The organism is Streptomyces sp. NPDC088157 (genome assembly GCF_044741545.1).
Lineage (GTDB): Bacteria > Actinomycetota > Actinomycetes > Streptomycetales > Streptomycetaceae > Streptomyces.
Map to the genome: position 1 here is coordinate 1 of NZ_JBIUSU010000019.1, position 55192 is coordinate 55192.

The 55192-nt window shown below is 72.6% G+C and carries 54 protein-coding genes and 3 pseudogenes; 20 read left to right on the plus strand and 37 right to left on the minus strand.

Annotated elements, in window-relative coordinates; translation table 11 throughout:
- Positions 1-189 precede the first annotated feature (189 nt).
- On the plus strand, positions 190-2862 hold the full coding sequence (locus ACIPFH_RS42200) for a cellulose binding domain-containing protein (protein WP_401835294.1): 2673 nt from the start codon (positions 190-192) through the stop codon (positions 2860-2862).
- A 96-nt stretch (positions 2863-2958) separates the two neighbouring features.
- Here the strand turns inward: ACIPFH_RS42200 and ACIPFH_RS42205 are convergent, their stop codons facing one another.
- Together ACIPFH_RS42205 and ACIPFH_RS42210 are read right to left on the minus strand one after the other, a co-directional pair.
- Positions 2959-4920 (minus strand): rhamnogalacturonan lyase, encoded by a 1962-nt coding sequence (locus tag ACIPFH_RS42205; protein ID WP_401835296.1) that lies wholly within the window; start codon positions 4918-4920, stop codon positions 2959-2961.
- A 36-nt stretch (positions 4921-4956) separates the two neighbouring features.
- Positions 4957-5925, minus strand: a complete 969-nt coding sequence (locus ACIPFH_RS42210) for a helix-turn-helix transcriptional regulator (protein WP_401835299.1) — start codon at positions 5923-5925, stop codon at positions 4957-4959.
- 151 nt (positions 5926-6076) lie between these two features.
- Between ACIPFH_RS42210 and ACIPFH_RS42215 the strand changes: the two genes are divergently transcribed.
- Positions 6077-6538, plus strand: coding sequence for a hypothetical protein (locus ACIPFH_RS42215; RefSeq protein WP_401835393.1), 462 nt, complete (start codon positions 6077-6079; stop codon positions 6536-6538).
- Positions 6535-7098, plus strand: coding sequence for a hypothetical protein (locus tag ACIPFH_RS42220; RefSeq protein WP_401835301.1), 564 nt, complete (start codon positions 6535-6537; stop codon positions 7096-7098). The genes ACIPFH_RS42215 and ACIPFH_RS42220 overlap by 4 nt, the downstream gene beginning before the upstream one ends.
- Here the strand turns inward: ACIPFH_RS42220 and ACIPFH_RS42225 are convergent.
- From ACIPFH_RS42225 to ACIPFH_RS42235, 3 genes are all read right to left on the minus strand, one after another.
- Positions 7046-7810: a class I SAM-dependent methyltransferase gene (locus ACIPFH_RS42225; RefSeq protein WP_401835304.1), complete on the minus strand. Its 765-nt coding sequence runs from the start codon at positions 7808-7810 to the stop codon at positions 7046-7048. The two genes, ACIPFH_RS42220 and ACIPFH_RS42225, sit on opposite strands and share 53 nt — an antisense overlap.
- 88 nt (positions 7811-7898) lie before the next feature.
- Positions 7899-8204, minus strand: coding sequence for a 4a-hydroxytetrahydrobiopterin dehydratase (locus ACIPFH_RS42230; protein WP_356262719.1), 306 nt, complete (start codon positions 8202-8204; stop codon positions 7899-7901).
- A gap of 78 nt (positions 8205-8282) precedes the next feature.
- Positions 8283-9362 (minus strand): ADP-ribosylglycohydrolase family protein, encoded by a 1080-nt coding sequence (locus ACIPFH_RS42235; protein WP_401835307.1) that lies wholly within the window; start codon positions 9360-9362, stop codon positions 8283-8285.
- A 29-nt stretch (positions 9363-9391) separates the two neighbouring features.
- Here ACIPFH_RS42235 and ACIPFH_RS42240 point away from each other — a divergent pair, with 29 nt between their 5' ends.
- The 6 genes and pseudogenes from ACIPFH_RS42240 to ACIPFH_RS42265 all read left to right on the plus strand — a co-directional run bounded on the left by ACIPFH_RS42240 (position 9392) and on the right by ACIPFH_RS42265 (position 14036).
- Positions 9392-10240 carry a helix-turn-helix domain-containing protein gene (locus ACIPFH_RS42240; RefSeq protein WP_401835308.1) on the plus strand — a complete coding sequence of 283 codons (849 nt, stop codon included), beginning with the start codon at positions 9392-9394 and terminating at the stop codon, positions 10238-10240.
- A 111-nt stretch (positions 10241-10351) separates the two neighbouring features.
- Positions 10352-11215 (plus strand): helix-turn-helix domain-containing protein, encoded by an 864-nt coding sequence (locus ACIPFH_RS42245; protein ID WP_401835311.1) that lies wholly within the window; start codon positions 10352-10354, stop codon positions 11213-11215.
- A gap of 148 nt (positions 11216-11363) precedes the next feature.
- Positions 11364-11459 (plus strand): annotated as a pseudogene (locus ACIPFH_RS42250) (SAM-dependent methyltransferase); the annotation flags it as partial.
- 9 nt (positions 11460-11468) lie between these two features.
- Positions 11469-11708, plus strand: a pseudogene (locus ACIPFH_RS42255) (SAM-dependent methyltransferase); the annotation flags it as partial.
- Positions 11709-11871: 163 nt separating this feature from the next.
- Positions 11872-13632, plus strand: coding sequence for a right-handed parallel beta-helix repeat-containing protein (locus ACIPFH_RS42260; protein ID WP_401835314.1), 1761 nt, complete (start codon positions 11872-11874; stop codon positions 13630-13632).
- Positions 13629-14036, plus strand: a complete 408-nt coding sequence (locus tag ACIPFH_RS42265) for a hypothetical protein (protein WP_401835316.1) — start codon at positions 13629-13631, stop codon at positions 14034-14036. The genes ACIPFH_RS42260 and ACIPFH_RS42265 overlap by 4 nt, the downstream gene beginning before the upstream one ends.
- A 71-nt stretch (positions 14037-14107) precedes the next feature.
- Here ACIPFH_RS42265 and ACIPFH_RS42270 read toward each other — a convergent pair whose 3' ends face one another.
- The 5 genes from ACIPFH_RS42270 to ACIPFH_RS42290 all read right to left on the minus strand — a co-directional run bounded on the left by ACIPFH_RS42270 (position 14108) and on the right by ACIPFH_RS42290 (position 20180).
- Positions 14108-14533: an OsmC family peroxiredoxin gene (locus ACIPFH_RS42270; RefSeq protein ID WP_020125610.1), complete on the minus strand. Its 426-nt coding sequence runs from the start codon at positions 14531-14533 to the stop codon at positions 14108-14110.
- A gap of 78 nt (positions 14534-14611) precedes the next feature.
- Complete coding sequence (locus ACIPFH_RS42275; RefSeq protein WP_401835319.1) at positions 14612-16408, minus strand: hypothetical protein; 1797 nt, start codon at positions 16406-16408, stop codon at positions 14612-14614.
- Positions 16405-17466: an ATP-binding protein gene (locus ACIPFH_RS42280; protein ID WP_401835322.1), complete on the minus strand. Its 1062-nt coding sequence runs from the start codon at positions 17464-17466 to the stop codon at positions 16405-16407. Before ACIPFH_RS42280 ends, ACIPFH_RS42275 begins: the two co-directional genes overlap by 4 nt.
- Positions 17467-17573: 107 nt before the next feature.
- Positions 17574-19745 carry a phage holin family protein gene (locus tag ACIPFH_RS42285; RefSeq protein WP_401835325.1) on the minus strand — a complete coding sequence of 724 codons (2172 nt, stop codon included), beginning with the start codon at positions 19743-19745 and terminating at the stop codon, positions 17574-17576.
- A 24-nt stretch (positions 19746-19769) separates the two neighbouring features.
- The gene (locus ACIPFH_RS42290; protein ID WP_356259467.1) at positions 19770-20180 is read right to left on the minus strand and encodes a hypothetical protein; all 411 of its coding nucleotides are present in this window, start codon (positions 20178-20180) and stop codon (positions 19770-19772) included.
- 84 nt (positions 20181-20264) lie between these two features.
- On the opposite strand from ACIPFH_RS42290, the gene ACIPFH_RS42295 reads away from it, so the two are divergent.
- Both ACIPFH_RS42295 and ACIPFH_RS42300 read left to right on the plus strand, forming a co-directional pair.
- Positions 20265-21038, plus strand: a complete 774-nt coding sequence (locus ACIPFH_RS42295; RefSeq protein WP_401835327.1) for an MBL fold metallo-hydrolase — start codon at positions 20265-20267, stop codon at positions 21036-21038.
- Complete coding sequence (locus tag ACIPFH_RS42300) at positions 21035-21664, plus strand: DedA family protein (protein WP_401835329.1); 630 nt, start codon at positions 21035-21037, stop codon at positions 21662-21664. The genes ACIPFH_RS42295 and ACIPFH_RS42300 overlap by 4 nt, the downstream gene beginning before the upstream one ends.
- A gap of 166 nt (positions 21665-21830) precedes the next feature.
- On the opposite strand, the gene ACIPFH_RS42305 is transcribed toward ACIPFH_RS42300, so the two are convergent.
- From ACIPFH_RS42305 to ACIPFH_RS42320, 4 genes are all read right to left on the minus strand, one after another.
- The gene (locus ACIPFH_RS42305) at positions 21831-22889 is read right to left on the minus strand and encodes an MBL fold metallo-hydrolase (protein ID WP_401835331.1); all 1059 of its coding nucleotides are present in this window, start codon (positions 22887-22889) and stop codon (positions 21831-21833) included.
- Positions 22886-24133, minus strand: coding sequence for an aminotransferase class I/II-fold pyridoxal phosphate-dependent enzyme (locus tag ACIPFH_RS42310; RefSeq protein ID WP_401835333.1), 1248 nt, complete (start codon positions 24131-24133; stop codon positions 22886-22888). Before ACIPFH_RS42310 ends, ACIPFH_RS42305 begins: the two co-directional genes overlap by 4 nt.
- A 373-nt stretch (positions 24134-24506) precedes the next feature.
- Positions 24507-25313 (minus strand): hypothetical protein, encoded by an 807-nt coding sequence (locus tag ACIPFH_RS42315; protein WP_401835335.1) that lies wholly within the window; start codon positions 25311-25313, stop codon positions 24507-24509.
- A gap of 159 nt (positions 25314-25472) precedes the next feature.
- A complete protein-coding gene (locus ACIPFH_RS42320) occupies positions 25473-26267 on the minus strand; it encodes an RNA polymerase sigma factor SigF (protein WP_356261942.1) in 795 nt (264 codons plus the stop codon).
- A 268-nt stretch (positions 26268-26535) separates the two neighbouring features.
- Here ACIPFH_RS42320 and ACIPFH_RS42325 point away from each other — a divergent pair, with 268 nt between their 5' ends.
- The 3 genes from ACIPFH_RS42325 (at position 26536) to ACIPFH_RS42335 (ending at position 29482) form a co-directional block, all read left to right on the plus strand.
- Positions 26536-28344, plus strand: a complete 1809-nt coding sequence (locus ACIPFH_RS42325; RefSeq protein ID WP_401835337.1) for a thiamine pyrophosphate-requiring protein — start codon at positions 26536-26538, stop codon at positions 28342-28344.
- Positions 28345-28413: 69 nt separating this feature from the next.
- The gene (locus ACIPFH_RS42330) at positions 28414-28794 is read left to right on the plus strand and encodes a DUF2795 domain-containing protein (RefSeq protein WP_401835339.1); all 381 of its coding nucleotides are present in this window, start codon (positions 28414-28416) and stop codon (positions 28792-28794) included.
- Between the two features lie 145 nt (positions 28795-28939).
- Positions 28940-29482 carry a type 1 glutamine amidotransferase domain-containing protein gene (locus tag ACIPFH_RS42335; RefSeq protein ID WP_401835341.1) on the plus strand — a complete coding sequence of 181 codons (543 nt, stop codon included), beginning with the start codon at positions 28940-28942 and terminating at the stop codon, positions 29480-29482.
- Between the two features lie 264 nt (positions 29483-29746).
- Here ACIPFH_RS42335 and ACIPFH_RS42340 read toward each other — a convergent pair.
- The 3 genes and pseudogenes from ACIPFH_RS42340 to ACIPFH_RS42350 form a co-directional block, all read right to left on the minus strand.
- Positions 29747-30010, minus strand: a pseudogene (locus tag ACIPFH_RS42340) (DUF6158 family protein); the annotation flags it as partial.
- Between the two features lie 145 nt (positions 30011-30155).
- Positions 30156-31775, minus strand: a complete 1620-nt coding sequence (locus ACIPFH_RS42345) for an ABC-F family ATP-binding cassette domain-containing protein (protein WP_401835344.1) — start codon at positions 31773-31775, stop codon at positions 30156-30158.
- A 368-nt stretch (positions 31776-32143) separates the two neighbouring features.
- The gene (locus ACIPFH_RS42350; protein WP_401835347.1) at positions 32144-32803 is read right to left on the minus strand and encodes a histidine phosphatase family protein; all 660 of its coding nucleotides are present in this window, start codon (positions 32801-32803) and stop codon (positions 32144-32146) included.
- Positions 32804-33369: 566 nt separating this feature from the next.
- Here ACIPFH_RS42350 and ACIPFH_RS42355 point away from each other — a divergent pair.
- Positions 33370-34191, plus strand: a complete 822-nt coding sequence (locus ACIPFH_RS42355; RefSeq protein ID WP_401835349.1) for a class I SAM-dependent methyltransferase — start codon at positions 33370-33372, stop codon at positions 34189-34191.
- A 128-nt stretch (positions 34192-34319) separates the two neighbouring features.
- On the plus strand, positions 34320-34490 hold the full coding sequence (locus ACIPFH_RS42360) for a hydrophobic protein (RefSeq protein ID WP_356261924.1): 171 nt from the start codon (positions 34320-34322) through the stop codon (positions 34488-34490).
- Between the two features lie 80 nt (positions 34491-34570).
- On the opposite strand, the gene ACIPFH_RS42365 is transcribed toward ACIPFH_RS42360, so the two are convergent.
- From ACIPFH_RS42365 to ACIPFH_RS42425, 13 genes are all read right to left on the minus strand, one after another.
- Complete coding sequence (locus ACIPFH_RS42365) at positions 34571-34855, minus strand: gas vesicle protein K (protein ID WP_401835351.1); 285 nt, start codon at positions 34853-34855, stop codon at positions 34571-34573.
- Complete coding sequence (locus ACIPFH_RS42370) at positions 34852-35040, minus strand: gas vesicle protein (protein ID WP_319170330.1); 189 nt, start codon at positions 35038-35040, stop codon at positions 34852-34854. Before ACIPFH_RS42370 ends, ACIPFH_RS42365 begins: the two co-directional genes overlap by 4 nt.
- Complete coding sequence (locus tag ACIPFH_RS42375; protein ID WP_401835352.1) at positions 35037-35846, minus strand: GvpL/GvpF family gas vesicle protein; 810 nt, start codon at positions 35844-35846, stop codon at positions 35037-35039. Before ACIPFH_RS42375 ends, ACIPFH_RS42370 begins: the two co-directional genes overlap by 4 nt.
- Positions 35843-36235, minus strand: a complete 393-nt coding sequence (locus ACIPFH_RS42380) for a gas vesicle protein (protein ID WP_401835354.1) — start codon at positions 36233-36235, stop codon at positions 35843-35845. The genes ACIPFH_RS42375 and ACIPFH_RS42380 overlap by 4 nt, the downstream gene beginning before the upstream one ends.
- Positions 36232-37419, minus strand: a complete 1188-nt coding sequence (locus tag ACIPFH_RS42385; RefSeq protein ID WP_401835356.1) for an SRPBCC family protein — start codon at positions 37417-37419, stop codon at positions 36232-36234. The genes ACIPFH_RS42380 and ACIPFH_RS42385 overlap by 4 nt, the downstream gene beginning before the upstream one ends.
- Positions 37416-38102, minus strand: a complete 687-nt coding sequence (locus ACIPFH_RS42390) for a DNA primase (protein ID WP_401835357.1) — start codon at positions 38100-38102, stop codon at positions 37416-37418. Before ACIPFH_RS42390 ends, ACIPFH_RS42385 begins: the two co-directional genes overlap by 4 nt.
- Positions 38099-38362, minus strand: coding sequence for a gas vesicle protein GvpG (locus tag ACIPFH_RS42395; protein ID WP_356260363.1), 264 nt, complete (start codon positions 38360-38362; stop codon positions 38099-38101). The genes ACIPFH_RS42390 and ACIPFH_RS42395 overlap by 4 nt, the downstream gene beginning before the upstream one ends.
- Positions 38363-38369: 7 nt before the next feature.
- Positions 38370-39119, minus strand: a complete 750-nt coding sequence (locus ACIPFH_RS42400; protein WP_401835359.1) for a GvpL/GvpF family gas vesicle protein — start codon at positions 39117-39119, stop codon at positions 38370-38372.
- On the minus strand, positions 39116-39550 hold the full coding sequence (locus ACIPFH_RS42405; protein ID WP_401835362.1) for a gas vesicle structural protein GvpA: 435 nt from the start codon (positions 39548-39550) through the stop codon (positions 39116-39118). The genes ACIPFH_RS42400 and ACIPFH_RS42405 overlap by 4 nt, the downstream gene beginning before the upstream one ends.
- 58 nt (positions 39551-39608) lie before the next feature.
- A complete protein-coding gene (locus ACIPFH_RS42410; protein ID WP_401835396.1) occupies positions 39609-39953 on the minus strand; it encodes a gas vesicle protein in 345 nt (114 codons plus the stop codon).
- Between the two features lie 105 nt (positions 39954-40058).
- Complete coding sequence (ligD, locus tag ACIPFH_RS42415; RefSeq protein WP_401835363.1) at positions 40059-40991, minus strand: non-homologous end-joining DNA ligase; 933 nt, start codon at positions 40989-40991, stop codon at positions 40059-40061.
- Positions 40988-42844, minus strand: coding sequence for a transketolase (locus ACIPFH_RS42420; RefSeq protein ID WP_401835366.1), 1857 nt, complete (start codon positions 42842-42844; stop codon positions 40988-40990). Before ACIPFH_RS42420 ends, ligD begins: the two co-directional genes overlap by 4 nt.
- A 4-nt stretch (positions 42845-42848) precedes the next feature.
- The gene (locus tag ACIPFH_RS42425; protein WP_401835368.1) at positions 42849-44645 is read right to left on the minus strand and encodes an FAD-dependent oxidoreductase; all 1797 of its coding nucleotides are present in this window, start codon (positions 44643-44645) and stop codon (positions 42849-42851) included.
- A gap of 147 nt (positions 44646-44792) precedes the next feature.
- Between ACIPFH_RS42425 and ACIPFH_RS42430 the strand changes: the two genes are divergently transcribed.
- Positions 44793-45746, plus strand: a complete 954-nt coding sequence (locus tag ACIPFH_RS42430) for an LLM class F420-dependent oxidoreductase (RefSeq protein ID WP_356260384.1) — start codon at positions 44793-44795, stop codon at positions 45744-45746.
- 147 nt (positions 45747-45893) lie between these two features.
- On the opposite strand, the gene ACIPFH_RS42435 is transcribed toward ACIPFH_RS42430, so the two are convergent.
- Positions 45894-46397, minus strand: a complete 504-nt coding sequence (locus ACIPFH_RS42435; RefSeq protein WP_401835370.1) for a phage holin family protein — start codon at positions 46395-46397, stop codon at positions 45894-45896.
- Positions 46398-46550: 153 nt separating this feature from the next.
- On the opposite strand from ACIPFH_RS42435, the gene ACIPFH_RS42440 reads away from it, so the two are divergent.
- On the plus strand, positions 46551-46901 hold the full coding sequence (locus ACIPFH_RS42440) for a VOC family protein (RefSeq protein ID WP_356260390.1): 351 nt from the start codon (positions 46551-46553) through the stop codon (positions 46899-46901).
- An 86-nt stretch (positions 46902-46987) separates the two neighbouring features.
- Positions 46988-47335 carry a DUF6204 family protein gene (locus ACIPFH_RS42445; RefSeq protein WP_401835373.1) on the plus strand — a complete coding sequence of 116 codons (348 nt, stop codon included), beginning with the start codon at positions 46988-46990 and terminating at the stop codon, positions 47333-47335.
- On the opposite strand, the gene ACIPFH_RS42450 is transcribed toward ACIPFH_RS42445, so the two are convergent.
- The 6 genes from ACIPFH_RS42450 to ACIPFH_RS42475 form a co-directional block, all read right to left on the minus strand.
- The gene (locus tag ACIPFH_RS42450) at positions 47313-47858 is read right to left on the minus strand and encodes a GNAT family N-acetyltransferase (protein ID WP_401835376.1); all 546 of its coding nucleotides are present in this window, start codon (positions 47856-47858) and stop codon (positions 47313-47315) included. The two genes, ACIPFH_RS42445 and ACIPFH_RS42450, sit on opposite strands and share 23 nt — an antisense overlap.
- Positions 47859-47878: 20 nt before the next feature.
- Positions 47879-48151, minus strand: a complete 273-nt coding sequence (locus ACIPFH_RS42455) for a DUF1049 domain-containing protein (protein ID WP_401835379.1) — start codon at positions 48149-48151, stop codon at positions 47879-47881.
- 282 nt (positions 48152-48433) lie between these two features.
- Positions 48434-49366, minus strand: coding sequence for an LD-carboxypeptidase (locus ACIPFH_RS42460; protein ID WP_401835381.1), 933 nt, complete (start codon positions 49364-49366; stop codon positions 48434-48436).
- Complete coding sequence (locus tag ACIPFH_RS42465) at positions 49363-51498, minus strand: S9 family peptidase (RefSeq protein ID WP_401835383.1); 2136 nt, start codon at positions 51496-51498, stop codon at positions 49363-49365. Before ACIPFH_RS42465 ends, ACIPFH_RS42460 begins: the two co-directional genes overlap by 4 nt.
- 16 nt (positions 51499-51514) lie before the next feature.
- A complete protein-coding gene (locus ACIPFH_RS42470) occupies positions 51515-52819 on the minus strand; it encodes a M20/M25/M40 family metallo-hydrolase (RefSeq protein WP_401835385.1) in 1305 nt (434 codons plus the stop codon).
- Positions 52812-53645, minus strand: a complete 834-nt coding sequence (locus ACIPFH_RS42475; protein ID WP_401835388.1) for a M55 family metallopeptidase — start codon at positions 53643-53645, stop codon at positions 52812-52814. The genes ACIPFH_RS42470 and ACIPFH_RS42475 overlap by 8 nt, the downstream gene beginning before the upstream one ends.
- A 322-nt stretch (positions 53646-53967) precedes the next feature.
- Here ACIPFH_RS42475 and ACIPFH_RS42480 point away from each other — a divergent pair, with 322 nt between their 5' ends.
- Positions 53968-55056 carry a sigma-70 family RNA polymerase sigma factor gene (locus ACIPFH_RS42480; protein WP_401835391.1) on the plus strand — a complete coding sequence of 363 codons (1089 nt, stop codon included), beginning with the start codon at positions 53968-53970 and terminating at the stop codon, positions 55054-55056.
- Positions 55057-55192: the final 136 nt, after the last annotated feature.

The window sequence follows — 55192 nt, forward strand, 5'->3', positions numbered from 1 at the left end:
GTCCGTCCGCCCCACCCTTGTGCCCGTGGCCCTCGGCCTTCGGCCCTCGGTCCTCGCCCCCGCCCCCCCCCCCCCCCCCCCCCGCCGCGCCCCCCCCCCCCCCCCCCCCCCCCCCCCCCCCGCCCCCCACCCCCCCCCCCCCCCCCCCCCCCCCCCGCCCCCATGGCTCCGCGAGGAAGGACCCCCACCGTGCGAAGAACCCGCATCCTCACGGCCGTACTGGCGCTCGCCGCCGGTCTGATCGCCGGCAGTCCACCCGTGCTGGCCGCGGACGGCAGTCCGAAGGCGACTGTGGCCGCGGAGTCGTACACCTGGAAGAACGCGCGGATCGACGGCGGCGGCTTCGTGCCGGGCATCGTCTTCAACCGCAAGGAGAAGAACCTCGCCTACGCACGCACCGACATCGGCGGCGCGTACCGCTGGCAGGAGTCGAGCAGGTCCTGGACTCCGCTGCTGGACTCGGTCGGCTGGGCGGACTGGGGGCACACGGGCGTGGTGAGTCTGGCCTCGGACTCCGTCGACCCGAACAAGGTGTACGCGGCGGTCGGCACGTACACCAACAGCTGGGATCCGGGCAACGGGGCCGTCCTGCGCTCCGCCGACCGGGGCGCGAGCTGGCAGAAGGCGGATCTGCCCTTCAAGCTGGGCGGCAACATGCCCGGCCGCGGCATGGGCGAGCGCCTCGCGGTCGACCCCAACAGGAACAGCGTGCTGTATCTGGGCGCGCCGAGCGGGAAGGGGCTGTGGCGGTCGACGGACTCGGGGGCCGGCTGGTCGCAGGTGACGACCTTCCCCAACGTCGGCAACTACCAGCAGGATCCGACCGACACGAGCGGGTACGCCTCCGACAACCAGGGCATCGTCTGGGTCACCTTCGACGAGAGCACGGGAGCGTCCGGCACCGCGACGAAGACGATCTACGTCGGTGTGGCGGACAAGGACAACGCCGTGTACCGCTCGACGGACGCGGGGGCGACCTGGACGCGGCTGGCCGGGCAGCCGACGGGATACCTGGCGCACAAGGGTGTACTGGATACCGTCAACGGCTACCTGTATGTCGCGTACAGCGACAAGGGCGGGCCGTACGACGGCGGCAAGGGCAGGCTCTGGCGGTACGCGACGGCGACCGGGACATGGACGGACATCAGTCCGGTGGCGGAGGCCGACACGTACTACGGCTTCAGCGGGCTGACCATCGACCGTCAGAAGCCAGGCACCGTCATGGCCACCGCGTACAGTTCCTGGTGGCCGGACACCCAGATCTTCCGTTCGACGGACAGCGGTGGCACCTGGACGAAGGCATGGGACTACACGTCGTATCCCAACCGCGCGAACCGCTACACGATGGACGTGTCGTCCTCGCCGTGGCTGGCCTGGGGCGCGAACCCGTCGCCGCCGGAGCAGACGCCCAAACTCGGCTGGATGACCGAGGCGTTGGAGATCGACCCGTTCAACTCGAGTCGCATGATGTACGGCACCGGTGCGACGGTCTACGGCACGGAGAACCTGGCCAACTGGGACAGCGGAGGTCAGTTCACCATCAAGCCGATGGTGCAGGGGCTGGAGGAGACGGCGGTCCTGGACATCGCCTCTCCCCCGTCCGGCGCACCGCTGCTCAGCGCGCTCGGTGACATCGGCGGCTTCCGCCACACGGACCTGACGAAGGTGCCGTCGATGATGTTCACCTCCCCGAACTTCACGTCGACGACGAGCCTGGACTACGCCGAGTCGCATCCCGACACCGTGGTGCGCGTCGGCAACCTGGACTCGGGTCCGCACGTGGCGTTCTCGACGGACAACGGCGCCAACTGGTTCGCGGGGACGGACCCTTCGGGGGTCAGCGGCGGCGGAACGGTCGCCGCGGCGGCGGACGGCAGCCGCTTCGTGTGGAGCCCGGAGGGCGCGGCCGTGCAGTACACCACCGGGTTCGGAACCTCGTGGCAGGCGTCGAACGGAATCCCCTCCGGTGCGGTCGTCGAGTCCGACCGGGTCGACCCCAAGATCTTCTACGGCTTCAAGTCGGGGAAGTTCTACGTGAGTTCGGACGGGGGTGCGACGTTCACGGGGTCCGCGGCGACCGGCCTACCCAGCGGGGACAGCGTGCGCTTCAAGGCCCTGCCGGGCACGAAGGGCGATGTCTGGCTGGCGGGCGGGGCGAGTGACGGAGCGTACGGGCTGTGGCACTCCACCGACTCCGGAGCGACCTTCACCAAGCTGTCGGGCGTCGAGCAGGCCGACACGATCGGGTTCGGCAAGGCGGCGACGGGGGCGTCGTACCAGACCCTGTACACCAGCGCGAAGATCGCCGGGGTCCGTGGCATCTTCCGCTCGACGGACAAGGGGGCGACCTGGACCCGCGTCAACGACGACGCCCACCAGTGGGGTTGGACGGGCGGGGCCATCACGGGCGACCCGAGGGTGTACGGGCGGGTGTACGTCTCGACGAACGGGCGGGGCGTCGTCTACGGGGACACCTCCGACACCGGCGGCGGGAGCACGGATCCCACCGATCCGACAGATCCCACGGACCCCGCGCCCACCGGTGCCTGCGCGGTGACGTACACGATCACCAACCAGTGGTCGGGCGGCTTCCAGGCAGACGTCAGGCTCGCCAACACGGGGACGAGCGCCTGGTCCGGCTGGAGCCTCGGCTGGACCTTCCCGAACGGCCAGACCGTCTCCCAGCTGTGGAACGCCGACTACACGCAGTCGGGTTCGGCCGTGACGGCGAAGAACATCGGCTGGAACGGCAACGTGGCGGCCGGCTCGTCCGTCGGCTTCGGCTTCACGGGCAGCTGGTCGGGCACGAACACGAAGCCCACGGCGTTCAGGCTGGGTGATCGCAGCTGCACGGTGGGCTGAGCCCCACGGTTGGGCTGAGCCGCACGGTGAGCTGAGCCGCATGAGGGGCCGAAGACGGTGGGTGCGTGGCCCGGAGGGCGGCGCACCCACCGTCACTCACGGGGTGTAGACCGCCGGTCGGGGTGCCGTCGGCATCCCGTTGCCGAGGAAGTAGCTCGGGTGCGGCGGCTGGTTGTAAGCGGTGTTCTGCCAGGCCAGTCCTGTGCGGTACATCGTGTCGTGGAGCAGGGTCGTGATCCTCGTCGTCGTCTCGTACGGCGTCGAGTAGATGCGCAGGGCCGTGTTGTCGCTGGTCGGCCAGATGACCTCCTCGCGCCAGTCGCCGAGGATGTCGCCGGACAGCGACGGGGTGGCCTTGGTGCTGTTGTTGGAGTGGACGCCCGAGCCGGTCAGGAGCCGGGTGTCCGAGGACGTTCCGTACTTGTCGATGTGGGTGCCGTCGAGGAGTTCACGGACCGGGTCGGCGTCCCACCAGGAGAGGAAGTTGACGGAGGAGGGCTCCCGGCCCTTCGTCGCGCCCGTCTCGTCACGGACAGAGCTGTCGGAGGCCGACCACACCTCGGCGCCGTCGTTGCCGGCCCAGATGTCACCGGCGACCCCGCGGCCGTTGTCGCAGCAGGCGGCCAGCTTCCAGTCGACCGTGCCGTTCGCCGGGTCGATGTACAGCTCGGCGGGCTGGCCGGTCGACTCCGACACCTTGAAGTACTCGAGGCCGGCGTGCGACGGGTCGAGGTCGCCGAGGTGCTGGGCGTCGCCGTGTCCGGTCTTCGTCGTCCACAGGCCGTTTCCGTTGTCGTCGACCGCCATCGCGCCGTAGACGATCTCGTCCCTGCCGTCACCGTCGACGTCCCCGACGGAGAGGCTGTGCGAGCCCTGCCCGTCGTAGCCCTTCCCGGTGTTGGTGGAGGAGCTGGTGTCGAAGGTCCAGCGGCGGGTGAAGGCGCCGCCGCGCCAGTCCCAGGCGGCGATCACGGTACGCGTGTAGTAGCCGCGAGCCATGATCAGTGAGGGCCGGGAACCGTCCAGGTAGGCGGTTCCCGCGAGGAAGCGGTCGACACGGTTGCCGTACGAGTCGCCCCAGGACGAGACCGTGCCCCGGGCCGGGACGTAGTCGACGGACTGCATCGCCTTGCCGTTCCGGCCGTTGAACATGGTCAGGTACTCGGGGCCGGACAGCACATAGCCGCTGGAATTGCGGTAGTCGGCGGAGGAGCTGCCGATCACCGCGCCGGTGCCGTCCGTCGTGCCGTCGGCCGTCTTCATGGCGACCTCGGCCCGGCCGTCGCCGTCGTAGTCGTACACCTGGAACTGCGTGTAGTGGGCGCCGGAGCGGATGTTGCGGCCGAGGTCGACGCGCCACAGACGGGTGCCGTCGAGCTTGACGCCGTCGACGACCGTGTTGCCGGTGTATCCCGACTGGGAGTTGTCCTTCGCGTTGGTCGGCTGCCACTTCAGGACGATGTCCAGAGCGCCGTCGCCGTCCAGGTCGCCGACGGAGGCGTCGTTGGCCTCGTAGGTGTAGGCGACGCCGTCCGGGGTCGTGCCGCCGGCCGGCGGGGTGATCGGAACGTCCTCGTAGCCGGTGCGGAACTGGACCGCATGGACGGAGTCGGCCTGTTCGACGCCGTTCACGACCGCGCGGACCGTGTAGTCGGCCTGGGCGGGGGCGCCGGAGTGGAAGTAGTTCGTCGAGCCGGTGACCGGGGCCGGGTTGACCTTCGTGCCGGCCCGGTAGACGTTGAAGGACACGCTGTCCGGGTCGGTGCCGAGCCAACGCCAGCTGACCAGGTTGCCACTGTCGGTGTGGACGCTGACGACGCCCCGGTCGAGGGCCTCCACCTGACGGGCCGTGGCGGCGAGCGGGGCCACGCCCGCGCGAGTGAGTTCCAGAGCGGGCGACGTGCCGGCGCCGAGCGTGGTCGGTCCGGCGCCGATCAGGGCGGTGGCGGCGGCCAGAGCGGACAGGACGACCCTGCGGCGGCGGTGCTGGTGCGGACGGGGATCCCGGCGCGGGTCCGGGTGCCGGGACGGATGCGGGTGCGGGTGCGGGTGCTGCACGACGTACCTCCTGGGAGGTCGGATGGGTACCGTCTCTCAGTCGCCGCCGTGGACAGGTGAGTTGCCGTATCGGGCGGCCAGTTCCGTCACCGTCCGGGCGATCCGCTCACGCAGTTCGGGCGGCTGGAGCACCTCGATGTCGGTGCCCAGGCGCAGGAATTCGGCGTGGGCGTGCTCGACGGACTCGATGGGGACCCTGACCACCGTCCGACCGTCCGCCTCGACGGGTCCCTCGAGCGGCGCCGCCCGGGCGAGGGTCACCCCCGGCGCCAGCCGCACCACCGCCTCCGCCCTGTCCCGGTACAAGCGCTCGTGGAAACCGTGTTGGTAGTCCGCCCAGTGTGCGGCCAGGTCGAAGCCGTCCGGCCGGGTGAACACCTCGTCGGAGGCGGTGAGTTCGAGGATCTGGTCGACGCGGAAGGTGCGCGGGCCGGGGCCGGCGACGACGTACCAGCGTCCGGCCTTCAGGACGAGGCCGTACGGTTCCAGGCGGCGTCGGACATCGGTGGGCTCCCGCCAGCGCCGGTACACGATATCCAGGATCCTGTTGTTCCACACCGCGTCGGCGACCGCCGGCAGATACGGCACGTCGTCCGCGCCCGCGTCCGTGTACCAGCCGGGCGCGTCGAGGTGGAACCGGCCGCTGATCCGGTCCGCGTGCGCCCGCATCTCCAGCGGCAGCGCGGCACGGACCTTCAGCTGTGCGGCGGCCAGGACCGGCCCGAGGCCGAGCTGAGCGGCGGGGCCGGGGACACCGGCGAGGAAGAGGGCCTCCGCCTCGTCGGCGGTCAGTCCCGTCAGACGGGTGCGGTAGCCGTCGAGCAGCCGGTAGCCACCGGCATGACCGGCGTCGCCGTACAGCGGGACTCCCGCCGCGCCCAGCGCCTCCACGTCCCGGTAGACGGTACGCACCGACACCTCGAGTTCCGCCGCGAGCTGGGCGGCGGTCATCCGGCCCCGGGTCTGGAGCAGCAGCAGGATCGACACGAGTCGGCTGGACTTCACTGACACAGGATGTCAGTGAAGCGGGCCTAGCGTCCTGTCCATGACCTTCGTCTCCGGCTCCCCGCTTTCGCCCGCGCTCCCCTCGGGCCCACCCGTGGATCCACCCGCGGACCCGGCCCCCGCGCCGCCCTTCGCCGAGAAGCTGCTGACGGTGCCCCCGCCGATCGAGGTGGCGGGACGGCGGATCAAGCGCTACCACGTCACCGCCGACCCGGCGGGCATCGCACCCGAGGTGGAGAGAGCCGCGTACGCGATCCTCCCCGAGCTGTTGCCGGCGCCGGACGGGACGCCGCCGGCCACGTTCGTCGTGCTGCACCGGGGCGGCGACGACGGCGCCTACCTCAACGCGTACAGCTGGGTGTGGGACAACGTCCTGCACTTCCGGGGCGCGGCCGCCGGCCAGCCGGTGCTCGGCTGCCCGGACGACGACCCCAGCCACTTCGTCACGACCGACCGGCCCTGGATCGGCTGTGTCTGGGAGCTGCCACCGCTCCTGCACGAACGCGACGCGTGGGTACGACACATGCTTGCCCGCCGAGCAGCCGAAGTTCCGGACATGGAAGCCTACTTGGCCGATTCGCTGGCCGAGGGAACCACGGGGGACCGCTCATGAGCAGCCCGCACGACTTCGACTTCCTCCACGGCGCATGGGAGGTCCGCCACCGCCGACGCACCGACTTCCTCGACCCCGACAGCGACTGGGAGGAGTTCCCGTCCACGGCCCACTGCCGGCCTCTGTTCGACGGGGCCGCGAACATCGACGAGATCGACATGCCGCACCTCGGCGCCAAGGGGCTGACGCTGAGGCTCTTCGACCGGGAGAGCGGCCAGTGGTCGCTGAACTGGTCGTCCAGCCTCAGCGGCAGGCTGTTCCCACCGGTGATCGGCGGCTTCGACACCGCCGACGGCTCCGACGGCCCCCACGAGGACCGGGGCGACGACCACCACGACAGCCGCGCCGGCCGCGAGCGCGGCGAGTTCTACGGCGACGACACGCACGACGGAAAGGACGTGCGGGCCCGGTTCGTCTGGTCGGGGGTCCGTGACACCTCCGCCCGCTGGGAGCAGGCCTTCTCGCTGGACGGCGGGGAGACCTGGCTGACCAACTGGATCATGGACTTCACTCGTCCGGAAGCGGACCGGGAGCCGGTTTCCGGAACTCCCTCAGCGTGAACGCGGGGTCCGGGCGGGGCCGGTCCTGGTCGGGCAGGGCCGCGAGGCGGGCGGCGAACCCGTCGGCCAGGGGGTGACCGGGCGGCAGGGTGACGAACCAGCCGCGTCGCAGGTCCGCGATGGCCCGGCGCGGGCTGCGGCCCTGCCCCCGCCCTTCGAAGCGGGCCCGCCCCGCCGGGACCAGGCCCGCTTCGGCGGCGTAGGCCTCCACCAGCGCCGCGGTGTCGGAGGCCGGCCGGTGCGGGCGCGAGGACAGCACGACATCGATGTCGCTGCCCACGTTGTGGGAGGCGCCCTTGTCGACCGTGGTGATGTACACCCCGCCGGGCCGCAGCACCCGGGCGCACTCGGCGACGATCCGCCGCGCGTCCGCCACGTCCTCGACGAGGTGCAGCAGCCACACACTGCTGACGGCGTCGAACTCGGCGTCCCGGAAGGGGAGTCGGCAGCCGTCGGCGAGCACGACCGCTCCGGGGAGCCGGGCGGCGGCGTGCCGGGCCATGGCGGGCGCCCGGTCCAGGCCGGTCACCCGCAGGCCGGGCCGGCCGGCCGCGAGACGCCGGGTGACGATGCCCGTGCCGCAGGCCACGTCGAGCAGGCTGCGCGCCCGGGCCGGCACGAGGCCGAGGACGGCCTGCGCGGCGGCCGCCGCCCTGGGCTCGCCGCCGCGCCAGACGTCGTACCGTTCGGCTTCCTCGTCGTAGTCCAGCAAGCGCGCTCCCCCGTTCCGTGACCGCCGTACCCCTGCCCGGTACAGCCTCGTGCAGCTCCGTACGGTCCCCGCCCGTCCGTCGCGCGGGTCAGCGCGCTCCGTGCGCGGGGGCCACGGCCTCCACCCGGCGGGCGAGTTCGACGTCGAGGTCGGTGACGGCCCCGCCCGCGCTGTGGGTGTTCACGGCGACGGACACCGTGTTGTAGCCGAGGGTCAGCTCGGAGTGGTGATTGAGCTCCTCCTGGATCCGGGCGACATGGACGACCAGGGAGGTCGCGGCGAAGTGCGAGTCGAGCCGGTAGGAGCGGGTGAGGCGGTCGCCTTCCAGGGACCAGCCGGGCAGCTCGGACAGACGGTCCTCGATCTCCTTCTGCGACAGCGGTTCGACGGCCATGGCACGGCTCCCTTCCTGGTGTCGCGTACCTGTCCAGCGTGCCACAGGAAGGCCGCGGCGGCCCTGGTCAGACGGGCTTCACCCGGCTCGGTCCCGGAGGCGTTCGGCCGCCAGGTCGTCCGCCAGCGCGGCGATCACGGCCCGGCCCTCCACCTGCTCCAGCCACTCGTGCGGCAGCCCGGCGTCGCCGTGTCGCGCGCCCAGGATGTTGCCGCAGATCGAGCCCGTCGAGTCGCTGTCGCCCGAGTGGTTCACGGACAGGAGCAGGGCGTCCTCGACCCGGTGCGTGGCCAGCGCCGCGTAGACCCCGACGGCGAGGGCCTCCTCGGCGACCCAGCCGGCGCCCAGCGTCTCCACCTTCTCTGGGCTCGGCTCGCCCTCACCGGCCAGGTCGAGCGCCTGCTCCAGGGCGGCGGAGGTCTCCTCGTGGCCGGAGTGGCGGCCGAGCAGGCGCAGGGTGCGCAGCGTCGCACCCTCGACGGACTCCCCCTGGACCAGGTACGCCACGATCGCGGCCAGCGCTCCGGCCGCGTAGTAGCCGGTCGGGTGGCCGTGGGTCGTCTGGGCGCAGCGGGCGGCCATGGCGAAGGCGAGGCCGGCGGACGGGTGCGCGAGACCGAAGGGCGCGGAGCGCATCACGGTCCCGCAGCCCTTGGAACCGGGGTTGACCGGCCCGGGCACGCCGCTCAGCTCGGCCCAGGGGTCGGGAACGTAGTGCTGGGCGAGTCCGGACAGACAGGCGTTGCCGGGGGCGCGGCGGGCGTACAGCCAGCCCTCGGCGAGGAGGCCGCCCGTGACGCCCTCGGCCGGCCCCGGCCGCTGCTGGGTCTCGAGCCAGCGTCCGTACGCCTCGCGCACCAGGGCGGTCTCCGCCCCGGCGATGCCCTTGAGCCGGGCCCTTCTGGCCGCCGTACGGAGGCCCTCGACGGTGAACAGGGTCATCTGGGTGTCGTCGCTGACCCGGCCGATCACGCCCTCGCCGTCGGGCACGAGCCGGGTCAGGCCCCTCGGCCCGTGGGCCGCGCGGATCCGGTCGAGGGAGGAGAACTCGACCGCGTAGCCGAGGGCGTCACCGAGCGCCCCGCCGAGAAGGCAGCCCCGCACCCGGGCGCGGTACACCGCCGTCGTCTCCAGGGAGGACCTCTGCCAGTCGTTCATCCACACGCTCCTCAACTACGGTCGTACGTATGACCATTGTCGCGACGAGCACGGACGCCGCCTCCGCCACCCCCGCCGGCCAGGGCGTCGGCCCGCTGCTGCGGGTCTGGCGGGAGCGACGGCGGATGAGTCAGCTGGACCTGGCGCTGCGCGCCGACTCCTCGGCCCGGCACATCAGTTTCGTCGAGACGGGCCGTTCCCGGCCCAGCGAGGAGATGGTGCTGCGGCTCGCCGAGCACCTCGACGTGCCCGTCCGTGAGCGCAACGCGCTCCTCCTGGCGGCCGGTTACGCCCCGCGTTACCCGCAGACTCCGCTGGACGACCCGGCGCTGGACGCGCTGCGCGCGGGTCTGGAACGGCTGCTCCAGGGCTACGAGCCGTATCCGGCGCTGGTGATGGACGCGCGGTACGACGTGGTGGCGGCCAACCGCGGGATCACGATGCTGCTGGACGGCGTCCCGGAGTCGTTGCTCGAGCCCCCGCTCAACGCGATGCGCCTGACCCTCCACCCGCAAGGCCTGGCACCGCGCATCCGCAACCTGCGGGAGTGGCGCGGCCACCTGCTCGCTCAGATGGAGCGGCAGATCGCCCTGTACCGCTCGGCACCGCTGCGGGAGTTGTACGAGGAGGTCGCCGCCTACCCGGTGACGGAAGGCGGGCGGGCGACGGAGCGCGGGCCGGCGGACGAACCGGCGGAGCCCGTGCCGTACTTCGCGCTGCCGATGCTGATCGAGCACGAGGGACGGGTCCTGTCCTTCATCTCGTCCGTCTCCACCTTCAACACCCCCATGGACGTGACCGTCGCCGAGCTGGCCATCGAGACGTTCCTCCCGGCGGACCCGTCCACGGTCAAGTACCTGCGTTCACTGATCGACTGACGGCCGATCAGCTCAGAGTTCTGAGATGAACGTTCGACTCCGTTCCGGTGGCAACGAGGCCTGAACGTGACACACTGGCCCGCGTGCCTCGACGCGTAGGGGAGACGTGGGGTGAGTGAGCGACGGCCCGCACCCACGGTGGGCCAGGTGGTACTGGGCAGGCGGCTCCAGGAGTTGCGTGAGGCGGCCGGTCTCGGCCGCGAGGAGGCGGCCCGCGCCCTGCGCGTGGCCCCCGCGACCGTTCGACGCATGGAAACGGCCGACGTCGGGCTGAAGGTCCCCTATGTGCAGGTGCTGTTGGAGGCGTACGGCGTCTCGGAGGCGGAGGCCGAGGCGTTCGTCTCGCTCACCGAGGAGGCGAACCGGCCCGGCTGGTGGCAGCGCTACCACGACGTGCTGCCGGAGTGGTTCAGCCTGTACGTGAGCCTGGAGGGCGCGGCCCGGCTGATCCGCTCGTACGAGCCGCACTTCGTTCCCGGGCTGCTCCAGACGGAGGCCTATGCGCGCGCCGTGCTGGAGGCCGGGACCGTCGGGCAGACGACCCCGGAGTCGATCGAGCGGCATGTGTCGCTGCGCCTGGCGCGCCAGCGGCTGCTGGAGGGCGACGACCCGCCCCATCTGTGGGTGGTCATGGACGAGACGGTGCTGCGGCGCCCGGTGAGCGTGGACGCCACCGTGATGTCCGAACAGCTGGACAGGCTGGTGGAGTTCGCCGAACGCGACCGGATCACCCTGCAGGTCTCCGAGTTCGCGGCCGGCCCGCATCCGGGAACGTCCGCGCCGTTCTCGCTGTTCCGCTTCGCCGAGCCCGAACTGCCCGACATGGTCGTCACGGAGTACCTCACCGGCGCTCTGTACCTCGACGACCGCAAGGAGGTCTCCGCGCACCTGGAGGTCCTCGACCACATGACGACGCACGCCGCGTCCGCGCAGCACACCAAGAAGATCCTGCGGGACGCCCGCGGAAGCCTCTGAGCACGAAGCTCCGAGCACACGCCGTCGCCCCGTTCTTCTGCCCGACTTCCGACTCCTGACTTCCGGCTCCCGACTCCTCACTTCCGACTCCCGCTCCTGACTCACGACTCCTGACTCCTGACTCCTGACTCCTGGAGGAAAGACCCGCATGACCGGATCCGAGGCCGAGCAGGTATCCGCGTCCGCCCGCATCGACACCGGCAGGCCGCATCCGGCCCGCGTCTACGACTGGTGGCTGGGCGGCAAGGACAACTCCCAGGTCACCGCCGACCTGAACCCCGAGGCCATCGGGAAGGCCGCGGAGAACTTCCGGCGCGGCGGAACCCCTTTCCACCCGCGTTCGCTGGCGGAGTTCACCCGCTTCTTCGAGGGCCTGGAGCTGCTCGGGCCGGGCGTCATCCCGGTGTCCGGCTGGCGACCGGACCCGGAGGACGTGGCGGCCCAGGCCGAGGGCATCGTGCCGGTGTACGCGGGAGTCGCCCGCAAGCCCTGAGTCCGCACCAGGGGCGCGACATCCGCCATCGGGCTCCCCGGGACCATCGGGAGGTCCGGTGAAGGCCACTGCTCGCCCACCCGGCTCGGCTGTCCCGCTCCGGTAGCATCGGTGACCGCGAGTCGACATTGCTTCACGGGCGGGCACTGCGGGGGAAGCGGGCATGGTCAAGAAGTACGTGGTCGCGCCGCACGGGGGTCGTGGCGCCCATCCCGACATCACATCCGCGCTACGTGCCGCGGGCGCACGGGGCCGGCCCGCCCGAGTGGAGATCGCGCCCGGCCACTACGAGGAAACGCTCACCGTCCGCGGCGAGATCGAGCTGACGGCGCTCGGTGACGCCGGGTCCGTGGTGGTGAGCCGGCCCCGGGGCACCGTACTCGACGTCTCCGGATCGGTCGTGGTCCGCGGCCTCGTGCTGATCGGCCGTGAGGCCGACGCCGGCGTCGTCGACTGCCACGCGGGCGCCCTCACCCTCGACCGGGTGGAGATCCGGGCGCACGACGGGGTCTGCGCGCACGCGCGTCCGGGCACGTCCGTGACACTGACGGACAGCGAGTTCCGGTACGGCCGTACCGTCTTCGCCGGTTCCTCCGGACGCGTCGAGCGGTGCCGGTTCACCGCCGCCGCCGACAACGCGGTCGCGGTGATCGAGAGCGCCCGGGTGACGGTCCGGGACAGCCGGATCGACGGCGCCCGGATCCACGGCGTACGCGTCAGCGACGCCTGGGCCCACCTCGCCGGGTGCGAGGTCACCGGTACCGAGAAGGCGGCCGTCATGGCGGACACGCGGGCGGAGCTGACCGTCGAGGGGTGCACCGTCCACGCGGTGCACATGGCGGGACTGGCCTTCATCGAACAGTCCCGGGGCCTCGTGCGGGGCACGCGCGTCTACGACGCCGAGAACGGGATCTTGGTGGCGAGCGGTGCCGACCCGTCGGTGCGCGACAGTGTGTTCGCCGACTGCCGCGACACCGGCATCCACGTCCAGGACTCGGGCCGTGGCACGTTCGAGGACTGCGAGATCCTCGGCGCGGGAAACGTCGCGGTGCTGTCGACCCGGGGCGGCGCCCCACGGGTGAACGGCTGCCGCGTCTCGGGAGGCAATGTCGGCGTCGCCGTCACCGAGAAGGCCAGAGGTCACTTCGCCCGCGTCGACGTCCGGGACCTGACCGGCGTGGCGCTGCGGGTCTGGGACGAGAGCAAGGCCGAGTTCACGCAGGTCCGCGTCGAGCGTTGCCCGTTCGGCCTGGAGACACGCGGCAACGGCGGCACGACGGCCGAGCTCACCGACGCGCGGATCCTCGACTTCGACATGGCCGCCGTGGCGGCCGTCGGCCAGTCCCGCGTGACGTTGAAAGGGGTGTCGGCGGAGCGCGGGTTGCTGGGGTTCGGCGCCGGCGAGGAGGCGCAGCTGCACGTGCACGACAGCGCGGTCTCGGCCGTGAGCACCGGCGGTGCGCTGGCGTTCGGCACGGCGCGGCTCGTCGCGCGGAACCTCACCGTCACCGGCGCGGAGTCGTACGGCCTGTGCGGAACCGGCTCCGCGTATCTGGACGTCGCCGACAGCCGTTTCGACGACTGCGCGGCCACGGGCCTGCGCTTCGACGGCGAGTGCGGCGGGCGGCTGGCGGGCTGCGCCGTGACCGGGACGAAGGGGCTGGCCGTGCAGCACAACGGCCGCGTCAAGCTCGTCGGGCTCCGCACGTCGCTGCCGGTCAAGGAGATCACGGAGCCGGCCCCACCGCCGACGATCGTCAACCACTACCACGGACCGGTCTTCGTCGAGGCGGTCCACAGCGCCCAGTTGGCGTGGAACAACACCAACGTCGTCCAGCAGCAGAGCAGTCACACCGACCAGAACGATCACAGCGCGCAGAGCGATCAGGGCAACCAGAGCGATCAGGACGGAGTCAGCCGATGAACGACCCGCAGCAGGTGCACCATTACGACGGTCCGGTGTTCAACGGGGGTGTGTCGAACTCCCAGTTCGCCTGGAACAACGAGACGGCCACCCAGAACCAGCAGCTCAACAACACGGTCGCGCCGGGGCACGAGGCGCTGGCGACGCTCGTGACCGACCTGCTCCGGCAGCTGCCCGGAGCAGGGCTCGGCGACCGGGAGCGCGAGGACGCCGAGAGCGCGGCCCAGGAGGTCCTCGCGGAGATCACCGGCCCCGAGTCACCCGAGCCCGGCAGGCTCCGCCGCTCGGTGACCATGCTCAAGGGAGCGCTGGCGCCCGTCGCGACCGGACTCGCGGCCGGGACGGCGGTGGGGGCGCAGGAGTGGGCCCAGTCGGCGATCAGGGGACTCGCGGGACTCGTCTGAGCGCACGACGGGGCGCGGAAGCCGGGTACGGATGTACCGGCTCCCGCGCCCCGGATCCCGGCGCGGCGGACTCAGGCGAGCTTGGCCGACAGGGTGATGGTCGTGCCGGTCAGGGCCTGGCTGACCGGGCAGTTCTTCTTGGCGTCCTCGGCGGCGGCGGCGAACGCGTCGTCGTCGAGGCCCGGGACGGTGCCCTCCACCGTCAGGTGGATGCCGGTGATGCCCTCACCCGGCTGGAAGGTGACGTCCGCGGAGGTGACGAGCTTGGTGGGCGGGGTGCCGGCGCCGGCCAGGCCGTGCGACAGCGCCATGGAGAAGCAGCTGGAGTGGGCGGCGGCGATCAGCTCCTCCGGGCTGGTCTTGCCGTTCGCCTGCTCGGCGCGCGAAGGCCACGACACCGGCTGCTGACCGATGCCTGAGGAGTCGAAGGTCACGACCCCGTTGCCCTCGAGCAGGTTGCCTTCCCAGACCGTGTGTGCGGAGCGCGTGGTAGCCACGGTTCTTCCTTTCGCATGGAGTTCTGCGGGGATTCCCGTTGCACGGGTTTCCTACCCCCCATCCGATCACACTCCGCGTCACCGCACCCGGAACACCGGCCCCCGCGCGGTGAACGGCAGTCGACGGCCCTGCGGGATCAGGTACGCGTGCTCGCGCCGTACCCGCAGCACGTCGCACCAGCCGTCGGTGATGACGAGCAGCGGCGCGCCCGGCGGGAAGTCGTCGGCGCGGTGCAGCAGGTCGATGCCGGGCTGGAGGACCGTACCCCCGCGGCCGTGCACCCGGACCCGGCCGGCGATGTCGGCGACCGGGAGATAGCCGGCGTCGTGCGCGGCCGCGTCGCAGAACACCACCCGGGCGGCCGGGACGTCGCGGGCCTCGGCGTACGAGGCGATGGCGCCGAGCGCCTTGCCGAGCAGGGTGCGGTCCATGGAGCCGGAGGTGTCCAGGACGACGCCGAAGGTGCAGCGCGCGATCTCCTCGGGCGGGAAGTACCGGCCCGCCCGCGGAATGTCCGGGGTGGAGGCCTGCCGCCTCGCCGGACGGGCGTAGGTCCGCACCGGCTCGGGGCGCGGCACGAACTCGTCGAACCAGCGGGCCAGTCGGGCGTCCCAGGGCAGCGGCGGGTGACTGAGCGCGCGGATCTCCTCCACCAGCCCGCCGGGCAGGAAGCCGCGTTCCTGTCTCTGGTGCAGGTCGAGGCCCTGGGCGAGGCCGCGGCGGTAGACCCCGTCGAGGTCGACGTAGTCGCAGGGCGGGCCGAGCGGGGCGCCGAGAATGTCGCCGAGGCCCTTGCCGCGCAGCGTGGCCAGTCGCCGCATCCGACGCAGGTCCACCGTGATGCGGTCGTAGACCTCCTCGGCGGACAGCCCCGCCAACTCCGCGTCGTACAGCAGCCCTTCGGGCATGGTGCCGACCTGCATCTCGCGCAGCCAGCCGTTGATGACGTAGTCGCAGGCGACGTTGAAGAGGTAGGGGTCGCGGGTGCCGCAGCGGTCGCCGTGACGCAGGGCGGCGTGCAGCATCTCGTGGGCGAGGACGAACCGCCACTCCTCGTCCTCGTAGCGGCGCAGCGGGTTGATGTAGATCTCGCCCGCCTCCGCGTTCACGGCGGCGATCGAGATGCCGTGTGCGCGGGCCAGTTCGGCGTCGGCGACGAGCTTGATGCCGGCCGCGAGACCACCGAGCAGCGGGTAGGACGAGACGAACCAGTTCAGCGCTCGTTCCCAGGGGCGCCGGGGGGTCACCGCGCCGTCGAGGGACGCGCGGCGGCCGCCCGCCATGTCCATCGCGGCGGACACGGTCCGGGTCAGGGCGGTGGCGAAGGCCAGCGGCCAGTCCGGCATCTGGCGCCCGGACCAGGTCCACCGCACGAGCACCTGGTCCGCGGCCGCCCCCGCGGTGCCGCAGTGCTCGTAGGCGGCCGGGAGCCCGGTGCGCCGCCAGCGGGCGGCGAGCTGCTCCTCGTCGCCGCCCGGGTACGACAGCGGCAGCTCGTCGGGGGCGCGGCCGACCGGAAAGGTCAGCAGAAAGCGGTTGACGACCGTGCAGCGCGCGGCGAGGTCGTACCGGTCGGGCTGGGCGCGCTCGCGCGGGGACGCCGGGAGGTGTCCGAACCCGAGGTGGAGGGCGGCGTGCGCGAGGGACCAGGCCCAGGCGGCGGGGTCGGCGATCCGGGTGGGGTGGGCGTGCAGGGTGCCGTTGGAGTCGGCGCGGACGAGCCCGTCGCGGGGAGCCGTCGTGCACTCCTCGCGGCGGCAGGTGTCGAAGTCGACGGCGGCCAGGGCCGGGTGGCCGCGCAGCGCCGCTCTCCCGGACTCGAACGCCTCCGCCGCGAGGTCCCGCTTCTTCTTGTCGCGGTCCTCACGTCTCACCGGCGTGCCTCCACCAGGCGCGGCATGTCCCGGGCCGCCTCGACCAGGAACCAGGCGGGCAGCACGGGGTTGCCGTCGGCGTCGGAGGCGATGACGGTCTGGGCGACCTCGACGGAGATCTCGGCGAGCTGCACGAGCAGCGACTTGGCGCGGTAGGCCGTCTGCCGGCCCTTCGCCGACATGTGCTCCCGGACGGCGGGGAGTTCCTTGACGAGCCGGCCGCGGAACGAGTCGGCGAGGTAGTAGAGCAGGTCGCGGTCCTCGACCCGGCGCGGCCAGGGGGCCTCGCCCTTGAGGATGGCCTCGATGCCGTACCGGCTGCGCACGATCTTGACGTAGCCGCGGAAGGCCGTGGCGTGCGCGGGCGTCAGCGTGCCGTGCGCGAGCACCGCGAGGGTGTCCTCGTCGACGTCGCGGCCGAAGGAGTGCAGGGCGTCGGACAGCATGTGCCAGGAGCGCGGGGTGGAGAACGGTTCCTCGGTCTTCGGCGGCTTGGACCACAGGTGGTCGGGCCGGTCGGTGAGGTGGTCGAGGACCCACGGGTGGATGTCGTTGCCCGCGGCCCACTTCAGCCAGTCCTTCGCGGACGCCTCGAGGTGGACGTGGGTGAGACGGTTCACGAGCGCGGAGGCGATGGGCCGGGCGAGCGCGTTGTCCGTGGCCCGGTTCCCGGCGCCGATGACGATCGAGCCCCTGGGCAGCTCGTAGTTGCCGATCCGCCGGTCGAGGATGAGGGAGTAGAAGGCCTTCTGGACATCGGGCGTGGCCGCGTTGAGCTCGTCCAGGAACAGGCAGTACGGCTCGTCGCGGGCGATGGCCTCCGGCGGGCAGAACACCGAACGCCCGTCCCGGATCTGGGGCACGCCGATCAGGTCCTCGGGCGCGAGCTGGGTGCCGAGCAGACTCACGCACTCCAGCCCCAGCGACTCGGCGAAGTCCCTGACCAGGGAGGACTTTCCGATTCCGGGGGCGCCCCAGAGGAACACCGGCCGCACGGTGGCGAGGCCGAGGAGCAGTTCGGGGATGGCGGAGGGAGTGACGGTGACGGCAGCCTGCAAAAGGGGCTCCTGAAAGAACCGGGAGGGGAACGCGAGTGCGCGGGATCCGGACGAACGGATCAGTACGGACAGTGTGTGCGTACGGCTCCCCCGGCGCAGCCGGTTTTTCAGGCGGCGCGTTCCTCCGGTGCCGTCTCGAGCGGTACCTGGGGGCCGTCGGACTCGCGCAGCCAGCGGCGCAGGACGCGGTGGACGTGCTCCGCGCCGGCCAGCTCCTCGTCGTCCTCGGCGGGTGCGGACAGCGCCAGCGGGGACAGCAGGAACGGCCTGGCCTGGGCGCCGCCGAGGCCGCCGTGGGAGCCGATCTGCTCCTCGAAGGCGAGGACCTCGCCGTCGGCGGGGTCGTGGAAGGAGTTGACCATGATGTCGGCGGTGTGCGGGAAGGAGTGCGTGCGGCGCACCGCGTCGGCGGCGCCGGGCCCGAAGGCGGCCAACGGGCCGGGTGTCCGGTCGAGTTGGTCCAGCGGGATCTCCGCGCCGTGGGCGCCGAGGACCACCCCGCCGTGCTCCTCGCTGCGGACGAGGAGGAAGCCGATGCCGGGGTGGTTGGCGAGGGTCGTCAGCAGGCCGGGGTGACGGGCGTCGATCTCCTCCCTGGTCATCCGGTGCTGCACGTCCGGGAAGGAGATCAGGCCGAGGTTCCCCGAGGCCAGCACGATCGGCTCCGCGCGGCGGCCGGACGGGTGGTGGCGTCCGCCGCCCTCCTCGACGGGCCGGCGCAGCGCGGCGCGGACGGCCGCCCGGGCCTCGGCGCCGCTGTGGGTGCGTTCGGCCCGGCGCGGCACGGGCAGCCCGCAGCCGGCCCGCACCAGGTCGCCGAGGGTGAGGCCGTAGCGGGCGTGGAACGTTTCGCCCGGGCTCTGGCCGTGGTCGGACAGGACGACGATCCGGTAGGGGCGGGGGGCGTGCTCGGCGACGTTCTCGAGCAGGGCCAGCGCCCGGTCGAGGCGGCCGAGGACCTGCTCGGTGTCCCGGCCGAGCGGTCCGGAGTGGTGCGCGACCTCGTCGTACGCCACCAGGTCCGCGTAGACGGCGGTGCGGCCGGCCAGCATGTCGCCGGTCACGGCGGCGACCACGACGTCGCGTTCGACGACGGTCGCGAAGGCGCGGACGAACGGGTAGAGGCCGCCGCGTCCGACGCGCGGGCGCTCCTTGCGCAGCCGGGCGCGGGTGGACTGGGTTATCTCGCGGACGACCTCGGCGACGAACGACAGGGCGGTGCGCACGGCGTTGGCCGGGTCGGAGAAGTAGGCGAAGTAGCCGTCCCGGGACCGGTTCTCCCGGCTGCGCCGGCGCGTGGCGATGGACAGCACGAGGGCCTGTTCGTCGGCGCCGCCGCCGAAGAGGTTGCCGCGGCTCGCGCCGTCGCCGGACAGCAGCCCGCCGTCACCGGTGCGTTCGACCGCGCGGCGCTGGAGTTCGGCGGCGCTGGTGGGACGGTTGCAGACCATCACCTCCCCGGTGTCCTTCTCGTACCAGCGGAAGGCGGGCACGTCGTGGTTGCTGCCGTGCAGGATGCCGAGCTGGCTGGCGCCGGTCTGGCTGGACCAGTCGGTGCGCCAGGAGGTGAGCCGGTGGCTGGGCCGGGGGCCGCTTCCCGCGCGGCCCTGTAGGCGGCCCGGTTGCGGGGCGCCGCCCAGCCACTTGGCGACGGTCGGCATCAGCCCCTTGCGTATCGCCAGGGACAGCACGTCGTGGCCGACGCCGTCGAGCTGGAGGAAGACGGTGCCGGGCGTGGCCGGGCAGGCGGGGCCGCTTCTTCGGCGGCGGTCGGCGAGCCGGTACAGGCGGCGGCGGTAGGCGTCGTCGTCGCGTACGGCCAGGGCGCCGCCCGTCGCGGAGGCCACGGCGGACATCACGGCGGCGACGATGACGGCGGTCTCGGGCGCCGCCTCGCTCTGCCCGGAGGGGTTCAGGCGCAGGGCGAGCAGCAGCAGCGAGCCGTTGAGGAAGAACACCAGCAGGCCGAGGACCAGCGCCGGTACGAGCAGCAGGAGCCGCACCAGCAGGGGCCAGGCCAGGGCCGACAGCACACCGAACACCCCGGCGCCGACGGCTGCGGTCATGGCGATGGTGGTGGCGCTGTCGCCGTCGGCGGACTGGAGCCGGAAGTCGGGGAGGAGGCCGGCGAGCACCAGCATCGTGAGCGTGGAGACGCCCCACACCGCGACGCTTCGCCCGACCTGACTGGCGGCCCGCCGCCAACGCACCCCACGCACGCCCCGTACACCTCGCGTTCCGGCCCCGACGCCCGCGGCGGCCGCCTTCCACCCTGTCATACCGTGGTGGCGGGCACCCCGGGCCTACCGCCCGTCGTAGCCGGCCGTCGGCATCGACAGCCTGCGGTGCACCCGGGCCTTCATCTGCGCGTCGTAGGCGGGCTCGGCGCTGCCGACCGTCTCCACCCGCACACCGCGCCGCGCGCACTCCGCGGAGAACTCCTCCACGGACGACAGCGCGCTCTCCAGCACCCGACGGCTGGGCGCGACGAACAGGTCGGCGCCGGCCCGGACCCCGTCCCACAGCACGCAGTGGTCGGCGCGCAGACCGCGTACCAGCAGTTCCCTGCCGACGACGTAGCCGCGCTCCGCGGCCCACCGCGCGCACATCGCGTGCTGGCTGCGGGAATCGACCAGGAAGGGATCGGCGTCCAGTTCCTCGAGCGGCGTCAGACTCGCGATCGCCGTCACCCGCATGTCCGGCACCGGTCCCATGGCGTCCCCCTCACCTCCGGGTTTCGCCGCCGACCCTACTCCTGCCCGTAGGCTTCGGGGGAGTCGCGCGAAGGAGGCAAAGAGGTGGCGGTGGAGATCACGTGGTGGGGGCACGCCACCTGCACGGTCGAGGATTCGGACGTGCGTGTGCTCACCGATCCCCTGTTCGCCCGGCGCCTCGCTCATCTGCGCCGACGCCGGGGCGCGCTGCCCCCGCCCGAAGCCTGGCGAGCGGACGTGGTGCTCGTCTCCCACCTGCACGCCGACCATCTGCATCTGCCCTCGCTGGCGCGCCTCGCGCCGGGCACGCGCCTGCTGGTGCCCCGGGGCGCACCGCGCGCCGTGCCCGGGCTGCGCCGCCTGCGGCATCTGCGGCTGAGCGAGATGGAGCCGGGTGACGAGAGCACCGTCGACGGAGTGCGGATACGGGCCGTGCCCGCGCGCCACGACGGGCGGCGGCTGCCGGTCGGACGGCACCGCTCCCCCGCGCTCGGGTACGTCGTCGAGGGCGAGGCCAGGACGTACTTCGCCGGGGACACCGGCCTGTTCGAGGACATGGCCAAGGAGGTCGGGCCGGTGGACGTGGCCCTGCTGCCGGTGGGCGGCTGGGGACCGCATCTCGGAGAGGGGCACCTGGACGCGGGGCGCGCGGCCGAGGCTCTGGCCCGGCTGGCGCCGCGCAGCGCGGTGCCGGTGCACTACGGCACGTACTGGCCGATCGGCATGGACGGCGTGCGCCCCCATGAATTCCATGCCCCCGGCGAGGAGTTCGTACGGCTCGCGGCGGAGCGTGCGCCGGGGGTGGCCGTGCACCGGCTCGGCCACGGGGAGAGCGTGCGCCCGGAGGTCTCGCGGTGAAGTGGTGGCTCGCCGCGGCCGTGACGGTCGTGCCGACGCAGTCCACGCAGCAGGCCCTCGGCTATCCGTCGCTCTTCCTGCTGGTGCTGATCGGGGCGCTGGTGCCGGTGGTGCCGACGGGGGCGCTGGTGAGTTCGGCGGCGGTGGTCGCCGTCCATCAGACGGTGCCGTTCGCGCTGGCCATGGTGTTCGTGACGGCGTCGCTCGCGGCGTTCTGCGGGGACGCGGCGCTGTACTGGCTGGGGCGGCGCGGGATGCGGTCGAAGAACGGGTCGCGCTGGCTGGAGGCGATCCGCTCGCGGGCGCCCGAGGAGCGGCTGGAGCAGGCGCAGGACAAGCTCGCCCATCACGGCACGGCCGTGCTGGTGCTGTCCCGGTTGGTGCCGGCGGGCCGGATACCGGTGATGCTGGCCTGTCTGATGGCGGAGTGGCCGCTGCGCCGTTTCGTACGGGGCAACCTACCGGCCTGTCTGGCCTGGGCGGTGACCTACCAGCTGATCGGGATCCTCGGCGGCTCGCTGTTCCCCGAGCCCTGGGAGGGCGTGGTCGCCGCGATCGCGCTGACGGTGCTGATCAGTGCGGCCCCGAGCGTGTGGCGCCGGGTCAGGGGGACCCGGGCGGCCTAGGCCGAAGCCCCCACCGGCCCGGTAACGCTCCCGTGCCGCACCTGCGGCCGTACCGGGTTCCCGTGCCGCACCGGCAGCCGTACCGCTCGGATTCCCGTACCTCACCGGAAACGTGCCGCTCCCGCACCCGTGCCGCTCCGGTTCCCGTCCTGCTCCGGTGCTCGTACTACTCCAGTACCCGTGCGCCTCCCACCGGCAGGTCCCACAGGTCGTCCCGCTCCAGCCCGGCCTTCTGCCAGGCCGCACGTACACGGGTGAGGGGCTCGAGGACGGGCTCGGCGGAGAGCACGAACGTGCCCCAGTGCATCGGGGCCATACGGCGCGCACCGAGGTCGAGGGCGGCGCGGACCGCCTCCTCCGGGTCGCAGTGGACGTCGCTCAGCCACCAGCGGGGGTCGTAGGCGCCGATGGGCAGCAGGGCGAGGTCGATGCCGGGATAGCGCTGTCCGATGCGGGAGAACCAGTGGCCGTAACCCGTGTCTCCGGCGAAGTAGAGGCGCTGCCCGTCGGGGGCGGTGAGCACCCAGCCGCCCCAGAGGGACTGGCAGGTGTCGAAGAGGGTTCGCTTGGACCAGTGGTGCGACGGCACGAAGTCGAAGCGGACGCCGGACAGTTCGGACGCCTCCCACCAGTCCAGCTCGGTGACCCGGGTGAACCGCCGGCGCAGGAACCAGCGTCCGAGCCCGGCCGGTACGAACACGGGTGTGTCGCGCGGGAGTCGGCGCAGCGTGGGGGCGTCCAGGTGGTCGTAGTGGTTGTGGCTGATGACGACCGCGTCGACGCGCGGCAACGCGTCCCAGGGAACGCCGACGGGGGTGATCCGGGCCGGGGTGCCGAGGATCCGGCGGGACCACACCGGGTCGGTCAGGACGGTGAGGCCGCCGATGCGGATCACCCAACTGGCGTGCCCCGCCCAGGAGACGGCCACCGTGCGGGCGTCGACGCGGGGCAGTGGGGCGGGCGCGAAGGGCAGTCGGGGGATGTCGGCGAGGCCGTCCCTGCCGGGCCGGACAGAGCCTTCGCGGGCGAACCGGGCGAGGGCCTTGAGCCCGGGCAGCGGCGAGGTCAGCCGGTCGTGGAAGGTCCGCGGCCAGACCCGCCGCTCGCCCGGCGGGCGGGGCTCGGCGAGCGGCGGGACGGGGGGTGCGAGCGGGGACAGGGAGGCCGGGGCGTCGGCGTCCTCGGTGGTCACCGTGCCGGTGGTCGACTCGGACTGCTGCGTCATCGAGGAGGCTCCCATCGCTGAGCGTCGTCACGGAGATCGTCGAAGACCGACCTCACAAGCGTCAACGCGCGTTGCACGTGTGGCAGTTCCAACGGTGCGGGTGACGTGAGGCATTCCGTGCGCTGTGCGTCGGTACCGTCCAGCAGGATGCCGGTGGACAGCCGTACCCGCAGTGCCCCGAGGTCGTCCCCGAAGCGGTGACCGCCCGGCGCGGGCATACCGAGCCGGGCGGAGAGGAAGTCCTCCAGGTCCTGTGCGTCGCCGACGCCGTGCGCGGCGAGCGCGGTGCGCAGCGGGTCGAGATCGACGTACAGGTGACGGCCGGCCCGGGGCGGGAGGGCGAGGCCGCCCGCGGCGACCACGGTGGCGTGCACGGCGTCCGCCACGCGCGCGTGCAGGCGTACGGCGGCGGCGACGCGGGCGGTGACCGACTCGGGCTCGGTCAGGGCGTACGCGGCCGCGGCGGCGACCGGTGCGGCCACCCGCGCGCCGAGCGCGGTGAGCACGTCGAGCACGCGCGCGTGCAGGTCGTCGCCGGTGGCCGAGGCGGGGAACCGGGCGACGGCCGCCGGCCAGCCGGCGGGCAGCAGCGCACCGGCGAGGTCGCTGACGACGGTCACCTGCTCGGGCAGCATCTCGGCGGGGCTGATCAGCACGGTGTCGTGCGGGGTGTGCAGCGTGTCGCGCCAGGTCTCGTCGCTGACCAGGTGCAGGCCCTCGCCCGCGGCGGCCTCCACCGCCTCGTGCAGCACCTCCGGCGGAGCGACGGTGGCGGTGGGGTCGTCGGCGACGGACAGCACCAGCAGCCGCGGGTCCCCGCCCTCGGCTCGCATCCGGCGCACGGTCTCCAGCAGGGCGTAGGGGTCCGGGACACCGCCGCACTCGGCGGGTGTCGCCACGTGGAAGACGGGCCTTCCCAGCAGGCGGGCGTACGGCGCCCACCAGGCCGCGCAGGGCCGGGGCACCAGGACGTCCCCGCCGAGGGCGGCGGTCAGCGCGAGCAGCAGCGCGGGGGCGCCGGGTCCGGCCACGGCCCGCCCCGGCTCGACGGGGGTGCCGCGCCGCTCCCAGTAGCCGCGGGCGGCATCGAGGAGGGCGGGTCCGCCACCGACCGGCTCTCCGCCGGCGCGGCCGGCCGCCCGGGCGAGCACCTGGACGAGTTCGGGCAGCACCGGCAGGCCGTCCGCGGGCAGCGGCGGGCCGTAGCGGACGGGCCCGTGGTCCTCCGCTGCCGTCCGCCGCATGTGTCCTCCGCGCAGTCCGTCCCATGTGCCGTGCCTGCTGCTGTTGTTACTGCCGTGGCCAGTGCCGTGCCTGCTGCTGTTCTTACTGCCGTGCCCGGTGCCGTGCCTGCTGCCGTTTTCACCGCAGTGCCCCGTGCCCACCGCAGTGCCCAGTGCCGTGCCTGAGGCTCCGTGCCGTGTCCGGGCGCCAGGCGTCGTCGCGGGCTGTGTGGTGCCCGCCGTCCCGTCCCGGGCCCGGCCCCCGTGTGGGACCGGGCGGTCGTACGAGGCGGATCGTGCTCCAGGGCTCCGAGTACCCCGTGGGACCTCACCCCATGGCCGCCTCCTCGCGTAGCGCCGGTCACAGTGCGGGCCCGCCGGGTCTCCGGCAGGGTCAGACGTCTCCCGCGGGCTCCCGGCGGCGCAGCCGGTGCACAGCGGCGCCGAGCGCGCCGGCGATCAGCAGTCCACCGGCGGCGAGCGCGGGAACGGAGTCGGTGAAGGCGCCGCCCTGACCGGCCTGGACGCCGTGTCCGACGGTGGCGGGAACACAGTCGGGGTCATGGGACGCGATGACGCGTGGCTGCGGCTCGGGCCCGGCGCACGGCCGGCCGGTGGGACAGGGCTCGGCGTACGTCGGTGACGTGCCCTGGTCCGGCGGGCACGACCGGCCGGTGGGACAGGGCTCGGCGTACGTCGGTGACGTGCCCTGGTCCGGCGGGCACGGCCGGCCGGTGGGACAGGGCTCGGCGTACGTCGATCCGCACGGCTGCATCTCGCCGCGCGCGACGTCCAGCGTCGCGCTCCACGGCGTGCTCTGTCCGCCGGGCTCCGCCGGGCAGGTGCCGTCGACGGTCCAGGCGGCGTCCGGTCCGACCGCGTCCGGGCTCACCTCGAGATCGGCGGCCGGCGCGACGCGGGCGGTGCCCCGGTAGGCGGCGCCGGACTGGGCGTCGTCGGCGCCGGAGACCTTGCCGAGTTCGACGGTGCCCTCGGCGAAGGCCTGCGAGGTGGCGTCGAGGGTCGCGGGAGCGGCGCCGCCGAGGGGGGCGCAGGAGACGGACACGGTGACGCTGTCGCCCGGGGCGACGCTGCCCGGGCTGACCTCCGCCGCCGGGTCCGCGAAAGCGGCCGGAGCGACGGCGACCAGGACGGCACCGGCCGCGGCGAGGGTGGAGAGGAAGTGGGCGGTGCGACGCATGGGACGGTTCCTTCGGCCGATGACTCGGGGCGGGGCGTTCCCGCCCCACAGCCATCAGAGCCCGGGGACCCGCCGGCCGCGCGCGGCCGGACGCCATTGGCGGGACGCGGGCCCCCGATCGGGTGACCGCCGACGTCTTCGTCCGGCAGCGGGCTCCCGCTACGCCGCGTCCTTCAGGACCTGTTCCCGCAACCGCTCGCAGCACCGGTTGATGAGCCGGGACACATGCATCTGCGAAATGCCCAACTGCTCGGCGATCCGGCTCTGGGTCATGTCCCGGAAGAACCTCATGTACAGGATCGCCCGCTCCCGTTCGGGCAGCGCGGCGAGCCGTAATCTGACGGCCTCCCGGTCGACGACCGTGTCCAGCGCCGGGTCCGCCGCGCCGAGTGCGTCGCTCAGTGAGTACCCGTCCTCGCCGCCCGGCAGCTCCGCGTCCAGCGACAGCGCGGTGAAGCTCTCCAGCGCCTCCAGCCCGGTACGGACGTCCTCCTCGCTCAGTTGCGCCTGCTCGGCGAGCTCGGTGACGGTGGGCCGTCGCCCTGAGACGGTCCCCGCCAGGTCCTGACTGGCGAAACGCACACGGTTGCGCAGGTCCTGGACGCGGCGCGGCACGTGCAGGGCCCACATGTGGTCGCGGAAGTGCCGCTTGATCTCACCGGTGACGGTCGGGACGGCGTAGCTCTCGAACGCGTTCCCGCGTTCGGGATCGTAGCGGTCGACGGCCTTGACCAGGCCGAGGGCGGCGACCTGGCGCAGGTCGTCCAGGGACTCGCCGCGGCTGCGGAAACGGCCGGCGAGGCGGTCGGCCATGGGCAGCCAGGCCTCGACGATTCGGTCGCGAAGCGTGTCGCGCTGGGGGCCCGGAGGCAGGGTCACCAGCCTGCGGAAGGCGTCGGCGGTGTCGGGGGCGTCGTCGTGCGGGTGGCGCTGCGCGTTCGATCGGTTCGGCATGGGCGTGGCAACTCCCTGGAACATGCTCTGGGTTGGCCGGTCACCGGGGAAGCGGGAAAGGGCGGCAGCGGCCCGAGCGGGCCTGCCGGGGCTCGCGAAGTCGCGGATTTCCCGCGGACGTGCCTCCGGTCCGAAGCACTGTGGCTGCGCCTGCCCAGGGCCCCCGCGGCCAAACACCCGCTCAGGTTTTCCGGCGGTCCCGACGGTCACTCGTCACGGGGCACGGCGTCACCGCGTGCCCATGTCCCCTGCCCAGGAGGTCCCTTCCATGAGCACCAAGGTCTCCGACCACGTCCTTCGGCGACTGCGCGAGTGGGGTGTGGAGCACGTCTTCGGTTACCCCGGCGACGGCGTCAACGGCCTGCTCGCCGCCTGGGGCCGGGCCGGGGACCAGCCCCGGTTCGTGCAGTCCCGGCACGAGGAGATGTCCGCCCTCCAGGCGGTCGGCTACGCCAAGTTCAGCGGACGCCTCGGGGTGTGCGTGGCGACCTCCGGGCCGGGCGCGATCCACCTCCTCAACGGCCTGTACGACGCCAAGCTCGACCATGTGCCGGTCCTCGCGATCGTCGGCCAGACGCATCGCACGGCGATGGGCGGCTCGTACCAGCAGGACGTGGACCTGCATTCGCTGTTCAAGGACGTCGCCTCGGAGTTCGTGGAGACGGTGACGGTTCCCGAGCAGCTGCCGAACGTCCTGGACCGCGCGATCCGCACCGCGTACGCCCGCCGCTGCCCCACCGCGGTCATCATCCCCGGGGACGTCCAGGAGCTCGCCTACGCGGCGCCCACCCACGGGTTCAGGACGGTGCCGTCCAGCCTCGACCTGAGCGGTTGGACGGCGGTCCCGTCCGAGGAGCCGCTGCGGCGGGCCGCGGAGATCCTCAACTCCGGTGACAAGGTGGCGATTCTGGTCGGCCAGGGGGCGGCCGGGGCCCGGGCCGAGGTGGAGCGGATCGCCGAACTGCTCGGCGCGGGGGTGGCGAAGGCGCTGCTCGGCCTGGACGTCCTGAGTGACGAACTCCCTTATGTCACCGGTTCGATCGGCCTCCTCGGCACCCGCCCCTCCTACGAGCTGATGCGCGACTGCGACACCTTGCTGACGATCGGCTCGTCCTTCCCCTACACGCAGTTCCTGCCGGAGTCGGGCAAGGCGCGGGGCGTGCAGATCGACATCGATCCGCACATGGTCGGGATGCGCTACCCGTACGAGGTGAACCTCGTCGGCGACGCGAAGGAGACCCTGCGCCGACTGATCCCGATGATCAGGAGCGAGGAACGCGGCCGGGAGTGGTTCGACACCGTCTGTGACAACGCACGGCACTGGGACGACGTGCTGGAACGGCGGGCGCGCCTGTCGGCCGACCCGATCAACCCGGAGTACGTGGCCCGCGCCCTGGACCCGCTGCTGCCGCCCGACGCGATCGTCACCTCGGACTCGGGCTCGGTGGCGAACTGGTACGCCCGCCACCTCACGATGCGCCCCGGCATGCGCGCCTCCCTGTCCGGCACGCTGGCGACGATGGGCTGCGCCGTGCCGTACGCGATCGGTGCGAAGTTCGCCCACCCGGACCGGCCGGTGATCGCGCTGGCCGGGGACGGGGCGATGCAGATGAACGGGCTCGCGGAGCTGATCACGGCGGCGAAGTACAGGGACCGCTGGCTGGACCCGCGCCTGGTCGTCGCCGTGTGGAACAACCGCGACCCGGACCAGGTGACGTGGGAGATGCACGCCATGGGCGGGACCCCGTCCTTCCTGCCCCCGCAGGAGCTGCCGGACGTGCGGTACGCGGAGTTCGCCCGTTCCCTGGGGCTGACCGGGGTGCGCGTGGAGACGCCCGACGACGTGGAGTCGGGCTGGCGCACGGCCCTGGAGGCGGACGGCCCCGCGGTCGTCGAGTTCCTCACCGACCCGGCCGTGCCACCGGTCCCGCCGCACGCCACCTGGGAGCAGCTGGAGGCCACGGCCGCGTCGGTCCTCAAGGGCGACGCCGACCGGGGCTCCTTGATCAGAAACGGGTTCAGGGCGAAGGTGCAGGAGTTCCTGCCGGGGCACGAGACGGGGCGCGAGACGAAGTAGTCGGACCCCGTGTCGGCTTCCTGTCCTCGGGTACGCGGTGGCCACCGCGGAAGATCTGGAGGGAGAGACATGCAGCGAGGCAGCGACCGGCTGAGCGTGCACCGGGACGACGAGATGAAGCACGAATTGCAGGGCCTGCTGAGGTCCGGACACCCCACCCGGACCGAGGAGTGGCACGACCCCGAGCCGTCCGCCGAGGACGACCCCGAGATCTGGGGCGGGCCGGTGGTGCCGGGGAACCCGCGGGCGACGCTGGAGACGGTGCGGCTGGAGCTCGCCCGGATCCTGGGACGGAGTCCCTTCCCCGCGGGCGCGGGCGCGCTGGCCGTGGGCCTGCGCCGCAAGAACGCGCCGGACGCGCTCGTGGAAGCGGTACGGCGGCTACCGGGCAAGGACCACTACGCCAATGTCCAGGAGCTGGCCGAGGCGCTGTTCGGTGCGGCCCGGTGACCGGGCGGAGCCGACCAGTACCGGGCCGCCAGGACCACCGCGCCTGAGAACTCACAAGAACAACCTTCAAGAATCCCGAGAACCCGAAGAACGACAACGAGAACCGCAGAAACCGCAAAGGACACGGAAAGGACGTTGAACCCTCATGCGCATCGCGTTTCTGACGGCACCCGAAGGCGTCGAGCAGGTCGAGCTCACCGACCCCTGGCAGGCGGCGGTGGACGCGGGCCACGAGCCCGTCCTGGTGTCGACCGAGTCCGGCGAGATCCAGGCGTTCAACCATCTCGACAAGGCGGACACGTTCAGGGTGGACGAGGTCGTCGGTGAGGCGTCGGCGGAGTCCTTCGGCGGGCTGGTCCTGCCGGGCGGCGTCGCGAACCCCGACTTCCTGCGCGGCGACGACAAGGCCGTGGCCTTCGTCAAGGGCTTCTTCGAGCAGGGGCGCCCGGTCGCCGCGATCTGCCACGCCCCGTGGACCCTCGTCGAGGCGGATGTCGTACGGGGCAGGGTGCTGACCTCATGGCCGAGTCTGCGGACGGATCTCCGCAACGCCGGCGCCACCTGGGTCGACGAGCAGGTGAAGATCTGCGACCACGGCCCGAACAAGCTGGTCACCAGCCGCAAGCCGGACGACCTGAAGGCCTTCTGCGAGACGTATCTGGACGTGTTCGCACAGGAAACGGCCTGAGGGCCCGGTCGTAGGTCGCCGGTCGCCGGTCGCCGGTCGCCGGGACACTGTAGACAGTGGACGGCCGACCGGCTACGGGTGGTCGGCCGTCGGTCGGCAGGGGACAGGACGGCAGACGCCTCGGGCGTCCCCCGGACGGCTCCGGTGGGCTCAGGCCCCGCCGGGGCCGCCCGTCGTTCCGGGGCCCCACTTGCCGACCGGAGTGCCCGCCGGGCCGCCCTCCCCGGTCGACCCGATCCCGGTCCTGCTCCGGCGCGAGCCGACCGCGTCGGCGCCGACGGCCCGCTCCCTCGCCCCTTCGCGGGTACGGCCCGGGGAGACGAAGCGGCGTGGGTTGCGCCGCAGGTACTCGCCCTCCAGCTGGGCCATGCGGTCGTTGTGGGCTCGCAGAGCGTCGTTGGAGCCGTGCAGCAGGGTGTCGTGGCGCGTGCGGTGGATCGTCTCCAGCTCTTTCATCAGCTGCTGGTCGTCCAGCCTGTCCGGGTCGACTCCGGTCATGGTGTTGCCCCGCTCGTCGTGTTCGTCCATACGGTCCGGGTACCCGCCCGGGGGCCTTGTCAGCACTCCCCCGCGCGGCATCCGGGCGGGAGCCGTGGATCTCGCGTTACTGCATCCACTGTACGAACATTCCGGTCCCCGGGCCTCCGCCGACGGGGACGCCTCCCGCCGCGTCCTACCTGGCCCGCTCCACGCGCCGCTCGTCCCACACCGGCTCCGCGGTCTCCCGGACCCGGCCGTCGCTGCCGAAGACCAGATAGCGGTCGAAGGAACGGGCGAACCAGCGGTCGTGGGTGACCGCGAGGACCGTGCCCTCGAAGGCCTCCAAACCCTCCTGGAGGGCCTCGGCGGACTCCAGGTCGAGGTTGTCGGTCGGCTCGTCGAGGAGCAGGGCCGTGACGCCCTGCAGTTCGAGCAGCAGGATCTGGAAGCGGGCCTGCTGGCCGCCGGAGAGCCGGTCGAAGCCCTGTTCGGCCTGCTGGGTCAGCTCGTAGCGGCGCAGCCGGGACATGGCCGCGCCCCGGTCCTGGGAGTGTTCGCTCCACAGGATGTCCAGGAGGGTGCGGCCCAGCAGCTCGGGGTGGGCGTGGGTCTGGGCGAAGTGCCCGGGCACCACGCGCGCGCCGAGCTTCCACTCCCCCGTGTGCGCCACGGTGTCGCCGGCCAGCAGCCGCAGGAAGTGCGACTTGCCCGAGCCGTTGGAGCCGAGGACGGCGACCCGCTCGCCGTAGAAGACCTCCAGGTCGAAGGGCTTCATCAGGCCGGTGAGCTCGAGCCCCTTGCAGGTGACCGCCCTTACGCCGGTACGGCCGCCCTTGAGGCGCATCGTGATGTCCTGCTCGCGGGGCGGCTCCGGCGGCGGGCCGGCCTCCTCGAACTTGCGCAGCCGGGTCTGGGCGGCCTGGTAGCGGGAGGCCAACTCATGGCTGATGGAGGCCGCCTGACGGAGGTTCAGGACGAGCTTCTTCAGCTGGGCGTGCTTCTCGTCCCAGCGGCGGCGCAACTCCTCGAAGCGGGCGAAGCGTTCACGGCGGGCCTCGTGGTAGGTGGCGAAGCCGCCGCCGTGCACCCAGGCGTCGGCGCCGGCCGGGCCGGGCTCGACGGAGACGATCTTCTCGGCGGCGCGGGAGAGGAGTTCGCGGTCGTGGGAGACGAAGAGGACCGTCTTGCGGGTCTCCTTCAGCCGTTCCTCCAGCCACCGCTTGCCGGGCACGTCGAGGTAGTTGTCCGGCTCGTCGAGCAGCAGCACCTCGTCGGTGCCCCGCAGGAGTGCCTCCAGCACGAGCCGTTTCTGCTCGCCGCCGGAGAGGGTCCGTACGAGACGGAACTGGGCCTTGTCGTAGGGCACGCCCAGCGCGGCCGTGGTGCACATGTCCCACAGCGTCTCGGCCTCGTACCCCCGCACCTCGGCCCAGTCGGCGAGGGCCTGCGCGTACCGGAGCTGCGCGGCCTCGTCGTCGACGGTCATGATCTCGTGCTCGGCCTTGTCGACGGCCTGCGCGACCTCGCGGATGCGGGGCGAGGCGACGGACACCAGCAGGTCGCGTACGGTCGTCTCGTCCCGTACGGAGCCCACGAACTGGCGCATCACACCGAGGCCGCCGGAGACGGTGACGGTCCCGCCGTGCGGTTTCAGCTCGCCCGAGATCAGCCGCAGCAGGGTCGTCTTGCCGGCGCCGTTGGGTCCGACCAGCGCCACCACGGCCCCTTCGCCCACCCGGAAGGACACGTCGCCGAGCAACGCCCTCCCGTCGGGGAGGTAGTACTCGAGGTGCGCGGCTTCCAGGTGTCCCATGAGGCGCATTCTGCGGGCCGCCCACGGCATGCGGCAAACCGTTATGCGCGCAGGCCGGGCACAGAGCGCCGCCACCCCTGAACGGCCGACACCGGTCAGCCGCCACCGCCCCTCGGCACCAAGCGCCCGTCGACCGCCCACGCCCACTGCCACAGACGCCCGTCAACCGCCGAAGCCCGTCAGCCGCAGACGCCGGTCGACCGCCACCGCCCCTCGGCACCAAGCGCCCGTCGACCGCCCACGCCCTCCAGTCGCAGGCGCCCGTGGGCGCCGACACCCGTCACCCGACGCAGCCCGCCGTCTGCCACCTCGCCGGGCCGCCCTTCCTGCACCGGCCACGACCGTCGCACCCGCCGCCGTCAGTGCCGTCACCCGTCGTGGTCCGCCAGGGGTTGGCCCGCCGGGCCGGCCTCCCCCGCGGGCACGACCGTCGCGCCCGCCCAGGACAGGGCCTTCCAGCCGTCGGCGGGGCTGCCCTCCAGTACGACGGTGCCGGTGTTGGCGAGGCGGTGGGCCGCGGCGAAGGGGACGTCGACGTTGTCGGCGCGGGCGGCCGCCCAGGTGCGGATAGCGGCACCGTGGCTGACCATCGCGACGGTCCCCGCGCCGCTCGCCGCGGCCTCGGCCACCACGGCGTCGTACCGCGCCAGGAACTCGGCGCCGCTCTCCCCGCCCGGCATGCGCAGCCCGACCTCGCCCGCCGCCCAGGCGAACACCGTGCGCATGTAGAGCTCGCCGTGCTCCGAGTCGCCGGGCAGCATCTCCAGATCGCCCGCGGCGATCTCCCGGATGCCGTCGCGGACGAGGACGTCCAGGCCGCGGGCGGCGGCCAGCGGGGCGGCGGTGAGCCGGGTGCGCACGAGAGAGGAGACGTAGAGCCCCTCGATGTCCTCGCCGGCGAGTGCCTGCGGCAGCGCGGCGGCCTGCCGCTCGCCGAGCTCGGTGAGGCCGGGGCCGGGGACGGCGGTGTCGAGCAGGTAGTGCACGTTCGCGGGGGTCTGGCCGTGTCGGACGAGCAGCAGGCGCATGCAGTGACCCTCCGGTGTCCAAGGCCGCCCCGCACAGGAAACGGCCACTTCAGGGTACCCGCAGCGCATGCTTCCCCGGTGTCGGTCCCACCGTCCTGAGGCCCCGCCGGCACGGCCGGCGCGACCGGCTCCTCGCCCTCGACGGCCGGCTGTTCGAGTCGACCGCCGAGCGGCACCGGCCCGCCGCCGAGCCGCACTGGCCGGCCGCCGGGCCGGTCCTGCCACGGCCGAGCCGCAGCGCGAACCACGGGGTGGTCGGTTCGCGACGGCGTCGGTCCTCGCCGCGTCCGGCACGCCCCGGACCCGCCGCGCCGCCGTGCGCGGGCCGGCCTCCCCGGGCCTGGCCTCTCTCACCACCGCCTGGCGCCGCGTTCGCCGTCAGACATGCCCCTCGGCTCCGGCGGCGGAGCCACCGGGACCGGGACCGGGACCGGGACCGGGACCGGGATACATGGAGGAAGTTGACACACCGTCAGTCCATATCGCAGGACAAACTGTCTCACCATACGATCACCGGCGTACGGTGAGGTCACCGGGGACCCGGTTCGTCGATGAGGGGTGGAGCCATGTCGAAAGCACAGGAGACGGCCGTCTACACGCACGGACACCACGAGTCGGTGCTGCGTTCGCACACCTGGCGGACCGCCGCCAACTCCGCGGCCTACCTGCTGGGTTCGCTGAAACCCCACATGAGGATCCTGGACATCGGCTGCGGACCCGGAACCATCACCGCCGACCTGGCCGCCCTGGTCCCCGAAGGGCACGTCACCGGCGTCGACCACGCGCCGGGGATCCTGGAGCAGGCGCGGGCCACGTCCGCCGAGCGGGGTCTGACGAACATCGACTTCGCGGTCGCCGACGTGCACGATCTGGCCTACCCGGACGACACGTTCTGCGTCGTCCACGCCCACCAGGTGCTCCAGCACGTCGGCGACCCGGTGCAGGCGCTGCGCGAGATGCTGCGGGTGACCAGGCCCGGCGGCCGCATCGCGGTCCGCGACTCCGACTACGCGGCGATGACCTGGTACCCCGCCTCGGCCGGGATGGACGACTGGCTGGACCTGTACCGCCGGGTGGCCCGGGCCAACGGCGGCGAACCGGACGCCGGGCGCCGGCTGAAGTCCTGGGCGCTGGCCGCGGGATGCACCGACATCACGGCCACGTCCGCCACCTGGACCTTCAGCACCGCCGAGGAGCGGGCCTGGTGGAGCGGACTGTGGGCCGACCGCACCGTCGCCTCGGCCTACGCGGAACGCGCCACGCGGGGCGGACACGCCACGGTGGAGCAGCTGCGCGCCGTGTCGGAGGCCTGGCGGGCGTGGGGGCGGCAGGAGGACGGCTGGTTCGGCGTCCTGCACGCGGAGATCCTGTGCCGAAAGGACACCTGATCCGCGGCGAACCAGAAGGGAATCGCGGGCGAGTGGCGGAAGAGTGCGGATGAATCGCACACGGAGCGTAAATGAACCGCGAATGATTGCCGGAATTCGGGAAACACGCATTGCAGGAGGTTGACACTATGGTTCCCGTCCTGCTGGTACTGCTGCTGGTGCTGATTCTCTTCGGTGCCGGATTCGCGGTGAAGTTGCTCTGGTGGATCGCACTCGCGGTTCTGGTCCTCTGGCTGCTCGGATTCCTGGCTCGCGGAACGAATGCCGCGGGAGGCAGGGGACGCTGGTACAGGTGGTGAACTGAAGCAACGCGATACCACCCGCTTCCCCGGGCGGGAGTGACTCGACAGCCATCGGTGGCTCATCGGTCGCGAGTCACTCATTCCCGGGGAAGCAGCGGTCCCAGCGGCCCGAGGTCCAGATTGAGGTCCTCGGGCCGCAGTCCGTAGCGTTCGCGCAGTTCGGTCATGCGATCGTCGAGGAGCATCAGGGTGAGCCCGATCCGCTCCTCCTGCTCCTCGCTCAGATCGCCCGTGTCGAAGCGGCGCAGCGCCTGCCGTTCCATCAGCTGGCGCAGCAACTCCACGACGGTCAGGACGAGTTTCACCAGGTCGCGCTCGACGGTGTCGGGCTCGAGATCCAGATGATTGCGTCGGTCCGTCACAGCAGATCCCCCCAGGGCGAAGGCACTTGCTCGTTGACCGAACTGATCAGCGCGTTCAGGTCGATACGGACGAGGTCGACGTCCGCGATGCGCAGGGTGATGTCCCCCGTGATGACGACTCCGCCGGCCAGCAGCCGGTCGAGCAGGTCGACGAGGGCGACCTCACGACGCTCCACCACGGTCATGCGCCCTCCCCCTCCCCCGGGCGCCCGGCGCCGGGCTCCGTGGCTCCGGATTCCCCTGCGGACTCCACGAAGGAATAGGCGGCCCACGGTCCTGTCAGTTCCACCCGCATTCCCGGTTCCTCCCCCTTTGTGCGATCCACGATTTCCACGAATTCCTCGGACTGCGCACGCGGAACGAGATAGGCGGCGTTCAGAACATTCTGTCCGGGCGCCTTGGAGAGCGCGGAGTTCTGCGGCGGATGGAGGCGGGCGGCATCGGCGTGCGCGGACAACGTCGTGTGCAGACGGTCGGCGAATCGCTCGGCCCGCTGCCAGGTGTCCTCGTGGGCCCGGGCCTTCGTCCGCCGCTGCAGCAGATAGTCCCGGCCCGAGGCGGGCTTCGTCTCCGCCGGCTCGGGCTTTTGCGCCTCGGACTCGACGTACACCTTCACCCCCCACTCGACCCGCCCCGCGAGCCGTTCCAGGGTGCGCCGGAAGTCGTCCTCGCGCTCCTCCATCATCACCCGGACGCCGCTGTCGTCCCGGAACACGGTGGCGAGCCGGAGCGGGAGCGGGGTGGTGACGGCCGTGAGCGCGTCGATGACCTGCTGGTGGGCGCGGGCGGTCTCCGTCAGCCAGTCCAGGTCCTCCAGATGGCGCCGGAGCGGCTCCTCGGCGAAAACCCGCTCCGGGACATGACTGACCACGGCGATCAGGCCGTGGTGGCTGAGCAGTCTGGGCGGATCGCCGGCCACCCCCGACAGAGCGGTCTGCAGGGGCGCGCCGAGGGGGCGGCAGACGGCGTACACGTAACGCAGTCCGGTCACGGTGACTCCTCTCGGACGTCCTTCGGGGCCCGGTCCTCCGCCGGGGTGCGGCTCCCCGTCGGTGCGCGACCCGGCTCCAGTTCCTCCAGTTCCTCCAGGCGCGCCAAGCGCTCCCGCAACTCGGCGTTCTCACGCGCGAGTTCTTTGCGGCGGGCGCCGGAGGACAGGGCCGGATCGTCCTCCCACCAGTCGATGCCCATCTCCTTGGCCTTGTCGACGGAGGCGACGATGAGGCGGAGCTTGATGGTGAGCAGTTCGATGTCGAGCAGGTTGATCCGGATGTCGCCCGCGATGACGATGCCCTTGTCGAGGACCCGTTCCAGGATGTCGGCGAGATTGGCTCCGCCGCCCTGGCCGTACGGCTCCGGCATCCGGCTCGACATGCTCATCGCCGGCGCCTGCCCTTGTCGTCCGCGGCCTCGTCCCGGGGCTCCTCCTCGGGCTCCTCTTCGGGCTCCTCTTCGGGCTGCTCCTCCTCGTCGTACTCCTCGTATTCGTCCTCGGCGGCCTCCGGCTCGCCCTCCTCCTCTTCGTCCTCGTACTCGCCCTCGGGCTCCGACGCCTCGTCCTCGGCGTACGGGCCCTCGTCCTCGTACTCCTCATCGTCCTCCCGGCCGCCGTCCTCGGCATCCCGCGGCTCGTCGCCCTCCTCGGGCTCGCCGTTCTCCTCGTTCTCGGAGTCCTCCGCGGCGACCGCGTCCTCGTGGGACGTGACGACCTCGCCGTCGCGGATCTCTCCGCGCCAGCTGTCCTCCGCCTCCCCCTTGATGGTGATGAAGCGGGCGAAGTTCTTCAGGTCGAGGCGCGCGCGGCGGCCCTGGGCACGCCAGATGTTGCCGGTCTTCTCGAAGAGACCCGTCGGGTAGTACTCGATGACCAGCAGGATCCGGGTGAGGTTGTCGGCGAGCTCGTGGAAGGAGACGACGCCCTTCGTCGTGCCCTTGGCGCCCTCCGACGTCCAGGCGATCCGGTCGTCCGGCACCTGTTCGGTGGTCTTCGCCTTCCAGCTGCGGTTGGACCAGAAGACCTTCGCCTGCCAGTCGCTGGTGGTGTCGTCGGCGCGGTTGGCGCTCTTGACACCCTTGGCGAAGGTGCTGAAGTCCTGGTACTGGGTCCACTGGTCGTAGGCCGTGCGCAACGGCACACCGACGTCGATCGTCTCCATGATCACGGTCGGCTTCTTGCCCGCGCTCTTCTTGCCCTTGCCGCCCTTGCCGCCGCCGAGGTTCTTCAGGGCGCCGGTCACCTTGTCCTTGGCCCGTGAGGCGCCGAGTTCCAGCGCGGAGCGCAGCGGCCCCTTGCCCTCCGCCACCTTGCGGCCGCCGTCGAGGGCGAGCTTGGCGAAGCCGGGGCTGTTGCCCTCGGCGATGTCGTTGAGCTTGTTCGTGGTTTCGCCGAGTTTGTGGCCGACGCCGGTCAGCAGGCGCGTGGCCTGGGCGGCGAGGTACTCCTGCACCTCTTCCTTGAGCCGGTCGGCGGCCTCGCTGTGAGCGACTTCGGAGAGCGGGTTGCCGTCGGTCGCCTTGCCCGCGGTCGAGGCCGCGGACTTCGCGGATCCCAGGGTCTCGGTCATCGGTCGCCGCCTCCCTTCGACCGCCGGGCCCGGGAAGCGGTACCCGACGCGGTCCTCGCGCCCGTCCTCTGGGCCGACGCGGTCTTCTTCGCGGCCGTGCCGCGAGCCGGAGCCTTCTTGGCGGGCGCCTTCTTCGCGGGGGCCTTCTTGGCCGTCTTCTTCGCCGGCGCCTTCTTCGCCGCCCTCTTCCTCGGCGGTTCCTCTTCCTCCTCGTCCTCCTGCCCGTCCTCGTCGGACGTGTCCTGCGGCTCCTCGTCCTCGTCTGACGTGTCCTGCGGCTCCTCGTCCTCGTCGGCGTTCCGAGGCTCCTCGTACTCCTCGTCGGCCTCGTCGTCGGCGGACTTCTCGCCGCCCCCGCCCGGCACGACACCCTCGAGCTGGTCGCGCACCTCGGCGGTGCGACCGTGCAGCCTGTCCGCGAGCGCCTCCATCTGCCGCTCGACCATGGCGCCGGAGGCGGCCTTGCCCACCCCGCGCAGGTCCTGGCGCAGCTGGTCCCCGATCTCCTTGAACTGGGGGTTGTCCCGCAGCTGCTGGGAGACCAGGTCCGCGATGCCCTTGGGGGTCAGGTTCAGCCGCTTGCCGGCCACCAACGAGCCTACGGCGATGGCCAGTTTCAGTTTCCTGGTCCGTCCCAGGAAGTACCCGGCCCCCACCGCGAGGCCCAGTCCCGTTCGGTTCATCCTGTCCACCCGTCGTCCGTTCCCGCGCTCCTGCGCGTCGCGATCTCCAGCCGGTCGAGGAGCGCGTCCTCCTCCCGGTCGAACTCCTCTTCGGTGATCTCTCCGGCGTCCAACCGCTCCTCCAGCCGGCCGAGCTCGGCCCGGACCGTGCCCGGGTCGTAGTAGATCCGCTCGGCCTCCTGGACCACCTGTCCGATCACCCAGCCGCTGCCGCGCACAGGGGCGAACGGCAGCAGCAGCACTTCCGAGATCAGTCCCATGACGTACCTACTCCGCGGTACCCGCCGGTTCGGCCGGGCCCGGTTCGACGAAGCTGTAGGGCGGCAGCGGTCCGTTGATGCGCAGTTCCAGGTGCGGACGGCCCTTGCGGAGTTCCTCCGCCGCCTCCAGGAAGCCGGCCGCCGAGTCCCGGTCCACCAGGAACGAGACGTTGACCAGCCAGCCCGTGGACTCGGGGCCCACGCTGGTGGCCGCGGCCAGCGGTTGCAGGTTCTGCTGCACGTCGACCGCGTCCTCGGCCTCCTTGGCCTTGACCGCGGCGGCCACCATCTCGCCGAGCTGGAGCCGCTGTTCATGGCTGCCGCCGCCCGCCTGCCGGTTGGCCTCGGCGAGGGCCCGCAGCTCGGGGCTGTCGGCCATCACCAGGTGCAGGACGGCCTCCTCCACGTGCGAGGCCTTGATGTTGTACTCGACCTTGTTGTCGAGGGCCCGCAGACGCTCCTTGTAGTGCTCGGTGCGCTCGGCGAGCACCCCGGTGACGGAACTGTCGTCGGGGGCGACACTCCCGAACCGCATGGGCAGCACGCAGCCCTCGGCGCCCGCCTCGGCGAGCACGGTCTGATGGGCGAGGAGTTCCCTGCGCTTGGGCCGCAGCCCCTCGGGGGCGTCGCTGACGACGGCCGCCAGTTCGCCCTCCTGCACGACGCGGACGGCCAGTGGCGGGTCGCCGACGCCGGCCAGGCCCTCAGGAAGGTCCGGGTGCGAGCTCGCGACGATGCCGTACACGTACGTGCTCACTCCTGCTCCTCCTTCCTGCGTGCCGCGGTGCTCTTGCGCGGCCGCGGCCTGGACTCCCGCTCCTGCGAGGAGCCCTCGTCACGGGCCGACTTGAAGGCGTCGGAGATGGTGTCCGCGGCGCCGGACAGCGCACCCTTGGACTTGCCGCGCGCACCGGATTCGGTGATCTCGCCGACCAGGTCGGGCAGGCCCGGGTCCTTGCGCGGCCCCGCCTCCAGGTCCAGCCGGTTGCACGCCTCGGCGAAGCGCAGATAGGTGTCGACGCTGGCCACGACGACCCTTACGTCGATCTTGAGGATCTCGATGCCGACCAGGGACACCCGTACGAATGCGTCGATGACGAGACCCCTGTCGAGGACGAGCTCCAGCACGTCGTAGAGGCCGCTGGAGCCGCCTCCGCCACCGGACTGTTGTGCCGGGACAACGGTCATGTCGACCGCGCCTCCTTGTCTCGGATTGGATGATCGGGCAGTGCTGCGGGTCGGCGGCCTAGCGGCCGCTGGACCTATGTGCGTCGGCCCGCCCGCGCTCGTATCGGCGAACGCGCCGGTAGCCGGTGAGCCGGCCCTCCGGATCGAGGTCGACCTGGTAGCTCGCCAACAGGCTCATCGTGTCGGGCACGCGGGTGAGCTCCAGGACCTCGATCTCGAGGGACCAGCCGTCCTGCGTCTGCTCGAAGGAGGAAACGCTCTCGGCGGTCATCCCGGTCAGTTCCGTGAGCTGGGCGCGCGCCTGGCGCAGCACCTCCATCGGGCCCGGCCGGTTCTCCGCCACGTCGTCCTTGCCTTCCTTGCCGCTCGACGCCTGATGCGAGTCAGGCGATCCATGAGAGATGTGTGGGCTATGTGAGTGATGTGACGTATGTGACTCTGCTGTGCCTTTTGTGTTCACCACGGCCACCTCTTCTTCCGGGTGGCCCGAGAGCTCTTGGCCAAACCTTCACGCTTCACGAAGTGCGTCGAGCCTGCTCCGGGCCGGGCCCAGGGCGCGCCCTCGGCCCGTGAGCCCGGACCAGGGATGGGTGCGGCCCTGCTCGGCGGCGTCCGCGATGGTCCAGCGGCGCGGGCCGAGCTCCGGATCGCCCAGTTGCTCCCAGGTGATCGGCGTGGCCACGGGTGCTCCGGGCAGCGCCCGCACCGTGAAGGGGGCGACGGCGGTCTGCGCGTAGGCGTTGCGCTGTACGTCCAGGTAGAGCCGGTCACCGCGCTCCTTCTTACGGGCGGCGGTGGTGAGGCGGTCCGGGTGCCGGGCGACCAGCAGGTCGGCGGCGTCGCGGGCGAATCCGCGCACCTCGTCGAAGTCGTCGTGCCCGTCCACCGGCACCACGACGTGCAGTCCGCGCGAGCCCGTCGTCATCGGGGCAGAGGGCAGCCGCAGCTCGTCGAGGAGCTCGCCCAGCCATCCGGCGGCCTCACGGACGACGCCGAAACCGGTGCCGTCGGCCGGGTCCAGATCGAAGACCATCACGTCCGGACGGTCGACCCGGTCCACCCGTGACAGCCAGCGGTGCAGGGTCAGGCAGGCCTGGTCGGCGAGGTAGGCGAGGGTGGCGGAGTCGTCGCAGACGGTGTGCAGGACGGTGCCGTCCTCCTTGGCGACCTCCACTCGCGTGATCCACTCCGGGTAGCGCTCGGGGGTGTTCTTCTGCATGAAGCGGGGCCCCTCGATCCCGTCCGGATGCCGCTCCAGCATCAGCGGGCGACCGCGCAGGTGCGGCAGCATGAGCGCCGCGACCGACCGGTAGTACGCGACGAGGTCGCTCTTCGTGTACTCCTTCGCGTTCTCCCCTGCCGGGAAGAGCACCTTGTCCGGCCGGTGGACCTCGACGGTGTGCCGGCCCGCCCGCACCTTCTGTACGCCGTCGCCGCTCACGGCACGATCGCCTGCTCCACGAGCAGCCGGGCGGACGCGGCGATCGACTCGGCATCGATGCCCGCCGCGTGCAGCTGTTCGGCCGGGCTCGCCGAGCCGGGCATCGTCCGGACGGCGAGGCGCACCAGCCGGGGCACCGGCCGCCCGTCGATGAAGGCGTCGAGGACCGCGTCCCCGAGGCCGCCCTGCTCGTGGTGGTCCTCCACGCTCAGCAGCAGTCCGGTCTCCTCGGCGGCCCGCCGCAGCGTGGCCCGGTCGACGGGCTTGACCGAGTACAGGTCGACGACCCGGGCCGCGATGCCGTCCGCGTCGAGCGCCTCGGCGGCCTTCAGCGCCTCGTGCACGGTGACACCGGCCGCGACGATCGTCAGCCGGTCCCGGTCGGAGGAGCGCAGCACCTTGCTGCCGCCGACCGGGAAGTCCTCGTCCGGCCCGTAGAGCACCGGGGCCGCGCCGCGCGAGGTGCGCAGATAGCGGACGCCGTCCAGGCCGGCCATGGCGGCGACGAGCCGGGCGGTCTGGTGGGGGTCGCAGGGGTACAGCACGGTCGAGCCGTGCACGGCCCGGAACATCGCCAGGTCCTCCAGACCCATCTGCGAGGGCCCGTCCTGTCCGATCGCGACCCCGGCGTGCGAGCCGACGAGGTTGATGCCGGCACCACTGACCGCGGCCATGCGGACGAAGTCGTGGGCCCGGGTCAGGAACGCCGCGAACGTCGACGCGTACGGCACCCAGCCGCGGGTCGCCAGGCCGACCGCGCTGGCGACGAGCTGCTGCTCGGCGATGTAGCACTCGAAGAACCGGTCGGGGTGCTCCTTGGCGAAGACCTCGGCGCGGGTGGAGTCGCTCACCTCGCCGTCGAGGGCGACGATGTCGCCGCGGGCGGTGCCGAGGGCGGCGAGGGCCTTGCCGTAGGCGTCCCGGGTCGCCACGCCCTTCTCCCGGTCCGTCTCGTCCCAGCGGGGCAGTTCGAGGGGCCCGGTGGACACGGAGTGCAGCATCCGGGCCTCGCTCGGCTCGTGCACGCGCACCCGCAGGTCACGGATGCCGCCCAGCTCCTCGATCGCCTCGTCGGCGTCGGGCAGCGGCTTGCCGTGCAGGCCCTCGCGGTCCTGGACGGACTCCACCCCCTTGCCCTTGAGGGTGCGGGCGAGGATGGCCGTGGGCTGACCCGCGGTGGAGAGCGCCTCGCCGTAGGCACGGTCGACGGCGTCCACGTCGTGTCCGTCGATCTCGATCGTGTGCCAGCCGAAGGCCTGGAAGCGGCGGGCGTAGGCGTCCAGATCGTGGCCGTGCCGGGTGGGGCCGCGCTGACCGAGCCGGTTGACGTCGACGATCACCGTGAGCTGGTCCAGGCGTTCGTGCCCCGCGTGCTCGGCGGCCTCCCACACCGAGCCCTCGGCGAGCTCGCTGTCCCCGCACAACACCCACACGCGGTATCCGGTGCGGTCCAGCCGCTGTCCGGCCAGCGCGATGCCGACACCCACCGGAAGGCCCTGGCCGAGCGAGCCGGTGGCCGTCTCGACCCACGGCAGCCGCTGCGGGGTGGGATGACCCTCGAGCCGGCTGCCGAGTTTCCGGAAGGTCAGGAGCTCCTCGTCCTCGATGGCCCCGGCGGCCTTGTAGGCCGCGTACATCAGCGGGGAGGCGTGGCCCTTCGAGAGGACGAAGCGGTCGTTGCCCGGGTGGGCCGGGCGGTCGAAGTCGTAGCGGAAGTGGTTCGCGAGCAGCACGGCCATCAGGTCCGCGGCCGACATCGAGGACGTCGGATGCCCGGACCCCGCGGCCGCGGAGGCACGCACGCTGTCGACCCGCAACTGCTGTCCGAGTTCGGTGAGTTCGGCGGTGTCCATCGGGCTACCGGTCTCCTTCTGCGCGGGCGTCGCCGCGCTCGACGGGGCCGGGGGCGGGCTCGTTCCCGGCCGCTCCCCGACCGGACTGCTTCTTCGCGGGCTCGGAGCCCGGCTGGTTCGTGGCGGACTCGGCGGTGTCGTCGTTCCGCTCGGTCGCCGGTCCGGAACTGTGCTGCCCCACCTCCGGGGTCGGGGAGGTGATCGACTGGGATCCGTCCTCCGGCGACGACTGCCCCGCAGGGGACCCGCCCCCACCGCCTCCATGCCGTCCCACCTCGGGTGTCGGCGAGGTGATCGACTGGGAGCCGTCCTCCGGGGAGGGATGGGGCTCGCCGGACCCGCCGGTCGCCTGGTTCACGTCGTTCCCCTCGTTCGTGTCGTCCGCGCTCCTGCCGTCCGTGTTCCTGTCGTCGTCGGCGTTCCCGGCGTCCAGGTCCGCCTCGGTGGCCGCGCCGGGACCGGAGGCCGCCTTCTCGCGCTCGCGGCCGTCCGGCACCCGTGCCAGTTCCGGCGATGCCGTGTCCAGCGGTACCGACCAGGACCGGACGAGTCCCAACTGGACGTCCTGGCGCGGGAGTACGGCGTCCAGCAGCCAGTCGGCGGCGACGCGGACGCGGTTGCCCGGCATGGCGGCGAGATGGTAGCCCCGGGTGACCGCGCCGGCCACGGGGCCGGACAGGTGGACGCCGAGCGGATTGGCGGCGGCCTGCACCCCGCCCAGGTCCACGACGAACCCCATGTCCTTGTGCCGGTACGGTCGCAGACCGGCCCCGCGCCCGCCTCCGCCGAGAGAGGCGGCGACGTTCTGCCCGGCCACCTTGCCCTGCCGCCACGCATGCTGCGCGGTCATCGGCGTGTACTCCCCGGGCTTCTCGAGATCCGGCACGGCGGCCGCGTCACCGCACGCGAACACCTCCGGCCTGCCCGGAACCTGGAGCGTGGGCTCGACGAGCAGCCGGCCGCGTTCCAGGGGCAGTCCGAGCGACTCCGCCAGCGGATCGGGTCGTACGCCCACGCACCACACCAGGGTGCGGGTGTCGACGAACTCACCGTCGGTCAGCAGGACTCCGTCGCGCGTGGCCTCCTTCACCGAGGTTCCCATCCGCACCTCGACCCCCCGTTCGCGCAGCACCCGGTCGGCGGTGCGGGAGAGCCGTTCGTCCAGTTCGGGCAGGACGCGCGACGCGACGTCGAGAAGCAGCCAGCGCGGCCGCATGCCCCTGCGCAGGGGGTGGGCGCGGACCAGGGCGTCGGTGAACAGCTGGCCCTGCGCGGCCACTTCGGTGCCCGTGTACCCCGCGCCGACCACGACGAACGTACAACGTGCCGTGCGGTCGGTCGCGTTGTCGCCGGAGGCGGCCAACTCGACTTGCCGGGTGAGGTGATCACGCAGGTAGAGGGCCTCGGGCAGGCCACGGAACCCGTGCGCGTGCTCGGCGACCCCGGGGATGGGCAGCAGCTTGTTGACGCTGCCCGCGGCGAGCACGAGCCGGTCGTAGCCGAGCGTGCCCGTCTCGCCCTCGGGGTTCGTGTAGTGGACGGTGCGCGCGTCGAGGTCGATACGGTCGGCCTCGCCGAGCACCAGCCGCACCTGACGAAGGTTCCCGGACAGGGAGACGGTGACCCGGCGCGGTTCGAGGATGCCGGCCGCCACCTGGGGCAGCAGGGGCAGGTACAAGAAGTGGTCGGTCGGGTTGAGCAGGGTGATGTCGGCCCGGCCCCTGGCTTCCCGCGCCAGGGTGCGGGCCGCCCGGTACCCGGCGAAGCCGGCTCCGACGATCACGATGCGGGGGCGACTCACGGTGGGCCTCCGAAGGGGTGCGGACGGTCGTCGTACGAAGGTTTCCGCGTCCCCCTGGCAGGGGCCGCCAAACGTTCGCCGGTTTCCCGTCCGGGCGCCGGGTACTCGGAGCGCGACCCGACCCGCCCCGTCGCGGAGGTACTTCTCATGCCCGAGTACGGCTATTTCCTGTCCTGCGAGGAGTTCGGTCCCGCAGACCTCGTCGAGCAGGCCCGGATGGCCGAGCAGGCCGGTTTCCAGGCGCTGTGGATCTCCGACCACTACCACCCGTGGAACGACGCACAGGGGCAGAGCCCGTTCGTCTGGTCGGTGATCGGCGCGCTGTCGGAGGCGGTGTCGCTGCCGATCGAGACGGCCGTGACCTGTCCGACCGTGCGGATCCACCCGGCGGTGGTGGCGCAGGCCGCCGCCACGTCCGCGGTGATGACCAACGGTCGTTTCCGCCTCGGCGTCGGCACGGGAGAGGCCCTGAACGAGCACATCCTCGGCGACGTCTGGCCGCCCGCGAACGTACGCATGGAGATGCTGGAGGAAGCGGTGCAGATCATGCGCCGGCTGTTCACGGGCGAGGAGGTCAGCCACTACGGCACGCACTACAAGGTGGAGAACGCCCGCCTGTACACCGTCCCCGACGAACCGGTGCCGATCGACATCTCCGGCTTCGGCCCCAAGGCGACCTCGCTCGCGTCCCGAGTGGGCGACGGCTACATCACGATGATGCCGGAGGAGTCGATGGTGGAGCAGTTCCGCAAGGGCGGCGGCGGCTCCAAGCCGGTCAGCGGCGGCACGAAGGTCTGCTACGGCACGGACCGCGCCGAGGCCGTCCGTACGGTCCACCGGCTGTGGTCGAACCAGCTGCTGCCCGGCGAGATGGGCCAGATCCTGCCCACCCCGAGCCACTTCGAGCAGTTGCAGCCGCTGGTCAGCGAGGAGATGGTCGGCGAGAACACGGTGTGCGGCGACGACGTCGACGAGCACGTCGAAACCCTCACCGCCTTCGCCGACGCGGGCTTCGACCGGATCTACGTCAACCAGATCGGCCCCGACCAGCGCGGCTTCTTCGACTTCTACCGCACCAAGGTGCTGCCGCGCCTCCGGTGAGTCCGACCGTCCTCACGCGACCCTCGTCATGCGTCATGCGTCTGCGGCCCTGCGGCAGCTGTTGCCGCAGGGCCGCCCGGGTGCCGAACGCGCGACGCGGACACGTCACCGTGGCGGGTACGCGGCGCGCATCAGGCCGGTGACGCGTCAGGCCCGGTGATGCGGGTTCTCGGGGTCGATGTCGTCCGCGCGCGGCGCCTCGCCCGGCTCCGGCACCTGGGCGCCGGGCGCGGTCGGCGGCATCGGGGGATACGGCAGCCCGAGACCGCTCGGCGGCCCGGCCGGCGCCGTGCCGCCGACGACCCGGCCGGAACCACCGTGCGTCTCGGCTTCGCCCACGGGCGTGGGCCGGGCCGACGCGTGCGGCTTGGCGGCGTTGCGCAACAGGTACGCGACGGCCCCGAGGACGGCTGCGGTGATCAGCGCCGCGGCCCAGTCCGGCAGACCGATGTCGAGGGCCAGCCCGACCGCGAGTGCCACGGCCGCGCCCGCGTAGAGGGCGACGGCGCCGGACGCCGCGTACAGCATCGCCGTGCGGCGCTGCTTGCGGGTCTGCTCGCGCAGTTCCTCGCGGATCGTCTCGCGTGCCACCTGCGCCAGTTCGTCGACCAGATGCTTGTCCAGATGCTCCAGATGATCGATGCGCTCCATGGCCGTCGGGTACCCGCTGTCATGACGCTCAACTCGAGGGACGGCCCGCCCGGTGGGGGCACGGGAGGGTTCGGGCCCTTCCGGTGAGGGGCCGGGACGGGGATCGGTCGAAGGGATCATCTCGCCGCGGCCGCCCCAACTAAGCTCGCCCGCATGGACATTCTGGGAGCCACACTGCGTGTCTGTGTCGACGATCTGGAGGCCTCGGTCTCCTTCTACGAGCGGCTGGCGGGCACCGGAGCGCTCCGCTTCGAGCGGGGCGGGGTACGCGTGGCCGCGGTCGGCTGCTTCCTGCTGATGAGCGGCCCTCCGGCCGAGCTGGAGCTGCTGCGCAAGGTGGCCGCGACGATCGCCGTCACGGACGTCGACGAGGCCCACCGGACCCTCACCGAGCTGGGCGCGGACGTCATCGCCGGCCCGGTACCGACACCGGTGGGCCGCAACCTGATCGTCCGGCACCCGGACGGAGCGGTGTACGAGTACGTGGACCGGCGCGCGGCCTGAGGCGCCGGGCGCGGCGAAATTCCGCGTGCGGTGCGCCGTCGCGGACGTAGAGTCGGGCGTTCTGCGTCAGGCCTGAAGGAGCGACAGTGAGTGAGCAGCACACCTACCGGGTGATCGTCCGGGGCACCTGGGACGGCCTCACCGACGAGGCCCGGGCCCGCCTGCTCGCCGAGGCGGCCGACCACGGTATGACGAGCATGCGGTTCACCGAGGAGGGCACGCTGTCGTACGGGCCGTCGCCGCTGAAGCACTTCTCCATGCGCTTCGTGGTGGTGTCGGACGCGGCGGACGGCGAGGAGATGGCGGGCGCGCTCGCCGAGGAGCGCGCCGAGACGGCACTGCGTGAGCTCGGCCACGGCTTCACCGGGCTGAAGTCGAGGGTCACCGACCTCGACACGATGAAGATCAACTTCAAGTCCGCATCTCGGCGGTGATCGCCCACCGTTCGTGGTCCCGCCACTCCCCGTCGACGTAGATCATCTTCGGGGAGAAGCCCTCCAGCCGGAAGCCGCAGCCGCGGGCGAGGGCGATCGAGGCGGCGTTGCCGGGCTGTGCGTTGATCTCCAGCCGGTGCAGCCGCATCGGCCCGAAGGCGTAGCCGACCAGCAGGTCGAGCGCCTCGCGCATCAGCCCGCGCCCGGCCGTGTGCGCGAAGGCGCCGTAGCCGAGCGCACCGCACTGGAAGCCTCCTTGGACGATGTTGTTGATGTTGATGAAGCCGGCGACGGCCCCGTCCTCCCGGGTGCACACGAGAAAGCCCGCCTTGGACGGGTCCTCGATCAGCCGGCCCGCGTAGGCCGTGTACGCGTCGGCGGTGGCCGGCGGGTACAGCCACGGGTGGTGCAGGTCCTTGCTCTCCCGCGCACGGGCGGTGAACTCCGGCCCGTCCTCGTAGGTGAAGTGGCGTAGCCCCACGCGGGGGCCCTCTGCGAGATAGCGGGATGCGGTGTGCGGCATCGGGACAGCCTACGGCGGGGTCACTTGCGCCGGCTCTTGAAGTACGCGAAGGAGGCGCCGCACAGGGCGCCGATGATCCCCATCGCCAGGAGCGCCGTCCACAGCGGCACCGTCACCTCCGGGATCAGCAGCCGGATCTTCGTGGGGCGGGTGTTCTCGAAGATGAAGATCAGGGCGAGGACGGCGAGCACCAGGACGGCGATCCGGCCCGGCGTCAGCGCTCCGTCCCGGGCGCCGCTCTTCTTGCCGCCCTTGCCCCAGCTCTTGGAGGCCTTCGAGGTCTTCGGGCTCATACGACCAGCGTGAGCCCTGCGCCGCACTCACGCACGGTGAGGCGCGCCCGACGGGTGAGGCACACCCTCCGGCCGGTGCGGACGGGCACCGGTTCAGACCGCGCGCGTCAACGCGGGGAAGCGGTCGGCGCGGGGGCCGGGAGCAGCACAGGGCGGCGGTCAGCACAGGGCCGGAGTGTCTGCGCGGGGCCGGGAAGCAGCGCCGGGCGGGGACTGCGCAGGACCGACGGTCAGCACAGGGCGAGGGGTACCCAGGACCACGGTCAGCGCAGGACCGCGGGGTCAGCGCAGGGCCGGGGTGTCGAGGGTCAGTGTGCCCTCGTCGGCGTCGAGTACGGCGGGCACGCCGAAGGGGACGGTCAGCGCCCCTTCGCAGTGACCGAATCCGAGCTCCTCGACGACGGGGACGCCGAGGCCGCCGAGCCGGTCGACGAGGACCGGACGCAGCTCCTCGTAGGGGCCGCACCCGTCCCAGGAGCCGAGCGCGACGCCCGCGACACCCTCCAGCCATCCGGTGCGCAGCAGTTGGGTGAGCGCCCGGTCGACGGCGTACGGCGCCTCCCCCACATCCTCGATCAGGAGCAGCCCGCCACGGGCGCCGGCGCGGGTGTGCGGGGTGCCGTAGCCGGTGGCCAGCAGCGTCAGACAGCCGCCCAGAGTGACGCCACGCGCCCGGCCCGGCGCCAGGGCGGTGCCGGTGGAGCGGTCGGAGCCGATCGTCCGGACGGTCTCCGGGGCGAACAGGGTGGCCCTGAGATGCTCCTGAGCGCGGGCGTTCTTGATGAAGTCGATGCCCGCGGCCACCGGCCCGTACAGCGTGACCAGGCCCAGCCGGACGGCGAACGCCTCGTGCAGGGTGGTGGCGTCGCTGAAGCCGACGAACACCTTCGGCCCGGCCGCCCGCATCGCGTCCCAGTCGAGCAGGTCGACGACGCGCTGGGCGCCGTAGCCGCCGCGCGCGCACAGCACGGCGTCGACGCCCGGATCGCACCAGGCCCGCTGGAGGTCGGCGGCCCGGTCGGCGTCGGTGCCCGCGAGGTGCGGCAGCCGGCCGTGCCGGTCCAGTACGTGGGGGGCGACCACCGGGTCGAGGTCCCAGCCGCGCAACAGGTCGAGGCCGGCCTGCAGCCGCTCCTCCGCCACCGGCCCGCTGGGCGCGACGACCGCGACCCGGGCGCCGGGCGCGAGCCTGGACGGCCGCACGAGTTCCTTCACTGCACGAGCTCCAACGTCGGGATTCCGGGCGGGCACAGCCCGAAAACCTGAGCGTACAGCGAGAGCTCGGCCTCCAGGGCGCGCACCGTCGTGGACGCCCGGCGGAACCCGTGCCCCTCACCCTCGAACGCGAGATACGCGCGCGGCACCGGCCGCCCGGCCAGCCGGGCCAGGAACCGCTCGCACTGGGCGGGCGGGCAGATCACGTCGTCCAGCCCCTGGAGCAGCAGGAACGGCACGGTGATCCGGTCGGCGTGCTCGATCGGGGAGCGTTCCGCGTACCGGGCGGGCACCTCGGCGAGTGGCCCGACGACACTGTCCGGGTAGCGCGACTCGAAGTCGTGCGTCTCGCCCGTGGCCCAGCCCACGAGGTCAAGGACGGGGTAGCGGATCGTGCCGCAGGCGTAGACGTCGGTGCGGGCCAGCGAGGCGGCGGCGGTCCAGCCGCCCGCGCTGCCGCCGCGGACGGCCAGCCGTCGGCGGTCGGCGGCGCCCTCGTCGGCGAGCGCCAGGGCGACGGCCGCGCAGTCCTCGACGTCCACCACCCCCCACTGCTCGCGCAGCCGCTCCCGGTACTCCCGCCCGTATCCGGTCGACCCGCCGTAGTCGACCTCGGCGACCCCGATGCCCCGGGAGGTGAAGTAGGCGATCTCCAGGTCCAGTACGAGCGGGGCGCGATCGGTGGGCCCGCCGTGCGCCCACACGACGTAGGGCGGCAGTTCATCGCCGGGGGCCACGTGTCCCGGGTGGTGGGGCGGATAGACGTGTGCGTGGATGTCACGGCCGTCGGGACCGGTGAAGGTACGGATCCGGGGCTCGGGGTAGTGGGCCGGGTCCACGGGGTCCTCGTGGGCGGCTCCGATCACCCGCGCCCGGCCGGTCCTGACGTCCAGCTCCACCACTTCGTAGGCGCTGCGCGGACCGGCCGCGACGGCGACGACACGGTCGCCCCGGACCGCGAGGGTGGGCGCGCACTCCGTCCACGGTCCGGCAGCGTCGACGAGCTCCCCGGTCTCCGGGTCGAGGACCCCGAGCACGGTGGCCCCCCGGCCGTGCACGACGGCGACGAGGCCGTTCTCCAGCGGCGCGAACCAGCGCTGCCCGAGTTTCCACAGGGCGCTGCCGAACTCCTCCTCGCGGGGGCAGAGGGGCTGGTGATCGCGGTACAGGTTCCACCAGCCACTGCGGTCGCTTGCATACAGCAGGCAGTCACTCGCGGACTGCTCTCCGTCGCCCGCCGGCCGTCCACCCTCGGACATCGGCTGTCCACCGTCGCCCGTCGGCCTTCGACCGCCGCCCGGTGACCTTGGATCGTCGCCCGTCGGCCTTCGACCGCCGTCCGGTGACCGTCGGCCATAGCCCGTCGACCGCATCCAGTCGACCTGCGCGATCGACTCCCCCGGGCCGCCGGCCACCACCCGGGCGTCGCTCAGGTCGCCCTCGCTCGTGACGTCGGCGGCGACCACCTCCGTCCCCTCCCAGGGCATCAGCGGATGGTCCCAGGCCAGCCAGGCGGCCCGGCGACCGTCGGACGAGAGCCGGGCCCCGGTGACGAAGCGGCGCCGGTCGTCGGTGAGTTCACGCACGGCGGTACGGTCGTCGGCGGCCGAGCCGTCCAGCGGTACCGCGGCCAGCAGCCGGCGCACGTCGGTCGGCCCCTCGCCCGTGAACTCCTCCAGCACGCACCACACCTCGCCCCGCTCCAGCAGCAACTGCGGCTCCACCCAGCGCAGTCCGCCGCCCACGGGCGAGACAGGGGTGAGCGGGCGTGGCGCACCGCCGGACTCGGGTTCGGAGCCGGGCTCCGACTCCGGTTCGCACACGTACAGCCGCTGGTCGGCGAAGTGCACGAACACCACGAGGAGCCGGCCGTCGTGCACGGCAGCGGCCCACGGGTGTCCGCCGTATTCGACGACCCGGCTGCGGACGTTCCAGGGCGCCGGCAGGACGGACTCCTCCGTGCCGTCCGGGCGCCGCCGGACGAGGGTGCGGCGGCCGTGCTCGGCGGGTCGGGGCGCGGTCCACCACACCTCGTCGCCGACGAAGCCGACGTACTCGGGGCGCCCGTCATGCGTGGCCGCGAGGGTGGCGTCGATGGGTGAGGGCCAGGAACCGTACGGCAGAACCTGCACGTTCTCCCCCGCTCGCCTATGCCGTCCGCAGGAACCGGTCGAGCACGCGGACGCCGAAGTGCAGCGCGTCCACGGGGACCCGTTCGTCGACGCCGTGGAAGAGGGCCTGGTAGTCGAAGCCCTCCGGGAGCTTCAGCGGTGCGAAGCCGTAGCCGGTGATGCCGAGCCGCGAGAACTGCTTGGCGTCCGTGCCGCCGGACATGCAGTACGGCACCACGTGCCCCTCGGGTGCGAACTCCTCGACGGCGGCGCGCATGCGGGCGTAGAGGGGGGCGTCCACAGGTGCTTCGAGGGCGACTTCGCGGTGGTGGAACTCCCAGTCGACGTCGGGGCCGGTGAGCTGGTCCAGCGTCGTGCGGAACTCGCCCTCGCCGCCCGGGAGATAGCGCCCGTCGACGTACGCGACGGCCTCTCCCGGGATCACGTTGACCTTGTAACCGGCTTCCAGCATCGTCGGGTTGGCGCTGTTGCGTACGGTCGCCTCCACCAGGGCGGCCGCCGGGCCGAGCTTCGCCAGCAGGTTGTCCACGTCGTGGAGGTCGGGGTCGATGCCGTACAGCGCGGCGAGTTCGGTGAGGGCGGCACGGACGGTCGGGGTGAGCCGCAGGGGCCATTCGTGCTCGCCGATGCGCGTGACGGCCGCCGCCAGCCGGGTCACCGCGTTGTCCCGGTTGACCTTGGAGCCGTGTCCCGCGCGCCCGCGTGCGGTGAGCTTCAGCCAGCCGGTGCCGCGTTCGCCCGCCGCGATGGGGTAGATCTCGCGTCCGGCGCCGTCGTGGAAGGTGAACGCCCCGGATTCGCCGATGGCCTCGGCGCAGCCCTCGAACAGCCCCGGATGCCGGTCGGCGAGGAACCCGGCACCGTCTTCGGCGTTGGCCTCCTCGTCGGCGGTGAAGGCGATGACGAGGTCGCGCCGGGGCCGGACGCCCTGCCGGGCCCAGGACCGCAGCACGGCCAGGATCATCGCGTCCATGTTCTTCATGTCGACGGCGCCGCGCCCCCACACGACCCCGTCGCGCACCTCGCCGGAGAACGGGTGGACGCTCCAGTCGGCGGCCTCGGCGGGGACGACGTCCAGGTGACCGTGGACGAGCAGCGCGTCCGCGGCCGGGTCGGTGCCCTCGATCCGGCCGACGACGTTGGTTCGCCCCGGGGTGCGTTCGAGGAGTGTCGGTTCGATGCCCGCCTCGGCGAGCAGCGCGGCCGCGTACTCGGCGGCGGGCCGTTCCCGGCAGTCGCCGCCGCCCCGGTTGGTGGTGTCGATGCGGATGAGATCGGAGGTGAACCGGACCACCTCGTCGCGCGCCTGCGCGTCAGCCATACTGCTCCTCGATCGCGGCCGAGACGATCGTGGTGACCGCCTTGAAGGTACGGATGCCCTCGTACATGGTGCCGCTGGTGTACGCGATCTTCCGCTCGCCGATGCGGGCGACGCCGGGTACGACGGTGGCCGCCATGGCGAGATGCTCGGCGTCGAACTCCACGGCGACGGTGAACGGCCCGCCGCGCGACGGTTCCTGACGGGCCGCCAGTCGCGTCGCCTCCTTCGCCGCCGCCCGGATGTCGGCGGCGGTGCGGGCCGGCGTGCGGCACACGGCCGCGTACCGGGAGACGTGGTCCTTGACCGCGACCTTCAGCGCCTCGGGCGCGTACCCGAGGGCGTCCTCGCATGCGACGTCGTCACCGGTGACGAGGACGACCGGCACACCGTACTCGGCGACGACGTGCGCGTTGAGCAGCCCCTCGCTGGCCCGTACGTCGTTCAGCCAGACACCGGTGAGGGAGTTGGCGAGGTAGGTGTGGGCGAGGACGCCTTCCATGCCGGCGCCCCCGTGGTAGCCGACGAACGCGATGCCGTCGATGTCTCCGTGCTGGACGCCCTCCACCATGGAGAGGGACTTGTGCCGGCCGGTGAGCATCTCCACCCGCTCGTCGAGCTGCTCGAGGAGCAGGTTGCGCATGGTCGAGTGGGCCTCGTTGACCAGGACCTCGTCCGCGCCGCCGTCGAAGAAGCCCAGCACCGCGGCGTTGACGTCCGAGGTGAACATCGACCGGCACCGCTCCCACTGCGGCGTCCCCGGCAGCACGTCGGCCGGCCAGGTGACGCCGGTGGCGCCCTCCATGTCGGCGCTGATGAGGATCTTCACGTCCGGCCCCCGTCCTCTCAAGGAGATCCGAGCCTATCGGTCCGCACCCCGATTCCCCGGGGAGCGACTCCGCTCGTACGGGCGCTTCCGGCACAGCGGCGACGGCCTCGCCCACCGCCCGGAATATACCCCTGGAGGGTACCTTCGTCACGGCGGATGCCCCATACCCCCGGCAGTCCTTCGGCCTCCCCGCCGCCCGTGCCGGCGCACAACCGCCCGCCCCGGCACGCCCCTTTTTCGCGAAGAGGTGCGGCCGGCCCCGTGCGTGTGGTGATCTGCGCGCACGAGCCCGCACCGCAGTGACACGAACGGGGACCCGGTCATGACCACGCACACCACCCTGCCACCGGAGCGCTTCGAGGCCGACCGGCCTCATCTGCGCGCCGTCGCCTACCGCATGCTCGGCTCGCTCGGCGAGGCGGAGGACGCCGTACAGGAGACCTGGCTCAGGGCGGCCCGGGCGGACGTGGGTGATGTGGAGAACCTCAGCGGCTGGCTGACGACGGTCGTGAGCCGGGTGTGCCTGAACATGCTCCGCTCCCGCGGAACGCGGCCGGAGGTGCCGCTCGACGCCCAGGTGACCGAGCCGGCCGCCGGGGCGCGGGAGGGCGGCGACCCGGAGGAGGAGGCGCTGCTCGCCGACTCGGTGGGAGTGGCGCTCCTGGTCGTCCTGGACACGCTCGCCCCGGCCGAGCGGCTGGCGTTCGTGCTGCACGACCTGTTCGCGGTGCCGTTCGACGACATCGCCCCGATGATCGAGCGCACGCCGGCCACGACGCGGCAACTGGCCAGCCGGGCCCGCCGCCGCGTCAGGGGCGGCGGGCCCGGCGCCCCGGGCACTTCCGGAGCCTCTGGCACCTCGGCGGCTCTCGGCACTCCGAACACGTCCGGCACTCCGGAATCCGGCGGACCGGGGCCCGCCGCATCGGTGTCCGCCGCCGACCGGGCCCGGCAACGCCGGGTCGCCGGCGCGTTCCTGGCCGCTGCCCGCGGCGGCGACTTCGAGGCGCTGCTCGCGCTGCTGCACCCGGACGTGGTCCTCACCGCCGACCGTTTCGTCGTCCCGACGCCCGCGCCCGTCGCGGTCAGCGGTGCGCGGTCCGTGGCCGAGGGCGCGATGGCGGCGACCGGCCGGGCCCGCTTCACCGGCCTCGCCCTGCTCGACGGCCGGGTCGGCCTCGCGATGGCGCCGCACGGCAGGCTGCGGCTGGTCCTGATGTTCACGATCGCCGAGGACGGGATCACCGGGATCGACGTGGTGGCGGACCGGGAGCGGCTGGACGGCATCGAGGTGGCGGTCGTCGACCCCACCGGGGCCGGGCCGACCGGGGACGAGCGGACCGGGGCCGGGCCGATCTCGGTGTCCATGCCCTCGTGGGCCGGGGACGCGTCCACCAAGGCTGACGACTGACAAACGGGTGGGGGGGGGGGGGGGGTGGGGGCGCCCCCCCCCCCCCCCCCCGCACCAAAACCCCCCCCCCCCCCCCCCCCCCCCGGGGGGCGCGCCCCCCCCCGGGCCCCGCCGGGGGGCGCCCCCCCGGGCCCCC

Excerpts from the sequence above, each read along its gene's own strand:
- ACIPFH_RS42220 (WP_401835301.1), top strand. The coding sequence starts at position 6,535 with ATGAGCAGCCCGCACGACTTCGACTTCCTCCACGGCGCATGGGAGGTC.
- ACIPFH_RS42230 (WP_356262719.1), bottom strand. The coding sequence starts at position 8,204 with ATGGCCGTCGAACCGCTGTCGCAGAAGGAGATCGAGGACCGTCTGTCC.
- ACIPFH_RS42235 (WP_401835307.1), bottom strand. The coding sequence starts at position 9,362 with ATGAACGACTGGCAGAGGTCCTCCCTGGAGACGACGGCGGTGTACCGC.
- ACIPFH_RS42240 (WP_401835308.1), top strand. The coding sequence starts at position 9,392 with ATGACCATTGTCGCGACGAGCACGGACGCCGCCTCCGCCACCCCCGCC.
- ACIPFH_RS42260 (WP_401835314.1), top strand. The coding sequence starts at position 11,872 with ATGGTCAAGAAGTACGTGGTCGCGCCGCACGGGGGTCGTGGCGCCCAT.
- ACIPFH_RS42265 (WP_401835316.1), top strand. The coding sequence starts at position 13,629 with ATGAACGACCCGCAGCAGGTGCACCATTACGACGGTCCGGTGTTCAAC.
- ACIPFH_RS42285 (WP_401835325.1), bottom strand. The coding sequence starts at position 19,745 with ATGACAGGGTGGAAGGCGGCCGCCGCGGGCGTCGGGGCCGGAACGCGA.
- ACIPFH_RS42290 (WP_356259467.1), bottom strand. The coding sequence starts at position 20,180 with ATGGGACCGGTGCCGGACATGCGGGTGACGGCGATCGCGAGTCTGACG.
- ACIPFH_RS42305 (WP_401835331.1), bottom strand. The coding sequence starts at position 22,889 with ATGACGCAGCAGTCCGAGTCGACCACCGGCACGGTGACCACCGAGGAC.
- ACIPFH_RS42310 (WP_401835333.1), bottom strand. The coding sequence starts at position 24,133 with ATGCGGCGGACGGCAGCGGAGGACCACGGGCCCGTCCGCTACGGCCCG.
- ACIPFH_RS42315 (WP_401835335.1), bottom strand. The coding sequence starts at position 25,313 with ATGCGTCGCACCGCCCACTTCCTCTCCACCCTCGCCGCGGCCGGTGCC.
- ACIPFH_RS42320 (WP_356261942.1), bottom strand. The coding sequence starts at position 26,267 with ATGCCGAACCGATCGAACGCGCAGCGCCACCCGCACGACGACGCCCCC.
- ACIPFH_RS42325 (WP_401835337.1), top strand. The coding sequence starts at position 26,536 with ATGAGCACCAAGGTCTCCGACCACGTCCTTCGGCGACTGCGCGAGTGG.
- ACIPFH_RS42330 (WP_401835339.1), top strand. The coding sequence starts at position 28,414 with ATGCAGCGAGGCAGCGACCGGCTGAGCGTGCACCGGGACGACGAGATG.
- ACIPFH_RS42335 (WP_401835341.1), top strand. The coding sequence starts at position 28,940 with ATGCGCATCGCGTTTCTGACGGCACCCGAAGGCGTCGAGCAGGTCGAG.
- ACIPFH_RS42345 (WP_401835344.1), bottom strand. The coding sequence starts at position 31,775 with ATGGGACACCTGGAAGCCGCGCACCTCGAGTACTACCTCCCCGACGGG.
- ACIPFH_RS42350 (WP_401835347.1), bottom strand. The coding sequence starts at position 32,803 with ATGCGCCTGCTGCTCGTCCGACACGGCCAGACCCCCGCGAACGTGCAC.
- ACIPFH_RS42355 (WP_401835349.1), top strand. The coding sequence starts at position 33,370 with ATGTCGAAAGCACAGGAGACGGCCGTCTACACGCACGGACACCACGAG.
- ACIPFH_RS42360 (WP_356261924.1), top strand. The coding sequence starts at position 34,320 with ATGGTTCCCGTCCTGCTGGTACTGCTGCTGGTGCTGATTCTCTTCGGT.
- ACIPFH_RS42370 (WP_319170330.1), bottom strand. The coding sequence starts at position 35,040 with ATGACCGTGGTGGAGCGTCGTGAGGTCGCCCTCGTCGACCTGCTCGAC.
- ACIPFH_RS42380 (WP_401835354.1), bottom strand. The coding sequence starts at position 36,235 with ATGAGCATGTCGAGCCGGATGCCGGAGCCGTACGGCCAGGGCGGCGGA.
- ACIPFH_RS42385 (WP_401835356.1), bottom strand. The coding sequence starts at position 37,419 with ATGACCGAGACCCTGGGATCCGCGAAGTCCGCGGCCTCGACCGCGGGC.
- ACIPFH_RS42390 (WP_401835357.1), bottom strand. The coding sequence starts at position 38,102 with ATGAACCGAACGGGACTGGGCCTCGCGGTGGGGGCCGGGTACTTCCTG.
- ACIPFH_RS42395 (WP_356260363.1), bottom strand. The coding sequence starts at position 38,362 with ATGGGACTGATCTCGGAAGTGCTGCTGCTGCCGTTCGCCCCTGTGCGC.
- ACIPFH_RS42405 (WP_401835362.1), bottom strand. The coding sequence starts at position 39,550 with ATGACCGTTGTCCCGGCACAACAGTCCGGTGGCGGAGGCGGCTCCAGC.
- ACIPFH_RS42420 (WP_401835366.1), bottom strand. The coding sequence starts at position 42,844 with ATGGACACCGCCGAACTCACCGAACTCGGACAGCAGTTGCGGGTCGAC.
- ACIPFH_RS42430 (WP_356260384.1), top strand. The coding sequence starts at position 44,793 with ATGCCCGAGTACGGCTATTTCCTGTCCTGCGAGGAGTTCGGTCCCGCA.
- ACIPFH_RS42435 (WP_401835370.1), bottom strand. The coding sequence starts at position 46,397 with ATGGAGCGCATCGATCATCTGGAGCATCTGGACAAGCATCTGGTCGAC.
- ACIPFH_RS42440 (WP_356260390.1), top strand. The coding sequence starts at position 46,551 with ATGGACATTCTGGGAGCCACACTGCGTGTCTGTGTCGACGATCTGGAG.
- ACIPFH_RS42450 (WP_401835376.1), bottom strand. The coding sequence starts at position 47,858 with ATGCCGCACACCGCATCCCGCTATCTCGCAGAGGGCCCCCGCGTGGGG.
- ACIPFH_RS42455 (WP_401835379.1), bottom strand. The coding sequence starts at position 48,151 with ATGAGCCCGAAGACCTCGAAGGCCTCCAAGAGCTGGGGCAAGGGCGGC.
- ACIPFH_RS42470 (WP_401835385.1), bottom strand. The coding sequence starts at position 52,819 with ATGGCTGACGCGCAGGCGCGCGACGAGGTGGTCCGGTTCACCTCCGAT.
- ACIPFH_RS42480 (WP_401835391.1), top strand. The coding sequence starts at position 53,968 with ATGACCACGCACACCACCCTGCCACCGGAGCGCTTCGAGGCCGACCGG.